Origin of the sequence: Kitasatospora sp. NPDC096140 (genome assembly GCF_040303045.1) — a bacterium.
In the GTDB taxonomy this organism is placed as follows: domain Bacteria; phylum Actinomycetota; class Actinomycetes; order Streptomycetales; family Streptomycetaceae; genus Kitasatospora.
The window spans coordinates 34,885-79,188 of record NZ_JBEOUW010000005.1; the positions used below are offsets into that span (position 1 = coordinate 34,885).

36 protein-coding genes are annotated in these 44,304 nt (G+C 73.6%); 22 read left to right on the top strand and 14 right to left on the bottom strand.

The window, feature by feature from the left end; translation table 11 throughout:
* Window positions 1–138: 138 nt before the first annotated feature.
* On the bottom strand, window positions 139–483 hold the full coding sequence (locus ABT048_RS06330) for a hypothetical protein (RefSeq protein WP_350520132.1): 345 nt from the start codon (window positions 481–483) through the stop codon (window positions 139–141).
* A 117-nt stretch (window positions 484–600) separates the two neighbouring features.
* Entirely contained in the window at window positions 601–1,185 is a 585-nt protein-coding gene (locus tag ABT048_RS06335) for an SRPBCC family protein (protein ID WP_350520133.1), read from the bottom strand.
* 219 nt (window positions 1,186–1,404) lie between these two features.
* Between ABT048_RS06335 and ABT048_RS06340 the strand changes: the two genes are divergently transcribed.
* The gene (locus ABT048_RS06340; protein WP_350520134.1) at window positions 1,405–2,328 is read left to right on the top strand and encodes a LysR family transcriptional regulator; all 924 of its coding nucleotides are present in this window, start codon (window positions 1,405–1,407) and stop codon (window positions 2,326–2,328) included.
* A 222-nt stretch (window positions 2,329–2,550) separates the two neighbouring features.
* Here the strand turns inward: ABT048_RS06340 and ABT048_RS06345 are convergent, their stop codons facing one another.
* Complete coding sequence (locus tag ABT048_RS06345) at window positions 2,551–3,327, bottom strand: crotonase/enoyl-CoA hydratase family protein (RefSeq protein WP_350520135.1); 777 nt, start codon at window positions 3,325–3,327, stop codon at window positions 2,551–2,553.
* A 165-nt stretch (window positions 3,328–3,492) separates the two neighbouring features.
* Here ABT048_RS06345 and ABT048_RS06350 point away from each other — a divergent pair, with 165 nt between their 5' ends.
* On the top strand, window positions 3,493–4,827 hold the full coding sequence (locus ABT048_RS06350) for an aminotransferase-like domain-containing protein (protein ID WP_350520136.1): 1,335 nt from the start codon (window positions 3,493–3,495) through the stop codon (window positions 4,825–4,827).
* Between the two features lie 622 nt (window positions 4,828–5,449).
* Here the strand turns inward: ABT048_RS06350 and ABT048_RS06355 are convergent.
* A complete protein-coding gene (locus ABT048_RS06355) occupies window positions 5,450–6,526 on the bottom strand; it encodes a helix-turn-helix transcriptional regulator (RefSeq protein WP_350520137.1) in 1,077 nt (358 codons plus the stop codon).
* A 100-nt stretch (window positions 6,527–6,626) separates the two neighbouring features.
* Between ABT048_RS06355 and ABT048_RS06360 the strand changes: the two genes are divergently transcribed.
* Window positions 6,627–7,238, top strand: a complete 612-nt coding sequence (locus ABT048_RS06360; protein ID WP_350520138.1) for a DinB family protein — start codon at window positions 6,627–6,629, stop codon at window positions 7,236–7,238.
* A 77-nt stretch (window positions 7,239–7,315) separates the two neighbouring features.
* Here the strand turns inward: ABT048_RS06360 and ABT048_RS06365 are convergent, their stop codons facing one another.
* The gene (locus ABT048_RS06365) at window positions 7,316–7,531 is read right to left on the bottom strand and encodes a heavy-metal-associated domain-containing protein (protein WP_350520139.1); all 216 of its coding nucleotides are present in this window, start codon (window positions 7,529–7,531) and stop codon (window positions 7,316–7,318) included.
* Between the two features lie 448 nt (window positions 7,532–7,979).
* Here ABT048_RS06365 and ABT048_RS06370 point away from each other — a divergent pair, with 448 nt between their 5' ends.
* From ABT048_RS06370 to ABT048_RS06385, 4 genes are all read left to right on the top strand, one after another.
* Window positions 7,980–8,774 carry a DUF3152 domain-containing protein gene (locus tag ABT048_RS06370; RefSeq protein WP_350520140.1) on the top strand — a complete coding sequence of 265 codons (795 nt, stop codon included), beginning with the start codon at window positions 7,980–7,982 and terminating at the stop codon, window positions 8,772–8,774.
* A 288-nt stretch (window positions 8,775–9,062) separates the two neighbouring features.
* Entirely contained in the window at window positions 9,063–9,974 is a 912-nt protein-coding gene (locus ABT048_RS06375) for a glutaminase (protein WP_402809217.1), read from the top strand.
* 141 nt (window positions 9,975–10,115) lie between these two features.
* Window positions 10,116–14,339: an AAA family ATPase gene (locus ABT048_RS06380; protein WP_350520141.1), complete on the top strand. Its 4,224-nt coding sequence runs from the start codon at window positions 10,116–10,118 to the stop codon at window positions 14,337–14,339.
* Window positions 14,336–15,187, top strand: coding sequence for a hypothetical protein (locus ABT048_RS06385; protein WP_350520142.1), 852 nt, complete (start codon window positions 14,336–14,338; stop codon window positions 15,185–15,187). The genes ABT048_RS06380 and ABT048_RS06385 overlap by 4 nt, the downstream gene beginning before the upstream one ends.
* Before the next feature lie 130 nt (window positions 15,188–15,317).
* Here the strand turns inward: ABT048_RS06385 and glmS are convergent, their stop codons facing one another.
* Complete coding sequence (gene glmS, locus ABT048_RS06390) at window positions 15,318–17,144, bottom strand: glutamine--fructose-6-phosphate transaminase (isomerizing) (protein WP_350520143.1); 1,827 nt, start codon at window positions 17,142–17,144, stop codon at window positions 15,318–15,320.
* Between the two features lie 86 nt (window positions 17,145–17,230).
* A complete protein-coding gene (locus tag ABT048_RS06395) occupies window positions 17,231–17,506 on the bottom strand; it encodes a hypothetical protein (protein WP_350520144.1) in 276 nt (91 codons plus the stop codon).
* 294 nt (window positions 17,507–17,800) lie between these two features.
* Here ABT048_RS06395 and asnB point away from each other — a divergent pair, with 294 nt between their 5' ends.
* From asnB to ABT048_RS06415, 4 genes are all read left to right on the top strand, one after another.
* A complete protein-coding gene (gene asnB / locus ABT048_RS06400) occupies window positions 17,801–19,657 on the top strand; it encodes an asparagine synthase (glutamine-hydrolyzing) (RefSeq protein ID WP_350520145.1) in 1,857 nt (618 codons plus the stop codon).
* Window positions 19,658–19,863: 206 nt separating this feature from the next.
* A complete protein-coding gene (locus ABT048_RS06405) occupies window positions 19,864–20,982 on the top strand; it encodes a hypothetical protein (RefSeq protein ID WP_350520146.1) in 1,119 nt (372 codons plus the stop codon).
* 130 nt (window positions 20,983–21,112) lie between these two features.
* Window positions 21,113–22,567 carry a pyridoxal phosphate-dependent decarboxylase family protein gene (locus tag ABT048_RS06410; RefSeq protein ID WP_350520147.1) on the top strand — a complete coding sequence of 485 codons (1,455 nt, stop codon included), beginning with the start codon at window positions 21,113–21,115 and terminating at the stop codon, window positions 22,565–22,567.
* Window positions 22,568–22,643: 76 nt separating this feature from the next.
* A complete protein-coding gene (locus ABT048_RS06415) occupies window positions 22,644–23,087 on the top strand; it encodes a hypothetical protein (RefSeq protein ID WP_350520148.1) in 444 nt (147 codons plus the stop codon).
* A 64-nt stretch (window positions 23,088–23,151) separates the two neighbouring features.
* Here the strand turns inward: ABT048_RS06415 and ABT048_RS06420 are convergent, their stop codons facing one another.
* A complete protein-coding gene (locus ABT048_RS06420; RefSeq protein ID WP_350520149.1) occupies window positions 23,152–23,442 on the bottom strand; it encodes a muconolactone Delta-isomerase family protein in 291 nt (96 codons plus the stop codon).
* A gap of 232 nt (window positions 23,443–23,674) precedes the next feature.
* On the opposite strand from ABT048_RS06420, the gene ABT048_RS06425 reads away from it, so the two are divergent.
* Window positions 23,675–24,058 (top strand): nuclear transport factor 2 family protein, encoded by a 384-nt coding sequence (locus ABT048_RS06425; RefSeq protein WP_350520150.1) that lies wholly within the window; start codon window positions 23,675–23,677, stop codon window positions 24,056–24,058.
* Window positions 24,059–24,231: 173 nt separating this feature from the next.
* On the opposite strand, the gene ABT048_RS06430 is transcribed toward ABT048_RS06425, so the two are convergent.
* Both ABT048_RS06430 and ABT048_RS06435 read right to left on the bottom strand, forming a co-directional pair.
* Window positions 24,232–24,456, bottom strand: a complete 225-nt coding sequence (locus ABT048_RS06430; protein ID WP_350520151.1) for a hypothetical protein — start codon at window positions 24,454–24,456, stop codon at window positions 24,232–24,234.
* 106 nt (window positions 24,457–24,562) lie between these two features.
* On the bottom strand, window positions 24,563–28,531 hold the full coding sequence (locus tag ABT048_RS06435) for a non-ribosomal peptide synthetase family protein (protein WP_350520152.1): 3,969 nt from the start codon (window positions 28,529–28,531) through the stop codon (window positions 24,563–24,565).
* Between the two features lie 358 nt (window positions 28,532–28,889).
* On the opposite strand from ABT048_RS06435, the gene ABT048_RS06440 reads away from it, so the two are divergent.
* From ABT048_RS06440 to ABT048_RS06460, 5 genes are all read left to right on the top strand, one after another.
* Window positions 28,890–29,537 (top strand): GNAT family N-acetyltransferase, encoded by a 648-nt coding sequence (locus tag ABT048_RS06440; protein WP_350520153.1) that lies wholly within the window; start codon window positions 28,890–28,892, stop codon window positions 29,535–29,537.
* A gap of 273 nt (window positions 29,538–29,810) precedes the next feature.
* Window positions 29,811–31,073, top strand: coding sequence for a MurT ligase domain-containing protein (locus ABT048_RS06445; protein ID WP_350520154.1), 1,263 nt, complete (start codon window positions 29,811–29,813; stop codon window positions 31,071–31,073).
* A 46-nt stretch (window positions 31,074–31,119) separates the two neighbouring features.
* Window positions 31,120–31,848, top strand: coding sequence for a type 1 glutamine amidotransferase (locus ABT048_RS06450; protein ID WP_350520155.1), 729 nt, complete (start codon window positions 31,120–31,122; stop codon window positions 31,846–31,848).
* 351 nt (window positions 31,849–32,199) lie between these two features.
* Complete coding sequence (locus tag ABT048_RS06455; protein WP_350520156.1) at window positions 32,200–33,225, top strand: 6-phosphofructokinase; 1,026 nt, start codon at window positions 32,200–32,202, stop codon at window positions 33,223–33,225.
* 155 nt (window positions 33,226–33,380) lie between these two features.
* A complete protein-coding gene (locus tag ABT048_RS06460; protein WP_350520157.1) occupies window positions 33,381–34,388 on the top strand; it encodes a 2-hydroxyacid dehydrogenase in 1,008 nt (335 codons plus the stop codon).
* Between the two features lie 61 nt (window positions 34,389–34,449).
* Here ABT048_RS06460 and ABT048_RS06465 read toward each other — a convergent pair whose 3' ends face one another.
* Window positions 34,450–35,163, bottom strand: a complete 714-nt coding sequence (locus tag ABT048_RS06465) for a hypothetical protein (RefSeq protein ID WP_350520158.1) — start codon at window positions 35,161–35,163, stop codon at window positions 34,450–34,452.
* A 281-nt stretch (window positions 35,164–35,444) separates the two neighbouring features.
* Complete coding sequence (locus ABT048_RS06470; RefSeq protein ID WP_350520159.1) at window positions 35,445–36,461, bottom strand: NAD-dependent epimerase/dehydratase family protein; 1,017 nt, start codon at window positions 36,459–36,461, stop codon at window positions 35,445–35,447.
* Window positions 36,462–36,667: 206 nt separating this feature from the next.
* On the opposite strand from ABT048_RS06470, the gene ABT048_RS06475 reads away from it, so the two are divergent.
* Together ABT048_RS06475 and ABT048_RS06480 are read left to right on the top strand one after the other, a co-directional pair.
* Window positions 36,668–37,708, top strand: a complete 1,041-nt coding sequence (locus ABT048_RS06475) for a cytochrome c oxidase assembly protein (protein WP_350520342.1) — start codon at window positions 36,668–36,670, stop codon at window positions 37,706–37,708.
* Window positions 37,709–37,882: 174 nt separating this feature from the next.
* Complete coding sequence (locus ABT048_RS06480) at window positions 37,883–38,473, top strand: YdcF family protein (protein WP_350520160.1); 591 nt, start codon at window positions 37,883–37,885, stop codon at window positions 38,471–38,473.
* A gap of 173 nt (window positions 38,474–38,646) precedes the next feature.
* Here the strand turns inward: ABT048_RS06480 and ABT048_RS06485 are convergent, their stop codons facing one another.
* Window positions 38,647–40,866 (bottom strand): NADP-dependent isocitrate dehydrogenase, encoded by a 2,220-nt coding sequence (locus ABT048_RS06485; protein WP_350520161.1) that lies wholly within the window; start codon window positions 40,864–40,866, stop codon window positions 38,647–38,649.
* Between the two features lie 344 nt (window positions 40,867–41,210).
* Here ABT048_RS06485 and ABT048_RS06490 point away from each other — a divergent pair, with 344 nt between their 5' ends.
* Window positions 41,211–41,516 carry an SAV_915 family protein gene (locus tag ABT048_RS06490; protein ID WP_350520162.1) on the top strand — a complete coding sequence of 102 codons (306 nt, stop codon included), beginning with the start codon at window positions 41,211–41,213 and terminating at the stop codon, window positions 41,514–41,516.
* Window positions 41,513–41,857 (top strand): hypothetical protein, encoded by a 345-nt coding sequence (locus ABT048_RS06495; protein WP_350520163.1) that lies wholly within the window; start codon window positions 41,513–41,515, stop codon window positions 41,855–41,857. The genes ABT048_RS06490 and ABT048_RS06495 overlap by 4 nt, the downstream gene beginning before the upstream one ends.
* A gap of 15 nt (window positions 41,858–41,872) precedes the next feature.
* Here the strand turns inward: ABT048_RS06495 and ABT048_RS06500 are convergent, their stop codons facing one another.
* On the bottom strand, window positions 41,873–42,139 hold the full coding sequence (locus tag ABT048_RS06500) for a hypothetical protein (protein WP_350520164.1): 267 nt from the start codon (window positions 42,137–42,139) through the stop codon (window positions 41,873–41,875).
* 427 nt (window positions 42,140–42,566) lie between these two features.
* Here ABT048_RS06500 and ABT048_RS06505 point away from each other — a divergent pair, with 427 nt between their 5' ends.
* Entirely contained in the window at window positions 42,567–44,228 is a 1,662-nt protein-coding gene (locus tag ABT048_RS06505) for an APC family permease (RefSeq protein WP_350520165.1), read from the top strand.
* Window positions 44,229–44,304: the final 76 nt, after the last annotated feature.

A 44,304-nucleotide genomic window follows, 5' to 3' on the forward strand; every position in this document is an offset into this window, starting at 1 on the left:
CGCCCCCCCGCACCCGCCCCCGGTTTACCCCCCCCCCCCACCCCCCCCCCCCCCCCCCCCCCGGCCCGGGGGGGCCCCGCTGCTCCCGGTCGACCCCCTCGCCCCGGGGCGTCGCCGCTGCTGCCGACCGGACCGGTCTCACACCCAGTCGTCGGTGCCGCCCAGCAGGGCGACGACGTCCAGTCCCGGATCGTCGGCCTCGGCCGACCACAGGTCGTAGGTGGCCGCCCAGAACGGGGCCGACCGGATCGGCCACGGCAGCCGGTAGCGGAACTCGACCGGGGGCCGACCGGGTTGCTGCACCACCAGGCGGTGGTGCAGCAACCCGGTGCGGTGGTGGACGGCGGTCCGCTCGTCGACCACGGTGGACCAGTCGTCGACCTGCAGGATCCGCTGACCGTCCACCTCCCGCACCACGACGAGTCGTCGGCCGAGCTGCCCGATCCAGCGGACCTCGGAGCCCGCCCACGCCACCCGTGCCACCTCACCGCTCCTTCGGCGAACCCGCACCCGTCTCACCCGACCGGGGCGGCCCGGGCACCCGGATAGCCTCGACAGCCCGGACAGCCCGGACAGCCCGGATCGATCGTCGGACGGGGACTACTCCCCCTGCTCGGCCAGCGACTTGATGCCTTCGAGGGTGGCCGTCATGGCCGTGCGCAGCTCGCCCAGCCGGAAGTCGACGACCTTCTCCTCGATCTCGGGCCTGGCGTCGATGATGCGGCTCATGCCGCTGCGGCCCGGGCCGATCACCACCGACTGGCGCAGCCGGGTGCCGCCGTCCTCGGGGGTCAGGTCGAAGCGCCAGCGCGCCAGCGCACCGGCCGGCTCGGACACCGGCTCGCCGTAGCAGCCGTCGGCGTCCATCACGGCCCAGGCGAAGACGCGGGGGCGGGTGGGGTCGACGGAACCGACCGGCTCGGTCGGCTCGGTTACCCCTGCCGGCTCGGTCAGCTCGGTCACCTCGGAGACCGTCCGCCAGTCGGGCAGGCCCTCACGGCGGTTGTGGCCCTCGAAGCGGGCGCCCGGCGCCGGTCCGTCCGCGCCGTCCAGCCAGGCGACGCGCTGGAGCTCCGGGCTGAGCCGGGTGGGCAGGTCGATGTCCGTCACCAGCTCCCACACCCGTTCCACCGGTGCCTGGACGAAGATCTCGCAGACCGTCCCCGGACCGTCGGCGTAGCGCATTCCGTTCCCCCTTCTGGTCATCCACGTGGTGCACGTCGTGCAGGTAGCGATTCGATGCGGGTCGACACCCGCCCGCTGCCCCCGCCTGTGCGTCCGGAACGCCGCGGGGGCAGCGGGCGGGTTGCCGCCCTGGGCCCGGAATCGATGATCGAGCCCGCCGAACCCCCAAGTCAATCCGCCGGTTTGCTGGGGCATCTCCAAGCGATACCTTGGGTCCCCGTGACCATCGACGATCTCCGCGTCTTCGCGGCGGTCTGCCGGGCCGGCTCGCTCAGCGCCGTCGCCCGCGACCTCCACTGCACCCAGTCCGCGGTCAGCCAGCACGTGAAGCGGCTCGAACGCGAGCTCGGTCTCGCCCTGATCGAGCGCCACTCGCGCGGGGTGGTGCCCACCAAGGCGGGCCGCCTGCTCCAGGCGGCCGTCTCCACCGGCCTCGGCAGCATCGACCACGCACTGCACCGGGTGGCCGAACTCGCGCGCGGCGAGGGCGGATCCGTCCGGATCACCACCGGCGCCACCAGTATCCGGCACTTCATGTCGGCGGCCGTGGTGGACTTCCGGCGGCGCTTCCCCCAGGTCAGCCTGGAGTTCCAGACGGAGGTGTCCAGCCGCAGCTGCCTGGAGGCGCTCACCGCCGGACGGGTCGACCTGGCCTGGATCACCCTCGGCACCCCGGTCCGCGGCATCGACCAGCGGCCGGTCGTCGACCTGCCGTGGGTCCTGGCCGTCGCCGCGGGCGATCCGCTCGCCACCAGGGCCCGCATCGAACCCGCCGACCTCCAGGACGCCCGGCTCATCGGGCTGCCGCAGAACTCCGTCGCCCGTTCCCAACTCGACGCCTGGCTCGGGAAGTCGGGTATCCGACCGGTCTTCGACACCAGCGTCGCGGACTGGGACACCGCGATCCTGCTCGCCGAACTCGGCCTCGGCCACGCCGTCGTCCCCGCCCTCCCCCAGTGGCAGGGACCCGGCCACCCCGGCCTGCGGCTGCTCCCGCTCCCCGACCTGCCCGCCCTCACCGCCGGCTGGGCCATCCGCGACTGGGCCAATCTGTGCCCTCTGGCCCGCGCCTTCGCCGACACGGTCGCCGCCCACTGCGGCGCCGGGCCCACCCTCCCGGCGCGGCACCCAGGAACCGTCTGACCGCCACTGCCCCACCGCCCGCGCGCCGTGCTCCGCGACCACCGGCACGCCGCCGGCGGCCCCCGACCGTACGTTCTCCCGCGAGGTCCCCGTCCGGCGCCCGAGCAGATCCCGAAAGTGCCCGACGTCGCCCGATTCCTCTCCATTGCCCGCCCGTTGGCGCCTTCCACTCCTCCTGGCGACCCGGGCGGCCCCGGGAGCGCGGCGCCTGCCGAACCGCCGTCAGCGGGAGCCGGACGAACGGTCCAGGAAACGCCGCAGCCCGTCCCGGACGCCCTCGGTCGGCACGGTCGCCGCGAAGGCCGCCGCCTCGACCGCGAGCCCCTCGTCGATCGGGAGGTTGATCCCGCGGGTCACCGCCCGGAGGCAGGCAGCCACCGCCGTCGGCGCGTGCCGGGTGATGCGGTCGGCCAGGTCCCGGGCCGCGTCGAGCAGTTCACCTGCCGGGACGACCGAGTTGACCAGGCCCAGCTCGGCGGCCCGGGCGGCCGGGATCGGGTCCCCGGTCAGGATCATCTCCAGGCCGCGCTTGCGCCCGACGTGACGCGGCAACCGCTGCGAACCACCGAAGGGCGGCGGGAAGCCGAGCGAGATCTCCGGCTTGGCGAAGGTCGCGTGCTCGGCGGCGACGGCCAGCGGGGCCGCCTCGGTGATCTCGCAACCACCACCGTATGCAAGGCCGTTGACGGCCACGATGATCGGTTTGGGGAACTCCTCGATCCGGCGGGTGAGGGTGTGGCCGCGCCGGACAAACTCGCGCAGCGCCCGCTCGGGCCCGCCCGCGATGTCGGCCGCCAGGGACGGAATGTCAGCCCCCGCACTGAACGCCCGCCGCCCGGCGCCGGTGAGGATCACCGCGCGGACGGTGTCGTCCGCGTCGATCCGGTCGAACTCGGCGAGCAGCGCGTCGATCGTCGGGTGATCGAGGGCGTTGAGCTTCTTCTCCCGGTCGATGGTGAGGGTGACGACGTGCTGGTCCCGCTCGCTGCGGACGGTCATGGGCGCGCTCCGTTCCCGGCTCGGGTTCCCCGGCTCGGCTTCCTCGCTCGGTTTCCCGGCTCCACCGCCGGACGGATCGAGGCTAGGAACTCCGCCCCATGACAATCCAGTTATTGTCCTGGATACATGTCCACGCGCATGACGCCCAGGAACGGCAGGTGACCGGTGCGACCGCCCTCCTACAAGGCCATCGTCGACGAGTACGCGACGGCCATCCGCTCCGGCGCGCTCCCCGCCGGCACGCGACTTCCGACCCACCGCGCCCTCGCCCGCGAACGGCGGGTCGCCCTCGCCACCGCCACCCGGGTCTACGCCGAACTCGCCTCCGCCGGGCTGGTGGTGGGCGAACAGGGCCGGGGCACCTTCGTCCGGCTGCGCGCCGGTTACGACGGCCTCGAACCCTCCCGCGCGCTCCCGGTGCCGCGGCTGGCGGACCTCTCCTTCAACCAGCCGCTCGCCCCCGACCAGGGCGACCTGCTGCGGCACGCCCTGCGAGCCCTCGCCTCCTCGGGCGACGCCGAAGCCCTGCTGCGCCAGCACCCCCCGGGCGGCCACCGGCACGACCGGGCGGCCGTTGCGAGGTACCTGCTGGACCGCGGCGTCGACACGGCACCGGAGAACGTGCTGCTCACCAGCGGGGCGCAGCAGGCGCTGGACTGCGTCCTGCGCACCCTCACCCGCCCCGGGGACGTCCTGGCCGTGGACGCGCTCAGCTACCCGGGCATCAAGCTGCTCGCCTCCGCGCACAGCCTCGACGTGGCGCCTGTCCCCGTCACCCCCGCCGGCCCGGACCTCGACGCGCTCGACCGGCTCTGCCACGCCCGACCGGTACGCGCGGTGTACGCCATGCCGACCGTCCACAACCCGCTCGGCTGGGTGCTCGACCGGCAGCGGCGTGAACGCCTGGCCGACCTCGCCGCCGAACACGGCTGCACGCTGATCGAGGACGGCACGTACGCCTTCCTGGAGGCCGCGCCGCCACCACCCCTGCACGCCCTCGCGCCCGAACGCACCTGCTACGTGGCCGGGCTGTCCAAGAACGTGGCGCCGGGCCTGCGGTTCGGCTTCGCCGTCCTGCCCGAGCACCTGCTGCGACCGGCGACCACCCAGCTGCGCACGGCGGCCTGGGGCGCACCCGGCCTGATCACCGCCCTCGCCACCGGCTGGCTCGCGGACGGCACGGTGGCCCGGCTGGAACGGGAGCGCCGGACGGACGCCGCGGCGCGCCAGGCCATCGCCCGCGCCGCCCTCGACGGCCTCACCACGACCGCCCACCCCAGCTCCTACATCCTCTGGCTCACCCTCGAACCCCACCAGCGCCCCGACCACGCGGCCGCCGCCCTCGCCGCCGAGGGCATCCTGATCTCCACCGCCGATGCGTTCGCCACCACCGCCCACCACCCCAACGCCCTCCGCCTCGCCCTCGCCACACCCCCACTCGCCGACCTCCCCACCGCCCTCACCCGCCTCCGCGCCACCCTCGACACCATCGCCCCCTGACCCACCAAAAGTCGGCCCACCCGACTTCCCACGCGCGCTCCACCCCGGCCCCATCCCTGAAAAATATGTAGACCGATCTGCATATTCCTACGCCTAGCCGACTCCACCACCCCCACAGAAAGTCGACCAGCCCGACTTTCTATGCGCCGCTCCCACCCACCCCCAACAAATCAGCAGACCGGTCTGCATATTTCTCCCCGAGGCAACACCACGGGCGGCGCGCCCGCCCCCAGAGGCGCGCCAGAAGTCGGCCCACCCGACTTCCCACGCACACCCCCCCGCCCCGCCCCGCCCGGCCCGCACCAGGAATACGTAGACCGATCGACATATTCGTGCTCACCCAACTCCGGCACCCGCGCAGGAAGTCGGCCCACCCGACTTTCTGTGCACCGCCCCCACCCACCCCCCAACAAGTCAGTAGACCGGTCTGCATAATCTTCCCTACCCAGACCCACTCGACGCAGGAAGTCGACCACGCCGACTTCTTGCGCACGTCACCCCAATCCCAGCGCGCCTCCGGGGAGAGAATCAGTAGACCGGTCTGCATATTTCTCCCCGAGGCAACACCACGGGCGGCGCGCCCGCCCCCAGAGGCGCGCCAGAAGTCGGCCCGCCCGACTTCCTACTCCGATCGCCCCGCATCCTCCCCGGCCTCCCCGGCATCCCCGGCCTCCCCGGCATCCCCCGCCTCCCCCGGGGCGCCCGGGGCGCCCGGGGCGGCCGGGGCGGCCGGGGCGGCCATGGCGGCCGCGCGGCTGAAGCGGGTGCTCCAGTCCTCCAGCAGCGTTCGCAGGCCGGGTGGGCCGATCACCTCGAAGTCGGCGCCGAGTGATCCCAGGGCCATGGCGGGCCAGTCCAGGGAGTCGGCGGTCATCAGCAGCCGGCAGCGGCCGGTGGCGACGGGCTCGACGGTGCCCCAGCGGCCGACGCGCGCCCGGACGTAGTCGGCGGGCGCGTCGACCAGCGCCTCCACCCGGTGCGGCCGGGGCACGCCGTTGAGGCCCGCACGGACGAACTCCGCCGCGTCGGCGGCCGGGAGGGCGCGCGGGGCGAAGCGGGCGCCGCTGCCCTGCGGGGCGCTCAGCCGGTCGAGGCGGAAGCTGCGCCAGTCGGCGCGGTCGAGGTCGTACGCGACCAGGTACCAGCGGCGGTTGAGGCAGACCAGCCGGTGCGGTTCGACGTGCCGCTCCGAACCGCGCCCGTCGGCGGCGGTGTACGCGAACCGCAGCCGTTCGTCGTCCCGGCAGGAGAGCGCCACCACCGTGAGGACGTCCGGGTCGACGCCCACGCCCCCGTGGGCGCCCCAGTCGACCGGGACGGTCATCGCGCGCAGCGCCTCCACCCGGCGGCGCAGCCGGGCCGGCATCACCTGGACGACCTTCGCCAGCACGCGTACTGAGGCTTCGGCGACGCCCTCGACCGGGCTCTCCGCCGCCGCCTGCAGGCCCACCGCCAGGGCCACCGCTTCCTCGTCGTCGATGACCAGCGGCGGCAGTGCCGCGCCGGCCGCCAGTTGGTAGCCGCCGTCGACGCCGCGCTGTGCCTCGACGGGGTAGCCGAGTTCGCGCAGGCGGTCGATGTCCCGGCGCAGGGTGCGGACGGAGACGCCGAGCCGGTCGGCCAGTTCATCGCCGGGCCAGTACCGGTGGGTCTGGAGCAGGGAGAGCAGCCGAAGCGTCCGGGTGCTGGTGTTCGCCATGGGTCCCATTCTTCCCGGGATTCAGGACAGGAAGTGGCCGCAATGGTCCGTAACGTTGTTCTTGTCCGAGGGAGCAGGAACCGAACGGAAGGCCAGAACCATGACCGCGACCACCAACGCGACCAGCGAGACCACGACCGCGACCACCACCAACGCCGCGAGCAGCGTCACCACCGCCACCGCCGGCGCCGTGCCGGCGAACGTCACCGGCGAGCGCGCCGACTTCCTGGAGGCGCTGGCGAAGCACCGCTACTTCCTGCGCTTCACCACCCGTGACCTCACCGACGAGCAGGCGGGCCTGCGGACCACCGCGAGCGAGCTGTGCGTGGGCGGCCTGGTCAAGCACGTGACCTCGATGGAGCGGCTGTGGGCGGCCTTCATCGTGGAGGGCCCGTCCGCGATGCCCGACTTCACCACCTGGACCGAGGAGGACATCGCCCGCCGGGCCGACGAGTACCGCATGCTGCCCGGGGAGACCCTGGCCGACGTCCTGGCCGCCTACGAGGAGGTGGCGCGCCGGACTGACGAGCTGGTGGTCACCCTCCCCGACCTGGATGTCGCCCACCCGCTGCCGAAGGCCCCCTGGTTCCAGGCGGACGCCTCGTGGTCGGCCCGCCGGGTGCTGCTGCACATCATCGCCGAGACCTCCCAGCACGCGGGGCACGCCGACATCATCCGCGAAGCCCTGGACGGCGCGAAGACGATGGGCTGAGCCGGACGTCGGCGGGGTCCGTCGGTCGCGACCGACGGACCCCGCGCCGTGCGAACCCGCGCCGTGCGAACCCGCCGTCAGGCCGGCCCGACCAGGGTGAACCCGGCCCCGTCGACCGCGCCGCGGACCACGTCCTCGTCCAACGGCTGCGCGGAGGCCACGGTGACCCGCCCGTTGGGCGCGTCGGCGACGACGTCGGTGACGCCCGGCAGCGCGGAGAGCCCGGCGCTGACCGTCCTCTCGCAGTGGCCGCAGCTCATCCCTTCGACGGCGAAAACAGCGGTGGTGGACATGACGGCGCCTCCCAAGACGTACCCGTGACGGACAGGTGGAACGGATCGACCCGCCCACCACACCCGAATCCGGGGCCCGGTCCCAGGGACACGCCGCACGGGTGACACCATCGAGCGGTTCCGGGAACCGACCGGGACGTACATCCGACAGGGGCCTGAACCACCGCCCCTCCCCTGCCCGTTCCTCCCAATACGACCCGAATACGCACGACCCGAACACCCGAACACGAACCACCCGAACACGAACGACCCGAACACGCACAACGCGAACGCACTCACAACCCGAACACGCACGACCCGAACACGTGCCCCCCGTACCGACCAGGCCGTGCCGGTCCCCGCACTGGAGCCGTTCCACCATGTCCACACTGGCCCCGATACCCGACCGACCGGAAGCCACCGCCGTACGCCTGCCGTCCCACACGGCCCCGCACGCCGGGAGCAGCCGTTGAGCACCCCGGCCGAGCCGAACTCCCGCCGCCCCGGCTCCCGCCGCCCCGGCTTCCGCCGCCCGGGCCCCCGACCCCCGAGGCCCCGCCGCCCGCGCCTGCGCCGGCTGCGTCCCCGCAAGCCCTGGCACGGCGCGCTCGCCCTCGCCCTGGTGGCCGCGGTGACGGCCGGTCTGCTGTGGTGGCAGCCGTGGAGCGACCGGAAGCGCGGGCCGGCCCCGCTCGCGTTCACCACCGCGCCCGGTGGCTCCGCCCGCTTCGGTACCGGCGAGCACCTGTACCGGTACAAGGTGCGGGTGGAGAACGGGATCGCGGAGAGCCCTGAGCAGTTCGCCGCCGAGGTGGACGCGGTCCTCGGTGACGTCCGGCACGGCTGGGCCGCCGGCGGCACGGCCTCCTTCCAGCGGATGCCCGCCGACCCGGTGGACTTCACGGTCTACCTGGCCACCCCGAAGTCCACCGACCGGATCTGCGGCCAGTACGGGCTGGACACCGGCGGCTGGGTGAACTGCGGCGTGACCCACCAGGTGGTCATCAACCTCAAGCGCTGGACCGAGCTGTCCGAGTTCTACCAGGGCAAGCCCGAGCTCTACCACGCGCTCGCGATCAACCACGAGGTCGGCCACATCCTCGGCAACGGCCACGTCGACTGCCCGGGGCCGGGCGAGCCGGCACCGGTGATGATGCAGCAGATCAAGGGGCTGCACGGCTGCGTCCCCAACGGCTGGCCCTACTCCGACGCCGGCGCCCTGCTCACCGGCCCGCCCGTCCTGGCCCCCACCAACGCCCCGTAGCCCGTCCCGGCGGCGCCACCCCCACCCCCTGCCGAAACCGTCCTCCCGGAACACGGATAATCCTGGTCGGACCGGACGCCGCCCCCACCGCGCGCGCCCGGTCCGAGCCGCGGTCTGCCGCGAGCCGCCACCCGCAGTGAGCAGGACACCGTCCCGAGCGCAGCCCAGCCCGGAGACCGCGTCCGTACCGACGCGGCGGCTCCGACGGCTGGTGAACGTGGCAGAGCATCGCAGAACGCGGCAGAACGTGGAGGACGAACGGTGAACGGTGTGCCCGGCGGGGAGAACCTGGACTGGCCGGTGCTGCTGGCGGCCGCGGAGACGGCCGCCCGGGCGACCCGCGGCCAGGGCAGGGTCGCCGACTACATCCCGGCCCTCGCCACCGCCGACCCGGAGTCCTTCGGCATGGCCGTCGCCACCGTCGACGGGGAGCTGCACGGCGTCGGGGACTGGGAGCAGCCGTTCTCCGTCCAGAGCGTGTCCAAGCTGTTCACCCTGGCGCTCGCGGTCGCCTACGGCGGTGACACGCTCTGGCGGGGCGTCGGCCGCGAGCCGTCCGGCAACCCCTTCAACTCCCTGGTGCAGCTGGAGACCGAGCACGGCATCCCGCGCAACCCGTTCATCAACGCGGGCGCCCTCGTGGTGACCGACCGCCTGCAGACCATGACCGGCGACGCCTCCGGCGCGGTACGGGAGTTCCTGCGCCGCGAGTCCGGCAACCCGGGGCTCGACACCGACCCGGTGGTCGCCGCCTCCGAGGCCGAGCACGGCCACCGCAACGCCGCGCTGGCCCACTTCATCGCCAGCCACGGCAACCTGGAGAACCCGGTCGAGACCGTCCTGGAGCACTACTACGCCCACTGCGCCCTCACGACGAGCTGCCGGGACCTGGTCCTGGCCGGCTCCTTCCTCGCCCGTTACGGGGTGCGCGCCGACGGCACCCACCTGATGTCCCGCAGCGAGGCCAAGCGGATCAACGCGGTCCTGCTGACCTGCGGCACCTACGACGCCGCCGGCGAGTTCGCCTTCCGCGTCGGCCTCCCTGGCAAGAGCGGCGTCGGCGGCGGCATCCTCGCCATACTCCCCGGTCGCGCCGCCGTCTGCGCCTGGGGCCCACGCCTCGACCAGGCCGGCAACTCGGTCGCCGCGGTCACCGCCCTGGACACCCTGACCACCCTGTCCGGCTGCTCGGTCTTCTGACCGGCCCACCGCACCCCACCGACCCTCCCGCTCGGTCTTCTCACCGGCCCACCGCACCCCGCCGATCTCCCCGCTCGGTAATCTGACTCCGGATCACGCCCGCAGGACCGGGCACACAGGCGGCGAGTTGGGGGACGGCCGGTGCAGCACCGTGCACTCGTGGTGGGGGTCGAGGGCGAGGCGGGCGATCCGGCCGACGAGGTGCCGCCCGCGTGGCCGCGGCTCGCCTACGCGCCGGACCGCGCCGAGCGGCTGCGCGGCATCCTGACCGAGCGGTACCGCTACACGCCGGTGGAGACCACGGCCGATCCGGCCGCCACCGCGGCGGCCCTGTCGAAGGCGGTGCGGGCCGCGCTGCACAGCGGGCCGGGCTTCGTGATCGTCCACCTCCTCGCGCACGGGAAGCCGTCCGACCGGATCACCAACGGTCTCCACGTGGTCGGCGGCGACGGGCTGCTCACGGACGAGCTGTCCACTTGGATCACCGGCGTGGAGGCCCGGGCGGGCGAGGGCGGCCCGACCGTCCTGCTCCTCCTCGACCTCTGCTACTCCGGCCGGGTCGTGTGGGGCCATTTCGAGCGGCTGGTGCGGCCGGAGCTGCGCCGGGTCTGGGTGGTCGCCGCGAGCCGCCCCGAGGACCCGGCGTACGACGGCCGGCTGAGCTCCGCCGTGGCCGAGGTACTCGGCGGCTTCGCGGACGGGACGCTGCCGCTGGACGAGTCCCTGGAATACATCCCGATCGACCGCTTCTGCCGCGAACTCGCCCGCCGGGTCGAGGAGCTCGGCCGGGGCGGGCCGGAGCAGCGGATCGAGCGCCCGCTGGCGGCGCTCGGCGCCGACCTCGGCCACCTGCGGTTCTTCCGCAATCCCCGCCACCGCCCCGGCGGCGGCGGGACGCACCCCGAGCTGGCCGCCCTGCTCGACGAGACCGCCGACGCCGGACACTTCGTCAGCCGCGCGCTCGGCCACCAACAGGCCTACGGCACACAGGGATTGACCTCCTTCACCGGCCGCACCGAGGAGCTGAACCGGCTCTGCGGCTGGCTCGACGGGCAGGGCCCGGCGCTGCAGGTCGTCACCGGCAAGCCCGGTGTGGGGAAGTCCGCGCTGCTGGGCATGCTCGCCTGTGCGGCGCACCCCGCGCTGCGCACGCCCACCCAGCACGTCTGGGGCACCCTGCGGAGGTCGGCGCCGCGGAAGGTCCCCGGCCTGGCCGTGGTCCACGCCCGCCGACGCCGCCTGGCCGCCGTCGTGGCGTCGCTCGCCGCCCAGTGGGAGCTGCCCCTGCCGCCGGGCAGCAGCGGCAGCAGCGGCAGCCCCTGGACGGCCGATCGACTGATCGACGCCCTGCACGCCCGGCCGACCGCGCCGGTGCTGCTGCTCGACGCGCTCGACGAGGCCGAGCATCCCGTCGACCTGCTCACCGCACTGCTGTCGCCACTCATCTCCCGCCGCCGGCCGGACGGTTCACCGCTGTGCCGGGTGCTGGTCGCGACCCGCCCGGAGCCCGGGCTGAAGCTGCTCCTCGACACTGCCCGCGGCCAGGACGGCCTGCTCGACCTCGGCGAGGTGCCCGGGGACCGCCTGCGGGAGGAGCTGGCCGACTTCGTCGCCGACCTGCTGGGCCGCGCGGAGCCGTACGACGCCCACGAACGCGGCCTGGTCGACCGGCTGGCCCGCACCGTCGCCGACACCCTGGTGTCGGCGGAGCCGGAGTGGGGCGAGTTCCTGGTCGCCGGTCTCTACACCCGGTACCTGCTGGAGCAGCGACCGCCCCTGCGGACCCCGGCCGACGCGGAGGCGCTGGGCCGGGCCGTCCCCCGCACCCTCGACGCGATCCTCGACCTGGACCTCGGCCACCAGCCGGACCAGCGCCTGCGGTCGGTGCTGACCGCCATCGCCCGGGCCGAGGGCACCGGCATGCCCGAACGCCTGGTGGGCGTGGTGGCCGGCACCGACGCGACCGACGCGCTCCTGGACACCGCCCGCTTCTACCTGCGCCGCTCCCCCGACGGGGACGGCACCCCGCTGTACCGGATCTTCCACCAGGGCCTCGCCGACCGGCTGCGCGCCCGCCCCGACCTGGACGCCCGGACGCTCTGGGAGCGCCTGCTCGCCGATGTCCGGCCCGTCCCCGACCGCCCCGCGCAGTGGGCCACCGCCGAGCACTACCTGCTCCGGCACGCCGCCCGCCACGCCGCCGAGGCGGGCGCGCTCGCCGAGTTGCTGGACGACCCGGAGTTCCTCGTCCACGCCGACCCGGCGGCCCTGTCGGCCGAGCTGTACCACAGCGGTGAACAGCACCCCCACGGCGTCGTCTACCGCGCCTCCCTCGGCGCCCACAGCGCCGCCGCCCCGGACGAACGCCGCCAGATCCTCGCCCTCGACGCCGCCCGCTACCAGCTGGGTGAACTGTCCGCCGCGCTGTCCGCCGACGGTCCGTGGACCGTCACCTGGACGGCCGGACGCCCGTTGGCCACCCGGCTGCTCACCACCCTGATCGGGCACCGGGGCAAGATCTGGGACCTGACCACCCTGGAGATCAACGGCCGGGCCCACGCGCTCACCGCGGGTCAGGACGGTACGGCCCGCCTCTGGGACCTGCGAACGGCCACCACCGTGCTCCAACTTCCCGACCACGGCGCCGCGGTGGGCTGCGTGGCCGCGGCCGAGCTGCCCGGCGGGCCGATCGCCGTCACCGGCGACGACAACGGCAGGCTGCACGGCTGGGACCTGACCAGTGGTCGCCCGCTGTGGACCGCCGAGGCGCACAACGGTCCGGTCTGGGCGGTCGTCACGCTGTCGGTCGACGGCGTACCACGGGTCGTCAGCGCCGGGGAGGACGAACGGCTCCGCCACTGGGACGCGGAGACCGGGCACGCGCTCGCCACCGTCGCGCTGCCCAGGTACGGCGGCACCGTTCGGCGGCTCGCGCGGTACCGGGGCACCGGTGTTCTCGTCCACCAGGAGAACGGAGGCGTCACGGCCTGGGACGCGGACGGCACGCGGATCGCGGTCCGTCACGTCGACGGCCGGGAGGATCCGGTCACCGCGGCCGCCGCCCTGGACGAGGACGGACCGGACGTCGCCACGGCCCACGAGTCCGGAGCCGTGAGCCTGTTCGGACGCACCGTCCGGCCGAGGAGCAGGGAGTCCGGGCACGCGGGTGAGATCACCGTGCTCTCCGCGACGCGCCGACACGGCGGCGCTCCGAACCGCCATCTCCTCACCGGGAGCAACGACGGCACCGTCCGGATGGCGCACGTCGACCACGTCTTCGTGTACGGCGCGACCAAGGAGCGCTGGCGGATGGTCGCGACCCACACCACGGCGATCACCGCAGTCACCGACGCCACCGTGGACGGCCGTTGGTGCCTCCTCACGGCCGGCGAGGGCGGTACCGTCCGGATCTGGAACCCGGACGGCGAGTTCGCGCTGCGCCAGCGCCGGGGCCACCGGCACGCGGTCACCGCGCTGGCGGTGCTGCCGGACGGCCGTCTGGTGTCGGCCAGCCGCGAGGGCGAGATCGGCGTGATCGATGCGCAGCGCGCCGACGACCGCGACCGGTTCTTCGTCCTCACCGGAGCCTGGCCGAACAGCATCGCGGTGAGTCCCGGCTCCGACGGAACACTCGTCCTGGTGGCCGGTCAGGCCCATGGAGTCCTCGGCGTCGATCCGGACGGCAGGAACCTCTGGGTGTCGCCGGCCCAGCCCAGGTCGAACACCGTGATCGCCGCGCTCTCCCTCGGTGGGGGATCCCGGCACGCGGTCACCGGCGACGAGGACGGCCACGTGTGGCTCCACCGCCACGACCGGCCCGGCATCACCCGCCTCATGCGGGCCTCGGCCGAGGTCACGAGCCTCACGACCGTGGGCGGCACCGTGCTCGTCGGGGACCGGCGCGGGGTCGTCTGGAAGGTGACCCCGGGCCGCCGGACCCGGCCGGAGCGCGTGTTCCAGAACGCCGCTTGGGACGTCCACGCGCTCGCGGTGTGCACCGTCGACAACCGTCCCCACGTCCTCAGCGGCCACGAGGACGGCAGCGTCCACCTCACCGACCTCGACGGCACCCACCGCCGTGAACTCCTCGGCCACACCGAGGCCGTCTTCGCCGTCGCCCCCGCCGTCCTCGACGGCCGCCCCTGCGCCCTCACCGGCGGCTTCGACCGCACGCTGCGCCTCTGGGACCTGACCACCGGCACCCAGCTCCACCGGCTCTGGTTCCCGGACAGCATCTTCGCCGTCGCCGTCGGCCCGGACGGCGGTGTCTTCGTCGGCATGGGCCCGGACGTCATCCGCCTCGACCTCGACCCGAACGGCCCCGTCCTGCGCCCGACCCCGCCCACCCCAGGAGGTACCCCGTGACCCCGATCGTCGCCGTCCACGGCGTGGGCCACCACGCCCCCGACCACGCCCCGCAGGACGTCGTCACCGCCCGCTCCCGCCGCTGGGCGGAGGACCTCGCCCGGGGACTCGCCCTCTCCCCCGAGCACATCGACCTCACCTACGCCTATTACGCTCACCACCTGCACGCGGACCGGCCGACCGCCCAGGGCGGCGGGGACGAGGACGCCGCCCTCGACCGCCTGGAGCGGGAGGACCCCGCCGCCGCGGCCCTGGCCGCCGACTGGGCCGAGGCCCTCGGCCTCCCGCAGGCGACGGCGCAGGGACGGCTGACCGTACCGCTGCGCCACCTCGCCGGCATGGTCGCCGAGCACCTGAGCCTGGACGGCAGGCTGACCCGGGCCTTCGTCGCGGCGCTGTTCCGCGACGTCGCCCGCTACCTCGGCGGCGCCGGGGCCCGCGAAGCCGCCCGGGAGGGCGTGGCCGACGCCATCGCCGACCGCAAGGCGCGGATCGTGATCGCGCACTCCCTCGGCAGCGTCGTCACCTACGAGGCGCTGCACGCCCACCCCGAGATCGAGGTCGACCTGCTGCTGACGCTCGGGTCCCCGCTGGCCCTGCCCCACGGTGTCTTCCACCGGCTGTCGCCCGCCCCCGAGGACGGCATCGGGCGGCGCCCTCCGGGTGTGCGCCGCTGGGTCAACATCAGCGACCACGGCGACCCGGTGGCCGTCCCCCGTCCGCTGACCCGTCGCTTCCCGGAGGTCGACCGGGACCTCACCGAGAGCATCGCGCTGTTCGACTTCCACACCGCCGCCCGCTACCTGCGCTCCGCAGCGGTGGCGGCAGCCGTGCGCGAGCACCTCTGAACCGCGAACACCCCCGGAACCGGCCGGGCCCCGGTCGTCCGCACAGCGACCGGGGCCCGACGACTTCACGCGCCGACTGCGCCGGCTGCCACGACGGCGCCGACTGCAATGACGGCGCCGACCGTGACGGCTACTCCACCGTCACGCTCTTCGCCAGGTTGCGCGGCCTGTCCACGTCGCGGCCGAGGGCGACGGCGGCGTGGTAGGCGAGCAGCTGCAGCGGGATGTTGAGCAGCAGCGGGTCCAGCTCGGGCTCGCTCTTGGGCACCAGGATGCAGTGGTCCGCGAGCTTCTCCTCCGGGCGGCGGTGCGCGACGGCGATGACGCGTCCCGACCGGGCCTTGATCTCGCCCAGCGTGGTGAGGTTCTTCTCCAGCAGCTCGTCGTCCGGGACGAGGGCCACGGTGGGCAGTTCGGGGCTGATCAGCGCCAGCGGGCCGTGCTTCAGCTCGCTCGCCGGGTAGGCCTCGGCGTGCACGTAGGAGATCTCCTTGAGCTTCTGCGCGCCCTCCCGGGCCACCGGGTAGCCGCGCACCCGGCCGATGAACATCATGCCCGCGGACTCGGCGTACTCGGCGGCGAGTTCGGCGATCGACTCGCTCTGCTCCAGCACCTCGCGGATCTGGTCCGGCAGTGCCTGCAGGGCCGAGACGATCCGGCGGCCGTCGGCGGGCGAGAGGTCGTGGATGCGGCCGAAGTGCAGGGCCAGCAGCGCGAAGGCGACCACGGTGGAGGTGAACGCCTTGGTGGAGGCGACCGAGACCTCCGGCCCGGCGTGCAGGTAGATGCCGCCGTCACACTCGCGGGCGATCGCGCTGCCCACGGTGTTGACGACGCCGAGCACCCGGCCGCCCTTGCGCTTGATCTCCTGGACGGCGGCCAGCGTGTCGTAGGTCTCGCCGGACTGGCTGACCGCGACGTACAGGGTGTCCGCCTCGATCACCGGGTTGCGGTAGCGGAACTCCGAGGCCGGCTCGCTGTGCGCGGGGATCCGGGACAGCTCCTCGATCAGCTGCGCGCCCATCTCGCCCGCGTAGTAGGCGGATCCGCAGCCGAGGATCTTGACCCGGCGGATCTCGCGCAGCTCCCGGGCGTCCAGGTTGAGGCCGCCGAGGTGGGCGGTGGCGAAGCGCTCGTCGAGCCGGCCGCTCAGCGTGCGCTCGACCGAGCCGGGCTGCTCGTGGATCTCCTTGAGCAGGTAGTGCTCGTAGCCGGCGGTGTCGAAGGAGTCGATCTCCCAGTCCACGGTGGACGGCTGACGGTGGGTGGTGCGGGCGTCCGCGGTGAAGGTGCGGAAGCCGTCGGCCCGGACGGTGGCCAGCTCGCCGTCCTCCAGGTGGACGACCTGGCGGGTGTAGCGGACCAGCGCGGAGACGTCGGAGGCGGCGAACATCTCCTTCTCGCCGATGCCCAGCACGATCGGGCTGCCGTTGCGGGCGACCACGATCCGGTCGGGCTGGTCGGCGTCGAGCACCGCGATGCCGTACGTGCCGACCACCCGGCCGAGCGCGGCGCGCACCGCGTCCTCCAGTTCGACGCCCTCGGTGAGGTGGGCGGCGATCAGGTGGGACAGCACCTCGGTGTCGGTCTCGGAGCGGAACACGGCGCCGTCGGCGGTCAGCTTGGCGCGCAGTTCGTCGGCGTTCTCGATGATGCCGTTGTGGACGACGGCGATGCGCTCGGCGTTGTCCAGGTGCGGGTGCGCGTTGGCGTCGCTGGGCACGCCGTGGGTGGCCCAGCGGGTGTGGCCGATGCCGGTGGTGCCCTTGAACCGGGCCGGTACGGCGGCGGCGAGGTCGGCAACCCGGCCCTTCACCTTGCGCAGCTTGATGCCGCCGGTGCGCCCGGTGACGGCGACGCCCGCCGAGTCGTAGCCGCGGTACTCCAGCCGGGCCAGTCCCTCCAGCAGGAAGGGGGTCGCGTCCTTGGGGCCGATGTAGGCCACGATTCCGCACATGCGTGGACTCCTCGTTGGTAGTGACGGGGGCGTGGGCGGCGTCGCCCGGCCATGGGCGGCGTCGCCCGGCCGTGGGCGGTCCGCGCTCAGCCGTAGACGATCCGCCGCAGCTGGCGGGCCGAGAGCTCCGGCGCCGCGACGCGGCGCTGCGGGAGCTCCTCGGCGAGGCGGGCGAAGATCCGCTCGTTGGTCAGACCGCGTGCCTGCAGCTCGGTGTGGCGTCGGCGCACGTACTCCTCGGTGCTCTCGGAGAAGTACGCCAGCACCTCCGCCACGACCCGCGCCGCCTCCCCGGGCCCGAGCGGGCTGGTCCGGGTCAGGTGGGCGAGAAGGTCTTCATGAGGGTGGGATGAGCTCGGCACGAGTGAGCAGCCTAGGTCGCACCACCCGTCGAAGCCAAAGATCCTGCCCGAAATCGGGCAGGGATGACGGCTATCGGCCCAGTCCCGCCCCCGCAGCACCCCCGCAGCACCCCCGACACCCACCCCGCACCCGCACCCACGCGCACCCTCGACGCCCCCCGGCGACACCCCGGCGACACCCCCGGCGATCACCCGCTCCCCGTTCGTTCGTCTTCCGCCGAACCCTTGAAGCGCCACCGGATCCACACGTAGCGTGATCCCCTGAACACGAAGCGGAAGACCGGAGGCTTGCTGATGTGCGGGATCACCGGATGGGTCGCCTTCGACCGCGACCTCACCGCCGAACCGAGGGCCCGGCACGTCCTCGACGCGATGACGGCCACCCAGCTCTGCCGCGGCCCGGACGCGGGTGGCGTCCTCCTCGAACCGCACGCCGCGATCGGCCACCGCCGCCTCGCGGTGATCGACATCGAGGGCGGCACCCAGCCGATGACGGTCGAGCAGGACGGCCGGCTGCTGGCCGCGCTCACCTACAGCGGCGAGGTCTACAACCACCGCGAGCTGCGCGCGGAGCTGGAGGCGGCCGGCCACCGCTTCCACACCCGCAGCGACACCGAGGTCGTGCTGCACGCCTACCTGGAGTGGGGCGCGGGGCTCGCCGAGCGGCTCAACGGCATGTTCGCCTTCGCCGTCTGGGACGCCCGGCGCGAGGAGCTGCTGCTGGTCCGCGACCGGATGGGCGTCAAACCGCTGCACTACCACCCCACCCCCGACGGCGTGGTCTTCGGCGCCGAGCCCAAGGCGCTGCTCGCCCACCCCGCCGTCCGCCCGGTGGTCGACCTGGACGGACTGCGCGAACTGCTCGCCCACACCCGCACCCCCGGTCTGACGCCGTACCGCGACATCCGCGAGGTCCGGCCCGGCCACGTCGTCCGGGTGCGCCGGGAGGGCGTCTCGGTCCACCGCTACTGGGCGCTGGAGGCGCGCGAGCACCGCGACGGCCTGGAGAACACCGTCGCCACCGTCCGGGCCCTGCTGGACGACATCGTGCACCGCCAGCTCGACGCCGACGTCCCGCTCTGCTCACTGCTCTCCGGCGGCCTCGACTCCAGCGCCATCACCGCCCTCGCCGCCCGGACGCTGCGCGCCGCCGGCGCCGGCCCGGTGCGCTCCTTCTCCGTGGGCTTCACCGGCCAGGGCGAGTTCCACGCCAGCGAGGTCCGGCAGACCCCGGACGGCCCGTTCGCCCGGCTGCTCGCCGACCACGTCGGAGCCGACCACAGCGAGATCGAGCTGGACGCCGCCGAGCTGACCGACCTCACCCGGCGTTCCGCCGCGCTGCGCGCCCGCGACCTGCCGGGCGGCGTCGGCGACATGGACGTCTCGCTGCTGCTGCTCTTCCGCGGCGTGCGCCGGCACTCCACCGTCGCACTGTCCGGCGAGTCCGCGGACGAGCTCTTCGGCGGGTACCGCTGGTTCCACGACCCGCGGACCGTCGCCGCCGAGGACTTCCCCTGGGCCGCCGGCCTCACCCACATCGCCGGCCTGGGCTCCGGCCCGCGCGAACAGCTGCTCGACGCCGAGCTGCTGCGCAAGCTCGACCTGGACGGGTATCGCCGGGCCCGCTACCGCGAGGCGATCGCCGAGGTCCCGCACCTGCCCGCGGCCGACCCGCTGGAACGGCGGATGCGCGAGATCTCCTACCTCAACCTGACCCGCTTCGTCCGGATCCTGCTCGACCGCAAGGACCGGATGAGCATGGCCAACGGCCTGGAGGTACGGGTGCCGTTCTGCGACCACCGACTGGTCCAGTACGTCTTCAACACGCCGTGGGCGATGAAGTGCTTCGACGGACGGGAGAAGAGCCTGCTGCGCGCCGCCGTCCGGGACCTCCTGCCCGCGGCGATCGCCGACCGGGCGAAGAGCCCGTACCCGGTGACCAGCGACCCGCACTACCCGGCCCAGCTGCGCGCCGAGCTCACCCGACTGGCCGTCGAGCGGAAGTCCCCGGCGCTCGACCTGCTCGACCCGCGGCGCCTCGCCGACGCGCTCGCCCCGGAGACCGACCCGCAGTCCGTCCGGCTGGGCGTCGACCTCGCGCTGGACCTGGACGCCTGGCTGACGGAGTACCAGGTCACCCTGGAGCTCTGACGCACCGGCACCGGCGCGCCGAGCCGGCTGCCCGACCGCTGCGCCGTCCGGGTGATCTCCGGGAACCATCCCGGCGAGCCCGGGCGTCGCACGGTGCGGTAGCGTCGCCGACATCTCCCGAATGGCGGGCGAAATCACGGATTCCCGCCCCCGTGCCGTCAGGATGGGAGCGAACCGTTCACCTCGATCCGCCGGGGGATCCCGTCATGCAGCCGCGAGTCTTCGCGATTCTCACCGCCCTGCTCCTGGGCGTCCTGGGCCTCGGGTCGGTGGCCGTCACCGACTGGTCGCCCGCGGCGGCCACCGCGACCCCGGCCGGCCCGGCCCCCGGGGCACCCGCCGGCGGCGCCCAGCCGGCCTCGGCGGGCGCGGCGAGCGCCACCCCGACCGGCGACCCGGCGGTGTGGACCCGCTCGACGCTGCGCAACAAGCTGATGGCCGAGATGGACGCCACCGACCCCGGTGTCGCCCTCGCCGACCTCGACAGGATCACCAAGGAGAAGCCGTACACCGTGCGCTTCTGCCACCCGATCGCGCACGAGCTCGGCCACGCGGCGGTCAAGCGGTTCAACGCCGACTTCCAGAAGGTCATCTCCTACCCGCACGAGACCTGCGCGGCCGGGTACCTGCACGGCGCCGTCGAGGAGATGCTCAACGCCTCCACCCAGCCCGAGGTGGACCTGCTCAAGCTCTGCGCGCCCAAGAACAGCGGCCCCTGCATCCACGGCGTCGGCCACGGCACGATGTTCGTCGCCAAGCAGGACGTCGCCAAGGCCCGCGACCTGTGCAACAAGTTCACCAGCGACCAGAACCGGATCCGCTGCTCCGAGGGCCTGTTCATGCAGCTCTTCGGCCCGGACGAGGAGGACGAGCAGGCCAAGGCCAACCTGCCCGCCGACAAGCTCGCCCAGGACCCGCTCTACCCGTGCAAGGACCAGCCGGCCCTGTTCCAGTCCGCGTGCTACTTCTACGCGCCGACGTTCTACCTCTCCTCGCACGACTACCCGAACCACCCCGAGGTCTACGCCGACGCCCTCAAGTGGTGCCTCAACGGCAAGGCCAGCGGCGGGGCGGTGGACTGCAGCCGCGGGGTCGGCTCGCGGACCATGAAGTACAACCTGGACCGCGAGGACTGGGCGGCCCAGCAGTGCGCCACCGCCGCCGACGGCTGGCAGCGCAAGGCCTGCGCGGAGGGACTGGTCAGCTACTACACGGTCAACTACACCGACGGCGGTGCGGCCGGCCGGCTCTGCGCCAAGATCACCGACAAGGAGATGCAGGGGTACTGCCGCTCCGCGGGCGGCCTGTCCGGCTCGCTGGACTGACCCCCGATCTCAGCATGAGGGCCCGCGCCGCACGGCGCGGGCCCTTTCCGTAAGATCACCGACCATCGCCTGATCAGGGTGCGCCGAGGACGCCGCGCCTGCCCTCCCCGGCCTCCCTGGAGTGTCCCGCATGGCCACCGACGACTTCCGCGCCGCCACCCGCCCGAACGACGACTTCCGTGCCGCCGCCCACGCCACCGCCGACCTGGTCTCCGACTACCTCGCCGAACTGCCCGACCGCCCGGTCTGGCAGCCCATGGACGAGACCGCGCGCCGGGCCCTGCTCGACGCCCCGCTGCCCGCCGACGGCCGCCCGCTCGCCGAGCTGCTCGACGCCATCGGGCGCGAGGTGATGCCGTACCCCATGGGCAACGGCAACCCGCGCTTCTTCGGCTGGGTCAACTCCGCACCCGCCCCCGCCGGAGTGCTCGCCACCCTCGCCGCCTCCGCGATGAACCCCAGCTCGGCCGGCGGCGACCACGCCGACGTCCACCTGGAGCGCGCCGTCGTCCGCTGGATCGCCGAGCTCGTCGGCTTCCCGCACCCGGCCGGCGGCGGCCTGCTCACCTCCGGCACCTCGATGGCGACCATCGTCTGCCTCACCGCTGCCCGCAACCGCGCCGCCCGCCTGGCCGGCCGGGACGTCCGCGAGGACGGCCTGGCGGGCCTGCCCCCGCTGGTCGGCTACGTCACCGGCGAGACCCACTCCTGCGTCCGCAAGGCCGCCGAACTCCTCGGCCTCGGCAGCAGGCACCTGCGCACCGTCGCCACCGGCCCCGACGGCCGCCTGGACACCGCGGCGCTGCGGGCGGCTGTCGAGGCCGACCGGGCCGCCGGGCTGCTGCCGTTCCTCGTCGTCGCCTCGGCCGGCACCGTCGGCACCGGCGCGGTCGACGCCTTCGGCCCGATCGCCGACCTGTGCGAGGAGCAGCGGCTCTGGCTGCACGTGGACGGCGCGTACGGCGCCTTCGGCCGGCTCGACCCCGCCATCGCGCACCGCTACGACGGCCTGGAGCGCGCCGACTCGCTCGCCCTCGACCCGCACAAGTGGCTGGGCGTCCCGGTGGACTGCGGCTGCGCCCTGGTCCGCGACACCGAGGAGCTGCGCGGCGCCTTCAGCCTCGTCCCGTCCTACCTGCGCGACGAGGCGGCCGGCGCGCTCGGCTGGTTCTCCGAGTACGGCACCGAGCAGACCCGTCCGTTCCGCGCCCTCAAGGTCTGGGCCACCATCGCCCACCGGGGCCGCGCCGGTCTCACCCGGGACATCGCCCGGTGCACCGAGCTGGCCCGACGCCTCGGCGAACTCGTCCGGGAGGACGAGGAGTTGGAGCTCCTCGCCGAGGTCCAGACCTCCATCGTGGCGTTCCGCCACCGCGCGCCCGGCCTGGACCCCGCCGCCCGCGACGCCCTCAACCGCGAGCTGCCCGTCGCCGTCCAGCAGCGCGGCCGGGTCTTCGTCACCGGCGCCCGCCTCGGCGGCGACGAGATGCTCCGCGCCTGCCTCCTCAACGCCACGACGACGGAGGAGGACCTGCGCCTCCTGCTCGCCGAGGTCAAGGCCGCCGCCCACGACCTGCTCCCGTAACAGCCCCGCGCGGACCGTAACCGCCTGGTCACGACGGACGCCCGGCCGGGAAACACCGGTCGGGCACCGTGGTGGCATGGAGCACTCGAAGCCCTCTCCCCGCCGTGCCGCCGGCGCTCCCCGCACCCACCGCTGGCGCCGGGACACCGTCGAACTCGCCGCCGTCTTCCTCTCCGTCACGGCGGCCGACCTCATCGCGAAGATCGTCGTCCACGGCCCGGACGGCCCGGTCGTGGTCGCCGCCTCCGCGCTGGCCCTGCTCACCACCGCCCTGCTCCACAGCTGGTGGTCACCGCACGCCCCGCCACCGGCCACGCTCTGGCGGGTGCGCACCACGGCCCTCGCCCACACCCCCACCACGCTGGCCGACCACCGGATCACCCTGCTCTCCGTCCACCCCCACCCCACCACCGACGAGCTCTACCTCCGCACCGAGCCCTCGGTCACCCCGGCCGTGCTGACGGCGCTGCTGACCACCACCGGCCACACCCTCCAGGACGTACCGACCCGCATCGCCTGAGCCGGCCCCGCCGCCCCGGGCCCGGGCCTCAGGCCGGGCCTCAGGCCGGGCCTCAGGCCGGGCCTCAGGCCGGGCCGGGGTCGTTGGGGTGCGGTTCGAGCGGCGTCACCACGGCGGTCATCCACGGCCACAGCGGGAGGCTGCCCAGCACCTCCGCCCGCAGCTCCGTCTCGTCGGCCGCCCGCCAGACACCGATGCTGCGCCGCTCGCCGACCGGGCGCCACAGCCGCGCCAGCCGGCCGTCGGCGGCCAGCTCGCGGGCCCGGACGGCCTCGGCGGCCCGCCGCCGGTCGACCTCCTCCTCGGCGGTGCCCTCGGGGATGGCGGTGGTGATCTCGACCAGGAACTCCTGCACGGCCCTGCTCCCTTCTCGCCCCGGCCCCCGCCCCTCATCGTCGGCCCGGCCCCCGCCCGCCGCCACGACGGGTCGGCCCCCGGTGGGCCGGTCGGACGAATCCGGGACCGACTTCGGGCGGCCCTGCGCCCGCTGGGAGGCGGGTCACTCCCCCGCGGCGGCATCCTCCCCGTAGGCAGCCGGACGACCACCGGGCGCCGTTCCCCCGCCGCACACCCCGGGAGCACCCGCCATGCAGCACACCACCGAGGCCGACGAAACGATCCTGCGCAGCGTCCTCGACGGCTGGAAGGCCGACGTCGACCGGCACCGGCCCGAGCGGGTCGCGGACCTCTTCACCGAGGACGCGATCTTCCAGGGCCTGCACCCGTACAGCGTCGGACGCCCCGGCATCGCCGCCTACTACGACGCGCAGCCCCTCGGCATGACCGCCGGCTACCGCGTCCTGGAGACCAGGCGCCCGGCCGACGACCTCGTCCTCGGCTACCTGGGCGTCGACTTCTCCTTCACCGACCGGCCCACCGTCGCCGTCAAGCTCGGCGTCCTGCTGCGCCGCACCGAGAGGGGCTGGGCCATCGCCCACTACCAGGTCTCCCGGCTGGACGGCACGCCCTGACAACCCGGGGCGGGCCCGGCGCCGGGGCTCGGTCCCCGGCCTTCGCCTCGACCGCGGCGCGGATTGCCGGCGTGCGTGCGGCGAGTCCGTCAAGCGTCATGGCGCCGGATGCCACGTCAGCGCACGGACGCTCCTTCCGGGGAGGGTCCGTGCGCTGACGGATCGTGCGCCGCTCAGCCCTTGTCGGCCGGCTGCACGACGCACAGGGCGTTGCCGAGCATGGAGCCGAAGCCGCCGAGCAGGGTGCCGGTGACGGCCTTGCAGGCGGCGGCCTCCTGCGGGGTCTTGGGGCCGTTGTGGCTGTTGTCGGCCGCCGCGGCCGACTGGGCGAAGGCGAGCGGTACGGCCAGCAGCAGGGCGGCACAGGCCGTGGCCGGTGCGAAGGTCTTGGAGAACACGGGGAGCCCCTTCGGGTCGAGGTGGGATCGGCGGAAAGCCGAGCCATCCCTATCCGAAGGGGCTCCCCCGCTCGCGGATCCTGGGCCATCCGTGAGCGTGTCCGCCTCAGCGGGTGTCGCCCGTCCGCTCCAGCGCCCGGATCGCGGCGACGAGTTCACCGACGCCGTGCTCCTTCAGCACCCCGTAGTGGTCCCCGGCCAGGTCGACCACGGCGGGCGGGGCCGCGGAGTAGCCGCTGCTGCCCTCGATGAAGGAGTAGTCGTCGCCGGCGGCCTTGAAGACGGTCACCGGGGCGTCCAGCCGCCGCTCGGCCAGCTCGCGGAAGCTGTACTCGAACTCGTAGGTCTCGCCGACGATTCCGGTGATCCGGCGGATCAGCTCCTCGTCCAGCTCCGGCAGCACCCGGTGCACGGAGGCGACGAAGCCGTCCTCGTCCGCCGTCTCGGCCAGGCAGCGGGCCAGCTCGGGGCCGCTGATCCGGCCGGTGAACACCCCGAACAGGATGGTCACGTACGCGGGGTTGGCGTACGAGGCCTCGCGCCCCCACCGGTGGCCGTCGTCCTGGCGCACCTCCGGGTTGCCGGGGCAGATCAGCAGCAGGTTCTCCACCCGCTGACCGGCCTGTTCCAGCTGCCAGGCGGCCTCGAAGGCGACCCGGGCGCCGAAGGAGAAGCCCCACAGGGTGTACGGGCCCTCGGGCTGCACCCGGCGCAGTTCGGCGACGTCGGCGGCGGCCATCTCCCGGATGGTCGGGTACGGCGTCTCGCCCTCGTTGATGCCGTGCGCCTGGATGCCGTAGAAGGCGCGGCCCTCGCTCGCCTCCCGGCCGAGCAGGCGCAGGTTCATCGGGTAGCCGCCCAGTCCGGGCCAGCAGAACACCGGCCGGCCGGACTCGCCCGGGTGCAGCGGGATCAGCCGGGAGCTCGCGCCCCCGGCGGACGCCCCATCGTCCGCCGCGCCGTCCGACCCGCGGGCCCGCTCGATCCGCGCGGCCAGGTCGCCCAGCCGGGGGCACTCGAACAGCACCTGCAGCGGCAGGGCGACGCCGAACTCGCGGTTGATCCGGTTGACCAGGGCCACGGCGATCAGCGAGTTGCCGCCGACGGCGAAGAACTCGTCCGCCACCGAGACGTCCTCGTACTTCAGCGCCTGCCCCCAGGCCTCGGCCAGCCACCGCTCGTGCTCGGTGCCCGGGGCGACGTACTCGCCGCGGACGTCCGCCGTGCGGACGGCGTCGGAGGCGGCGAGCGCCTTGAGGTCGACCTTGCCGTTCGCGGTGAGCGGCAGGGCGTCCACGATCAGCACCCGGTTGGGCAGCATGTAGTCGGGCAGCAGGTTGGCCAGTTCGTCCTTGATGATCTCGGCCGGTCCCTTCATGTGGACGGCGTCCTCCTGCATGCCCTCGCTGCGGATCTGCTCCTCGCTCACCTTGCCGCCGAGGAAGAAGTACGACGCGCCGCCGGCGATGCCGCGGCCGGCCAGGATCTCGTCGATGCGGCGGGCGGCGGGCAGCGGGTGGCCGGACCTGGAGCTGTAGCCGGAGGACATGAAGCCCAGGCCCACGCCGTTGCGCTGCAGGTGGTGCAGCCTGGTGCCGAGCGCGATGTACTCCAGCCACTCCTCCTCGGCGCGGCTCACGGCGGTGATGCCGAACGCGGCGCGGGCGTAGACGGACTGGTTGATCGCTATCACGTGCCGGGACTCCACCACCGCGTCCGAGATCCGCGCCAACTCGCCGTCGGCGTACCGGTAGAGGCCGCCCGGCAGGCCGTCCACCCGGCCCTCGTGGGCCTGGAGGTACAGCTCGGTGCGGTCGGCGCGGGCCGTGCCGTCGTTGCGGACGACCGCGAAGCCGCCCAGGTAGTGGTCCTCCTCGGCGACGTCCAGCCGCTCCTTGGCCTGCGGGTCGAGGCCGAGCGGGCGCACGTCCAGCCCGTACTCGGGCAGCACCTCCTCGAAGACGCCGAGCATGTGGCCGGTCTCGAACTCCAGCACCTCGCGGATGTTGTTCTTGTACACCGGCTCGATGGCGCCGTGCTTCCCGGAGAAGTGCAGCGTCAGGTACGCCTCCTCGCGGGCCTCGGCGGGACCGATCCGCACCAGGCCGTGCTCGACCGGGTGGTAGTAGTACAGCCCGGCCGCGAGCCCGTCCAGGCCGCCGGTCTCCAGGTACAGCTGGGTGGCGTAGAGCGCGCCCGGCGAGGCGTACGCGTACTTGGGCAGCAGCCGCTCCTCGCTGTGGAACTGGCCGAACCACCGCAGGACGCGGCCGAGTTCGGGGAAGCTCAGCAGTTCCAGGTCCCGGCCGAAGGCGCCGGCCGGGCGCGCGGCGAGCAGCGCGGTGAGGTCCTCGCGGGTGACCGGGCCGCCGTCGTAGAAGCGGTAGGTCTTGCGGGCGAAGGTCTCCCGGCGCTGGGCCTCGCTCTCCCGCCGCCCGGGCAGCTCGACCCGTTCGCGGCCGGCGAGCCGGGCCGGCTCGCGCACGCCCGGGTCGGAGAGCTGCGCCTTGACCTGCAGCTTGCTGGCCTTGGACTGGTGGTGGCCGCCGTGGTTGCCCTGGTCCATCAGGGCGGCCTCGCGCGGGTTGAGTTCGACGCAGGCGACCAGGTTCCGGTGGCCGGTCCGGTCGTCGCCGGTGACGATCGCGGCCGAGCGGCGCACCCAGGTGTGCTCCTCGATCGCGCGGGCGATCTCGTCCAGCTCGACCCGGTAGCCGCGCAGCTTGACCTGGTTGTCGACCCGGCCGGCGAACTGGATGGTGCCGTCCGGATTCCACTGGGCGAGGTCGCCGGTGCGGTACAGCCGCTCGCCCCGGGCGAACGGGGAGGGGACGAACCGCTCCTCGGTCAGCTCCGGCCGGTGCAGGTAGCCGCGGGCCAGCTGCACGCCGCCGATGTACAGCTCGCCGACGCCGTCGGCGTCGACCGGCACCAGCTGCTCGTCCAGGATGTAGCACTGGGTGTCGGCGACCGGCCGGCCGATCGGCACCGAACCGGCGCCGTCGCCCAGCTCGGCCGGGTCGACCACGTGCGCGGTGGCGTTGATGGTGCACTCGGTCGGACCGTACAGGTTGACCAGCGACACCCCGGGCAGCGCCCGGCCCAGGTCGCGGGCGAGCCGCCGGGACAGCGCCTCGCCGCCGGAGAACAGCCGGGCCAGGCCGGTGCAGTCGGTGAAGCCCTCGGTGTCCAGCAGCGCCTGGAGCAGGGTGGGCACGCACTGCAGCGCGGTGACGCCGTGCCGCCGCACGGTGGCGACCAGCGCCTCCGGGTCGCGGTAGAGGCCGGGCGTGCCGGCCACCACGCGGGCGCCGACGGCCGGGGCGAGGATCTCCCACTGGGCGGCGTCGAAGCTCATCGGGGTCTTCTGCAGCACGGTGACCGCGGGGTCGAGGTGCCCGGCGTCGCGCATCCAGCGCAGCTGGGAGACCACCGCCCGGTGCTCGATCATCACGCCCTTGGGGCGGCCGGTGGAGCCGGAGGTGTAGATGACGTAGGCCAGCGACTCCGGCCGGGCGGCGTCCTCGGCTGTGGCGTCCTCGGCCACGTCGGCGACCTCGGCCCCGGCCTCGACGGCTACGGCTTCCGCGGCCGCCGGACGGCCCTCCGGGGATCCCTCGACGGTGACGATCGCGGTCCCGGCCGGGGCGAGCGCGGCCAGCCGCCCGCGCAGGTGCTCCTGGGTGAGCACGATCCGGGTGCCGCTGTCCTCGATCATGTAGCGGAGCCGGTCCTCGGGGTACTCCGGCGACAGCGGCAGGTAGCCGGCCCCGGCGTACAGGACGCCCCAGGCCCCGGCGACCAGCTCCACCGACGGCTCGACGTACAGGCCGACGCAGGTGTCGGGGCCGGCGCCCAGACGGCGCAGCTCGGCGGCCAGCCGGCGGGCCGTCCCGGACAGCTCCGGGAAGGTCAGGCCGCGGCCCTCGCCGATCACGGCCGGGGCGTCGGGCCGGATGCGCGCCTGGCGGTCGAGCAGGGCGGTGAGCGCGGTGCCGACCGGGGCGCGGCGGGCGTGCGGGACGGCGGTGGTGGCGGTGGCGGGCGTGACGGAGGCGGACGGGGTGTTGCGCATGGGAAGTGCCTTCGGTACTCGGGGGAAGGGATCCCGGCGGCCTGCTCTCCAGGAGCGCCGGGCACGGATCCACCGTCGGCCGCCCGCTGTCCCGCCCGCCTGAGGCACCGGTCTGGACCTGTGCCGGCTCCGTCCCGGCCCCGGACCGGGCGGTCCCGGGCGCGTCCCGGGAGCGGTCCGGGCGCGTCCCGGGGACGCTCCGGGGTCGTCCCGGGGGCGCTCCGGGCATTCGGGCGTTCACGATCACGTAACCGAACGGAAGCGAAGCGTAGGTAGCGTCGGCCCCATGACGGCATCGCGCACTCGACCCGAACGGCTCTGGCACCGACCCTTCCGCAGGTCGGACCGCAGGTGCGTGGTGCCCGAGGGTCAGGCCGGCCGCCCGCCCGTGCTCACCGAGGGCCCGTTCCGGGTCGCCCGGCAGCACCCGCACCAGCCGTCACGCCCGCAGCCGCAGCCGCACCCCCACCACGGTCCGACCGACCGGGCCCCGGAGGCCCCGTCCCGGCTGTCCCTGCCGGACGGGACCGAACTGCTGCTGCGCCCCGCCGACCCGGCCGACAAGGCCGCGGCCCTGGCGATGCACGGCCGCTGCTCCCCCGCCGCGCTGCGCCTGCGCTACCACGGCCCGGTCCGCGACGCCGACCGCTACCTCGACCACCTGCTGGACCCCCGGCACGGCCACAGCCTCGCGGTGACCGCCCCGGACGGCCGGATCGTCGGCCTCGGGCACCTGATGTGGGACGACGACGAGGCGGAGCTGGCCGTCCTGGTCGAGGACGCCTGGCAGCGCCGCGGTCTGGGCGTGGCGCTGCTGCGGCGGCTGTCGGACACGGCCCGGGCGGCCGGGATCGGGACGGCGTACGCGGTGACCCACGCCGCCAACACCGGCCTGATCGCCGCGATGCGCCGGCTGGAGGCGCCGCTGGACGTCCGGGCCGAGGACGGCACCCTGGTGATCACCGCCGTCCTGGGGGCCGGGGATCCGGCCGCTTGCACCCCCTGACCGGGCCTCCGATCATTTCTTCACCAGATCCTTACCGGAGCGTCCCGGGAACCCGACGGAGCCGGTGGGCGTCCTGAAGCGGAAGAGACTCCGTCCGTACACGGCTCTCCTTGACGGGCCGTCAGCAGCCCCGGTCGGCGCGTCGCAGCAGGCGGCGCGGGGTCCGGATCGTCCGGTCGGGCGACGGAGTCGGTAGGCTGACCCCCGTCCCCGCCGCCCGACGGCCCGTTGTCCGGTCCAGGGCGGTGCCGCAGCAAGGAGGAACCACTGAGCATGGCAGGCACCGAATCGGAGCCCACAGGCGCACGCGACGCCTCGCTGCCGGCCCGCGCCAAGATCGCGGTCACGGCCGGCCGGGTCGCCGCCGCCGTGTCGCGCAAGGCCGGACGCGGGAGCGGCTCGGTGATCGGCGGCAAGGTCGCCCTCAAGCTCGACCCCGACCTGCTGGCCACCCTCGCCGACCACCTCGACGTCGTCTTGGTCAGCGCGACCAACGGCAAGACCACGACCACCCGACTGATCGCCGAGGCGCTGCGCGCCGCCGGCCCGGTGGTCTCCAACGCCCTCGGCGCCAACATGCCGGCCGGCATCACGTCCGCCCTGGCGGGCGGCACGGAGGCCCGCTTCGGCGTGATCGAGGTCGACGAGAAGTACCTGGCGATGGTCGCCCGCGACACCCGCCCCAAGGCGATCGCGCTGCTCAACCTCTCCCGCGACCAGCTCGACCGCGCCGCCGAGACCCGGATGATGGCCGAGAAGTGGCGCGAGGGCCTGCAGGACACCGAGGCCGTGGTCATCGCCAACGCCGACGACCCGCTGGTCACCTGGGCCGCGTCCTCCTGCAAGAAGGTGGTCTGGGTGGCCGCCGGGCAGGCCTGGAAGGAAGACGCCTGGTCCTGCCCCGCGTGCGGCGGTGTGATGCAGCGCCCCGGCGAGGACTGGTTCTGCCAGGAGTGCGGCTTCCGTCGCCCCAACCCGCACTGGGCGCTCCAGGGCACCCACGTGATCGACCCTCAGCGCGGCGCCTGGCCGATCCAGCTGCAGCTGCCCGGCCGGGCCAACCTGGCCAACGCCACCAGCTCGGCCGCCGTCGCCGCCGTGTTCGGCGTCTCCCCGCAGGTCGCCCTGGAGCGGATGCGCTCGGTGACCGCCGTGGCCGGCCGCTACGACGTGGTCCAGTACCAGGGCCGGGACATCCGGCTGCTGCTGGCGAAGAACCCGGCCGGCTGGCTGGAGACCTTCTCGCTGATCGACGGCCCGCCGGCCCCGGTGATCCTCTCCGTCAACGCCCTCGACGCCGACGGCACCGACACCTCCTGGCTGTGGGACGTCGACTACGAGCGCCTCGCCGGGCACCCCGTCTTCGTGATGGGCCAGCGCAAGCTGGACCTGGCCGTCCGCCTGGAGGTCGCCGGGCTGCAGTTCCACGTGGTGGACACCCTGGAGCAGGCCGTCCGGATGGCGCCGCCCGGCCGGATCGAGGCCATCGCCAACTACACCGCCTTCCAGCAGCTGCGGAAGGTCGTGGCCGGCTGATGCCGCGCCCGCACACCAGTCTTTACGTGACGGAAGGCCTTCGAGGATGAGTGAGAGCAGCCTGCGCGTGGTCTGGGTCTACCCGGACCTGCTCAGCACCTACGGCGACCGCGGCAACGCCCTGGTCGTGGAGCGCCGGGCCCGCCAGCGCCACCTCAACGTGACCCGGATCGACGTCCGCTCCGACCAGGCGATCCCCACCAGCGGGGACATCTACCTGATCGGCGGCGGCGAGGACCGCCCGCAGCGCCTGGCCGCCGAGCGGCTGCGTGCCGACAGCGGCCTGGTGCGGGCCGCCGAGAACGGCGCGATCATCTTCGGCGTCTGCGCCGGTTTCCAGATCATGGGCCACGAGTTCATCAACGACCTCGGCGAGCGGGAGCCGGGTCTGGGCCTGCTCGACGTCTGGACCCAGCGCGGCGAGGGCGCCCGCTGCGTCGGCGACGTGCTCGCCGACGTCGACCCCCGCCTCGGCCTGCCGCAGCTGACCGGCTTCGAGAACCACCAGGGCGTCACCCACCTCGGCCAGGGCGTCCAGCCCTTCGCCACCGTCTCCGTCGGCCGGGGCAACGGCACCGGTGACGGCTCCGAGGGCGCCTGGCGGGACACCGTCTTCGGCACCTACCTGCACGGCCCGGTGCTGGCCCGCAACCCCGCCGTGGCCGACATGCTGATCAAGCTGGCGCTGGACGTCAACGCCCTGCCGCCGGCCGACACCACCTGGTACGACGCGTTGCGCGCCGAGCGCATCGCCGCGGCCACGCGCCCCGCGTAGTACGCCGGTACGCCCCGGCCGGGTGCCCGCGATGCGGTCACCCGGCCCGCGGGCGGCCCCGGACGTACGACAATGGGGCTGCCTACTGCACACCCTCCTCGGCAGCAGGCTGCACTTCCGCGCGGGGGCGCCGACGGCGCCGCTCCCGCGTCGGCTCCTGCCCGGCCGGACCAGGGGCCGTATGCTCGACATCACGGTCGGTTCAGGACGTTCTGTCCGGATCGCCCGGTCCTTCACCCCACGGCCACCTCCCCGCCAGCGCGGTGCGGGAGCGCCCCGTCGCGGTGACGGCTCGTCGTCCCAGCCTGTAGTCCGGCCGTACCTCGGTTCTGCTCGGGAGTTGCAAAGCTAATGCGTATCGGAGTGCTGACCAGCGGCGGTGACTGCCCCGGCCTGAACGCGGTGATCCGTTCCGTGGTGCACCGTGGGGTGGTCGACCACGGCGACGAGATCATCGGGTTCGAGGACGGCTGGCGCGGATTCCTGGAGGGCCACCACCGCCCCCTCACGCTGGACTCGGTGAGCGGCATCCTGGCCCAGGGCGGCACCATCCTCGGTTCCTCCCGGGTCCAGCCCAGCCACCTGCGGGACGGCGTCGAGCGCGCCAAGAAGTACTGCTCGGACCTCGGCCTGGACGCGGTCATCCCGATCGGCGGCGAGGGCACCCTCAAGGCCGCCAAGCTGATGAGCGACGCGGGCCTGCCGATCGTCGGCGTGCCGAAGACGATCGACAACGACATCGCCGCCACCGACGTGACCTTCGGCTTCGACACCGCCGTCTCGGTCGCCACCGAGGCGCTGGACCGGCTGAAGACCACCGCCGAGTCCCACCAGCGGGTCATGGTCGTCGAGGTCATGGGCCGGCACACCGGGTGGATCGCCCTCAACGCGGGCATGGCGGCCGGTGCGCACGCCATCGTCGTCCCGGAGCGCGCGTTCCACATCGAGAAGCTCACCGCCGTCGTCCGCGAGCGCTTCGACCGCCAGAAGAAGTTCGCCATCGTGGTCTGCGCCGAGGGCGCCAAGCCCGAGCCCGGCACCATGCACTGGGAAGAGGGCAGCAAGGACATCTACGGCCACGAGCGCTTCACCGGCATCGCCACCCAGCTCTCCCGCGAGCTGGAGCACCGCCTCGGCAAGGAGGCCCGTCCGGTCATCCTCGGCCACACCCAGCGCGGCGGCACCCCGACCGCCTACGACCGGGTGCTCGCCACCCGCTTCGGCTGGCACGCCGTCGAGGCCGTCCACAAGGGCGCGTTCGGGCACATCACCGCGCTGCAGGGCACCAACATCAACCTGGTGCCGCTCGCCGAGGCCGTCGCCGAGCTGAAGACCGTCCCGCAGGAGCGCTACCTGGAGGCCGAGACGGTCATCTGACCCGACCGGCCCCGCGAAGGCCCCCGGATCCGCCGTGGCGGGTTCCGGGGGCCTTCGCGCACCCGGCGGGCGTCCGTGCGTCCCGCCCGCTAGCGTGGCCGCAGACCCGGCCCGGCCGCAGACCCCGGGGCGGGAGCCGACTGGAGGGACCGCGCATGGACATCCTCGCGTACGGGGTGCAGGCCGACGAACGGCCGCTGCTGGAGGCCGCCTTCGCGGGCCGGCACGGGCTGCGCTGCCTGGACGTGTTCCTGAACCGGGACACCGCGCCGCTGGCCGCCGGCTACCCGGTCGTCAGCAGCAGCGTCAACGCCGTCCTGGACGCCGAAACGCTCGCGGCGCTGGCCGACGGCGGCACCAAGCTGATCGCCCAGCGCTCCACCGGCTTCAACAACATCGACCTGGACGCCGCCGCCGAACTCGGCCTCACCGTCGCCCGGGTGTCCCACTACAGCCCGAACTCCGTCGCCGAGCACGCCTGGGCGCTCGCCCTGGCCGTCAACCGCCGCCTCACCCGCGCCGCCAACCGAACCCGCGAGTTCGACTTCCGCCTCGACGGCCTGCTCGGCCGGGACGTCCACGGGATGACCGTCGGCGTCATCGGCACCGGCAAGATCGGCGAGTGCTTCGCCCGGATCGCCGCCGGCTTCGGCACCGAACTGCTCGGCTGGGACATCGCCGAGAACCCGGCCTGCCGCGAACTCGGCATGCGGTACACCGAACTTCCCGAACTCCTCACCCGCGCCGACCTGGTGAGCCTGCACGTGCCCCTGCTGCCGGCCACCCACCACCTGATCGACGCGGCCGCGCTGGCCCGGATGAAGGACGACGCGATCCTCGTCAACTCCAGCCGCGGCGGCCTGATCGACAGCGCCGCCCTGGTCGAGACGCTGCGCGCCGGACGCCTGTCGGGCGTCGGCCTGGACGTGTACGAGGAGGAGACCGGCGTCTTCTTCACCGACCGCTCCATCCACGGCATCACCGACGACGTCCTCGCCCGGCTGGTCACCTTCCCGCAGGTGCTGGTCACCAGCCACCAGGCCTACTTCACCCGCACCGCCGTCGGCCAGATCATCGACGCCACCGCCCGCAACGTGGACGACTTCGCCGCCGGGCGGCACAGCGAGAACACGCTGGTCCCGGCCGGGCGGCGGACCGCCTGACGGGCGGTCGGACGCCGGTGCGCGGGCACCGGCGTCCGAGCGGGGCGGGCCGGGAGGCGGCTCAGAAGGCCGCGTTGACGCAGGCCAGACGGTTGCCGGCCTTGCCCGCCGAGCCCGCGGCCGTCTCGGTCTTCATCGCGTGCAGGACGACCGACTTGGGCGCGCGGCCGTCGGAGAAGTCCCAGGGCTGCTTCGACCAGACCACGGCGTGGCCCTGCTCGTCGGTCCGGAAGTCCAGCCAGATCTCGTTGGTGGGGTTGGCGAACTGCGGGTCCGTCGAGGCGCCCTTGGGGTCGGGGGTGTGCTCGAAGTGGCCGCCGGCCGCGTCGCCGTCGGCACCACAGGCGTTGACGTGCGCGTGCGAGCCGTAGACCGTGTTCGGCAGCAGGCCGGCGAGCTCCATCTTCACCAGTGTGCTGCCGCCCGCCGCGAGGACCTGCACGGTGGCCTTGGCGCCCGCCGGGACCTTGGTGGCCTCGTAGGTGACCGCGGCCGGGTTCGCCGCGAAGTCGCCGAAGACGCCGTCGGTCTTGTGCGCCGCGCCGAGGTCGGTCCTGGTGTCGCCGTCGGTCATCGCACCGTGCATCGCCGTCCCGGGGCTCAGGTGGCCGTCGGCGGACATGTCCATCGCCATGGTCGACGGGGCCGAGGCGGTGGTCGGCGCGGGCGGGGCGGAGGTGCCGGACGCCGCCGGGGAGGTCGAGGAGGAGCTGCAGGCGGCGAGCAGCGGAGCGGCCACGAGGGCGGCGGCGAGGGTGATGAGGGAGCGCTTCATGATCAGATGACCTCGTATGTCGGTGCAGGAGTCGGCGGCCAGGCGCGGCGTGACCGCCTCGACGGGCAGCCGTCCGGTCCGTCCGGCGGCTGCCCGACAGGCTGCACGGAGCGCCCGTGCGCACGGGTTCATCCTGGGAAACGCCGCCGGGGCGACGGCGTCACCGCATCACCGCATCACCACTGGGGCGCTTGGGCGCTTGGGCGCTTCAACGCATCGGCGCAGCACGCTTCGCCGCAGCGCCGCGTCGCCGCAGCGCCCACGTCATCCGCGTCGAGGCGTCACGGCGCGAGCGCCGAGCGGTACCACGCGGCGGCCTCGGGGAGGCGGGCGAGCGGGCCGGGGCCGGGCGGGCAGGCGGCCAGCTGCCAGATCTCCTCGCTGCGGTACCAGTGGTCGCGGGCGACCAGGGAGAACTGGCGCTCGGAGACCCGGCCGGGCGCGGCGGCCAGCAGCCGGCAGCACTCGTCCCACGGGACGTCCGGCACGTCCGGGCCGTCCAGGGCGGGCAGCAGGCCGAGCGCGGCCAGGCCGGCGAGCAGGTCGCCGGCGCGGACCGGGTCGGGGTGGGAGGCGTGGTGGACGCCGGGCGGGGCGGCGTGGTCGTCCAGGGCGAGCACGGTGATCAGCCGGGCCAGGTCGGTGCGGTCCACGACCGAGAGCCGGGCCTCGCCGCCGTCCCAGCGGACCGGCACCCGGCGGACCAGCTCGGCCAGGGCGGGCACCACCCAGCGGTCGCCCGTCCCGGTGACCAGCCCCGGGCGCAGCACGTGCGCACCGGCGTCCAGGGCGTGGCGCTCGCCGAGCAGCCGGGTGCGGCTGGCCTCGGACAGCGGGGCGGGCGTCACCTCGTCCATCGCGATGCCCGCGTGCGGGCCCTCGCCGTACACCGCCGCCGTCGAGAGGTGGACGATCCGGCGGACCCCGGCGCCGGTGCCGGCCGCCATCACGGCGGCCGTGCCGCGGACGTTCGCCGCCTCGCACTCCTCGGTGCTGCCGGAGACCCGGGAGGCCAGGTGCACCAGCACGTCGGCGCCCTCGCAGAGCTTCGCGAGCGCCGCCCCGTCGGCGAGGTCGCCCGGTACCCAGGTGGCGCCCTGGTCGGCGGCCTCCGGCACCCGGCGGGCCAGTGCGCGGACCCGTACGCCGCGCGCCGTGAGGGCCGCCAGGACCCCGGAGCCGATGAAGCCGGTCGCCCCGGTCAGCGCGACCGTGGTCGCCTCGGCGGCGCCCCGTTCCGTCGCCCTAAACGGTTCCGTCGCCGTACGCGGTTCCGTCGTTCGTGATTGTGTCGCCATGTCCGGGCCCCTCCCTGCCGACCGGCCGATCAGTCTAGCCAGCCGGCCGCCGGGCGGGGGTCACCACCCGTACGGAGGGGGCGGCGGACGGCCCGAGGTAAGGCCCACCTAGGCTGTGTGTGCCAGCAAAACGGGCGAACCGGACCCGCACCAGGGACCACGAGGACGGAAAGCAGGACCCGCCGATGGGCGACGGAATGTCAGGAATGCACCACCACGGCGGGATGACCCAGCTAGGACCGTTCACCTTCTCGAATGTGTGGACCTGGTCCCCGGACTGGGTGTTCCTGATCGCCGGCCTGGTCGTCCTGGGGCTCTACGCGGCGGGCGTGGTCCGGCTGTACCGGCGCGGCGACCGCTGGCCCATCGGCCGGATGGTCGGCTGGGCGGCCGGCGTCGGCACCCTGCTGCTGGTGACCTGCAGCGGGCTGAACGACTACGGGATGGTGCTGTTCAGCGCGCACATGATCCAGCACATGGTGCTCTCCATGCTGACGCCGATCCTGCTGCTGCTGGGCGCCCCGATCACACTGGCGCTGCGCGCCCTGCGCCCGGCCGGCAAGGGCCGCCCGCGCGGGCCGCGCGAGCTGCTGGTGGCGCTGCTGCACAGCCGGTACGTCCGGATCGTCTCGCACCCGGCGTTCACCATCCCGATGTTCATCGCGAGCCTGTACGGGGTCTACTTCACCCCGGCGTTCGACTTCCTGATGCAGTACCGCCTCGGGCACATCTTCATGATGGTGCACTTCCTGTTCACCGGTCTGGCCTTCTTCTGGCCGATCATGGGCGTGGACCCGGGCCCGCACCGGCCCGGCCACGTGATGCGGATCATCGAGCTGTTCATGGGGATGCCGTTCCACGCTTTCTTCGGCGTGGCGGTGATGATGGCCGCCCACCCGCTGGTCACCACGTTCACCGTGGAGGGCTCCCCGCCCGGGACGAACCTGCTGGAGGACCAGAAGCTGGCGGGCGGCATCACCTGGGCCTTCGGCGAGATCCCGACCGCGATCGTGCTGATCGCCCTGGTGTACCAGTGGATGGGCTCCGAACAGCGGCAGGCCCGCCGCCGCGACCGCGCCGAGGACCGCTCGGGCGACGCCGAGCTGGAGGCGTACAACGCCTACCTGGCCTCACTGCACCGGAACGACCGGCGCCCCGGGGCGGGCGCCGCCCGGCCCGCCCCGGCCGCACCCGCCGCTCCCGCAGCACCTGCCGCACCCGCCGTTCCTGCCGCCGAGGCGGGCTGAGCCCGGCGCCGCCCCCGCTCCGGATCCCCCTGGTTCCGAGAACCCCCGTTCCGCCTCCGGAGCGGGGGTTCCGCCGTTCCGGAGCGGCACCCGGGACGGGTGCCGGGGCCGGTGCCGGGCCAGGACCGGGGGCGGCGCCGGAACGGTGGTTCCGCCGAACGCGTTCGAACGGGTATGCACGTCCTGCTGATCGTCGCCGCCCTGCTCTGCGGGTACGCCCTGCTCTGGCTGCTCGGCTTCCTCGGCTTCGCGCTGCTGTACCGGCGCCGCCGGCCCGCGCCGGTCGGCTCCGACTACCTGGTCGTCCTGGGCGCCGCGCTGGACGGCTGCGAGCCCGGCCGCACGCTGGCGGGCCGGCTGGACGCCGCGCTGGCCCGGCTCGCCGCCGAGGAGGCCGCGGGGTACGCCCCGCTGGTCGTGGTGACCGGGGGCAAGGGTCCGCACGAGCAGTGCACCGAGGCCGCCGCAATGGCCCGCTACCTGATCGACCGGGGCGTCCCGGCCGAGCGGATCCGGCGCGAGGAGCGGGCCGCGAACACCACCGAGAACCTCCGCTTCAGCGCCGCCCTGATGGCCTCGGAGCGGCCCGGCTACCGGTGCACCGTGGTCACCAGCGGCTTCCACACCGTCCGCTCCGCGCTCGCCGCCCGCCGGGCCGGCGCCCCCGCGGAGGTGCTCGGGGCGGACGGCCCGCTGGCGCACGGCCCGTACCTGCTCCTCCGGGAGGCCGTCGGTACCGCACTGGCCGTGTTCGGCCGGATCTGAGCCCCACCCCCCCACGGGCCTCCGGACCGGGCCGAGAGCCGACCGGGGAGCCCGCCCGCGGCCCGGAGAAGCGGGGAGGCCCCCGGGTCCGCTGTCACGGACCCGGGGGCCTCCCGGTGGTTCGGCTCGGCTGGGCCCGGTCCGGGCTCGCGCCCGGTTCGGCCCGGCCTGGTTCAGCCGAGGTTGGCGAGCGCCTCGTTGAAGGTCTTCGAGGGGCGCATCACGGCCGCGGCCTTGGCCGGGTCCGGCTGGTAGTAGCCGCCGAGGTCGACCGCCGAACCCTGCACGGCGATCAGCTCCTCCACGATGGCCTGCTCCTGCTCGGTGAGCGTCTTGGCCAGGCCCGCGAAGGCCTCGGCCAGCTCGGCGTCGGCGGTCTGCTTGGCCAGCTCCTGGGCCCAGTAGGTGGCCAGGTAGAAGTGGCTGCCGCGGTTGTCGATGCCACCGAGGCGGCGGCTCGGCGACTTGTCCTCGTTGAGGAAGGTGCCGGTGGCGCGGTCCAGGGTGTCGGCCAGCACCTGGGCGCGGGCGTTGCCGGTGCTGCTGGCCAGGTGCTCGAAGCTGGCGGCCAGCGCGAAGAACTCGCCCAGGCTGTCCCAGCGCAGGTAGTTCTCCTTGACCAGCTGCTGGACGTGCTTCGGGGCGGAGCCGCCGGCGCCGGTCTCGAACAGGCCGCCGCCCGCCATCAGCGGGACGACCGACAGCATCTTGGCGCTGGTGCCCAGCTCCAGGATCGGGAACAGGTCGGTCAGGTAGTCACGCAGCACGTTGCCGGTCACCGAGATGGTGTTCTCGCCGCGGCGGATGCGCTCCAGCGAGAACTTGGTGGCCTCGACCGGGGACTTGATCTCGATCTGCAGGCCGGCGGTGTCGTGCTCCGGCAGGTAGGTCTTGATCTTCTCGATCAGCACCGCGTCGTGGGCGCGGGTCTCGTCCAGCCAGAACACGGCCGGGTCGCCGGTGGCGCGGGCGCGGGTGACGGCCAGCTTGACCCAGTCCTGGATCGGCAGGTCCTTGGTCTGGCAGGCGCGGAAGATGTCGCCCGGCTGGACGGCCTGCTCCAGCACCACGTTGCCCTCGGCGTCGACCAGGCGGACGGTGCCGGCGGCCTCGATCTCGAAGGTCTTGTCGTGGGAGCCGTACTCCTCGGCCTTCTGCGCCATCAGGCCGACGTTCGGCACCGAGCCGATGGTGGCCGGGTCGAGGGCGCCGTTGGCGCGGCAGTCGTCGATGACGGCCTGGTACACGCCGGAGTAGCTGCTGTCGGGCAGCACGGCGAGGGTGTCGGCCTCCTGGCCGTCCGGGCCCCACATGTGGCCGGAGGTGCGGATCATGGCCGGCATCGAGGCGTCGACGATGACGTCGCTCGGCACGTGCAGGTTGGTGATGCCCTTGTCGGAGTCGACCATGGCCAGGGCCGGGCCCTCGGCCAGCTCGGCCTCGAAGGAGGCCTTGATCTCGGCGCCGTTCGCCAGGGCGTCCAGGCCGGCGAGGATGCCGCCGAGGCCGTTGTTCGGGTTCAGACCGGCGGCGGCCAGCGTGGCGCCGTGGGCGGCGAAGGTCTTCGGGAAGAAGGCGCGCACGACGTGGCCGAAGACGATCGGGTCGGAGACCTTCATCATGGTGGCCTTGAGGTGCACCGAGAACAGCACGCCCTCGGCCTTGGCGCGGGCGACCTGGGCGGCCAGGAAGGTGTTCAGGGCGGCGGCGCGCATCACGGAGGCGTCGACGACCTCGCCGGCCAGCACCGGCACCTTCTCGCGCAGCACGGTGGTGGTGCCGTCCTCGGCGACCAGCTCGATGCGCAGGGCACCGTCGGCCGCGACCACGGCGGACTTCTCGGTGGAGCGGAAGTCGTTCTCGCCCATGGTGGCGACGTTGGTCTTGGACTCGGCGGTCCAGGCACCCATGCGGTGCGGGTGGGTCTTGGCGTAGTTCTTGACCGACTGCGGGGCGCGGCGGTCCGAGTTGCCCTCGCGCAGGACCGGGTTGACGGCGCTGCCCTTGACCTTGTCGTAACGGGCGCGGACGTCCTTGTCCTCGTCGGTCTGCGGGTCGTCCGGGTAGTCCGGCAGGGCATAGCCCTGGGCCTGCAGCTCGGCGACGGCGGCCTTCAGCTGCGGCACGGAGGCCGAGATGTTCGGCAGCTTGATGATGTTGGCACCGGGGGTCTTGGCCAGCTCGCCCAGCTCGGCGAGGGCGTCGCCGATCCGCTGGGCCTCGGTCAGACGCTCCGGGAAGCTCGCGATGATCCGCCCGGCCAGGGAGATGTCGCGGGTCTCCACCCGCACACCCGCGGTCGAGGCGTACGCCTGGACCACCGGCAGGAACGAGTAGGTCGCCAGGGCCGGAGCCTCGTCGGTGTGCGTATAGATGATGGTCGAGTCAGTCATCGGTACTCCGCTTCACGTCTCCAACGTCTTGACGTCAAGATATCTCGTCACGGGCCCCTCGCTCCACCTCCCCCCGCCCCGGAGTGCGCGCCGGTCTCCCCAGGGGCGTCCGACGGCTGTGACGAGCGACACGATCCACGGTGGTCCGAGCCGGGACGCGAGGCAAACGGAGCGGCCCCGACCACCGGTGTGGTCCACCCGGGTGAGTCGAACGTCAGGAGTGCGTCAACGCACCACCCCATTCGGTCAACGCTGCGTCAGGACCGGGGCCGCCCGGGGCCGGCCGCCCTAGCGTCGAGGAAGCAGTTCCGGCAGGCACCACCACCCCCTTCGGGAGCGTTCGCATGGCCCGCGTCGTCTGGCACGTACCGGTCACCACCTCCGGCCCCGGCAGCACCACCGCACTCCGCCTCTTCCGCCTGCGCGACGGCCGCCGCTGCGCGGTCGGATTCTCCAGCCCCGAGGCCCTCGCCGCACTCCTCGGGCCGGACCAGGCCCACACCGAGCTCGGCGAGCCCGCCCTGCGCGCCCTCACGGCCCCGCTCGGCGTGGACGTCCTGGTGCTGGACCCGAGGCTGGTCGCCCCGCCCGTCACCGCCCCCGCCACGCCGGCCGCCCCGGCCCCGACCGCACTGCTCCAGCACCGGTGACGGCCCCGCTCCGGCTCGTCCCGGCCGGGCCGGACGGGCCGGACGGGCCGGACGACGAGGCCCACCTGCGGCCGAGCCGGCCGCTGCACGCGATCGCCCGGATCAGTCACGGCCCGGTCGCGCTCGACTTCGACCGGATCGCGGCCGAGTTCCCGGCCGTCCGGAGCGGCCTCGCCCTGGCCGGCGAGGCCGACCTGGAGCTCCGGCTCGTCTGCACCGGTCCGGAGGAGTTACGGACGATCTCCGCGGCCCTGTACCGCGCGGGCGCCGCCAGGGTCCACATCGACCTGGTCCTGCGCACCCTCACCCCGGCCCCGGTCACCCTGCGGCCGGTCCCGTGAGGGACGTGAGGTGGCTCACTCCTCGCCGGGGCGGGGGTCCGGGTTGATCGCCTGGCCGTCGACGGGCTGGCCCCAGGCGTCGTCACCGAACGCGTCGACGCAGTAACCACTGCCCTCGACGTGCCCGCCCGAGCCCCGGCACTGCTCGGAGGTGACGTCCCGGAGCCCGGTCGCCACCGCCCGGGAAGTGGCGGCGGCGGCCGCGGCACCGGCGCCGGTGGCGGTGAGCAGGAGGACGGAGGCGGTCGCGGCGGCCACCCGGGCCAGGCGTGAGCTGTTCATGCGGACCACCCCAGCACGGCCGCGCACCCCGGGCGACCACTGGACGCCCGCCCGGGTGGCCGACGGCGGGAGCAAGGGAGAGCCCGTCGAACCGACGGCTCGTCAACACCCTTGCGGGGCACCGGATTTGGCGAAGATCAACAACTTCCGGCGCATCACTATGCGGAGATCTTCAATTCCATGAATCGCCCGAGGCGTCAATGTTGCAGGATCGCGGCTCAAACCTCAATCGCGGCTCAAATCCCGGACTTACCCACAGGTAACGTAACAGACAACTGAACAGAATGCCTCCTACCAGCACGGATATCCGGCAAAGAAAGTAAACATTCAGTAATGAAATCTGTGCAGAGGTCTATGAATAGCCCTACTGTGTGGCAACTCTCCGCGCTCCGCCCATGCGGAGCCCCCACACACAGAGAGATCGCCCATGGCTTCCCTCAACCAGATCTCGCCGCCCGGACAGAGCACCGGCGCCGAATCCGGCACCACCACCCGGTCGCTCAAGCGCCACGTGGGCCTCATCGGCCTCATGTGGGCCTCGGTCGGCTCGATCATCGGCTCCGGCTGGCTGTTCGGCGCCAAGAACGCCGTCGTCGCCGCCGGGCCTGCGGCCCTCCTCTCCTGGGGCATCGGCGCAGTCGCGATCGTGCTGCTCGCCTTCGTGCACGCCGAGCTCGGCGGAATGTTCCCGGTCGCCGGTGGCACCGCGCGCTACCCGCACTACGCCTTCGGTGGCCTGGCCGGCATGTCCTTCGGCTGGTTCTCCTGGCTCCAGGCCGCGACCGTCGCCCCGATCGAGGTCGAGGCGATGATCGGCTACGCGGGCCACTGGCAGTTCGCCAAGAGCTTCCTCAACGCCAACGGCACCCTCACCACCAGCGGCTTCATCGTCGCGGTGCTGCTGATGGGCGTCTTCGTCGCGGTCAACTTCCTCGGTGTGCGAGTCCTGGCGGCCACCAACTCGATCGCGACCTGGCTCAAGATCGGCGTCCCGCTGCTCACGATCCTGGCGCTGTCGATCACCAACTTCCACTCCTCGAACTTCACCTCGCACGGCTTCGCGCCGTTCGGTGCCAAGGGCGTGCTCGCCGCGATCAGCTCCAGCGGCATCATCTTCGCGCTGCTCGGCTTCGAGCAGGCCATCCAGATCTCCGGTGAGAGCCGCAACCCCAAGCGCGACATCCCCCGCGCCGTCCTGGGCTCGGTCGCCATCGGCACCCTGATCTACGTCCTGCTGCAGGTCGCCTTCATCGGCTCGCTGCCGGTCAGCTCCTTCGTCAACGGCTGGGACAAGCTCGACTTCCCGGGCATCGAGGGTCCGTTCGCCGGCCTCGCCACCCTGGTCGGCCTCGGCTGGCTCTCCTGGGTGCTGTACTTCGACGCCATCGTCTCCCCCGGCGGCACCGGCCTGATCTACACCACCTCCACCTCCCGCATCTCCTACGGCCTGAGCAAGAACGGCTACGCGCCGCAGAAGTTCGAGAAGCTGGACAAGAACGGCGTGCCGTGGTTCGGCCTGGTCATGTCGTTCATCACCGGTGTGATCTGCTTCCTGCCCTTCCCGAGCTGGCAGGAGCTGGTCGGCTTCATCACCTCCGCCAGCGTGCTGATGTACGCCGGCGCCCCGCTCGCCTTCGGTGCCCTGCGTCGCCGGCTGCCGAACCACGAGCGCTCCTACCGGCTGCCCTTCGGCGCGGTCATCTCCCCGGCCGCGTTCGTGGTCTCCAGCCTGATCATCTACTGGTCCGGCTGGCACACCCTGTCCCGCCTGGGCATGGCCATCGTGCTCGGCTACCTCCTGCTCGGCGGCTACGCGGCCTACGCGATCAAGAAGGGCCTGCCGAACGCGCCGCGCCTGAGCTGGAAGTCCGCCCAGTGGCTGCCGGTCTACCTGCTGGGCCTCGGCCTGATCTCCTGGCAGGGCGGCTTCGGCGACGGCACCGGCCGGATCCCGATGTGGTACGACATGGGCATGGTCGCGGTCTTCGCCCTGGGCATCTACTTCTGGGCGATCCGGGTGGCCCTGCCGGCCGAGGCGATCGAGCGTGAGGTCGCCGACGTCGAGGTGGTGGACGCGGGCGGTCACTGACGGGGCCCCCCCCCCCCCCCCCACCCCCCCCCACCACCCCCCCCCCCCCCACAACACAAAAAAAAAAAAAAAACCC

What these genes read in the sequence shown, in the direction of transcription:
- ABT048_RS06345 (WP_350520135.1), bottom strand. Translation starts at nt 3,327, where the DNA reads ATGACCGTCCGCAGCGAGCGGGACCAGCACGTCGTCACCCTCACCATC.
- ABT048_RS06335 (WP_350520133.1), bottom strand. Translation starts at nt 1,185, where the DNA reads ATGCGCTACGCCGACGGTCCGGGGACGGTCTGCGAGATCTTCGTCCAG.
- asnB (WP_350520145.1), top strand. Translation starts at nt 17,801, where the DNA reads ATGTGCGGGATCACCGGATGGGTCGCCTTCGACCGCGACCTCACCGCC.
- ABT048_RS06360 (WP_350520138.1), top strand. Translation starts at nt 6,627, where the DNA reads ATGACCGCGACCACCAACGCGACCAGCGAGACCACGACCGCGACCACC.
- ABT048_RS06415 (WP_350520148.1), top strand. Translation starts at nt 22,644, where the DNA reads ATGGAGCACTCGAAGCCCTCTCCCCGCCGTGCCGCCGGCGCTCCCCGC.
- ABT048_RS06425 (WP_350520150.1), top strand. Translation starts at nt 23,675, where the DNA reads ATGCAGCACACCACCGAGGCCGACGAAACGATCCTGCGCAGCGTCCTC.
- ABT048_RS06490 (WP_350520162.1), top strand. Translation starts at nt 41,211, where the DNA reads ATGGCCCGCGTCGTCTGGCACGTACCGGTCACCACCTCCGGCCCCGGC.
- ABT048_RS06410 (WP_350520147.1), top strand. Translation starts at nt 21,113, where the DNA reads ATGGCCACCGACGACTTCCGCGCCGCCACCCGCCCGAACGACGACTTC.
- ABT048_RS06470 (WP_350520159.1), bottom strand. Translation starts at nt 36,461, where the DNA reads ATGGCGACACAATCACGAACGACGGAACCGCGTACGGCGACGGAACCG.
- ABT048_RS06365 (WP_350520139.1), bottom strand. Translation starts at nt 7,531, where the DNA reads ATGTCCACCACCGCTGTTTTCGCCGTCGAAGGGATGAGCTGCGGCCAC.
- ABT048_RS06505 (WP_350520165.1), top strand. Translation starts at nt 42,567, where the DNA reads ATGGCTTCCCTCAACCAGATCTCGCCGCCCGGACAGAGCACCGGCGCC.
- ABT048_RS06485 (WP_350520161.1), bottom strand. Translation starts at nt 40,866, where the DNA reads ATGACTGACTCGACCATCATCTATACGCACACCGACGAGGCTCCGGCC.
- ABT048_RS06475 (WP_350520342.1), top strand. Translation starts at nt 36,668, where the DNA reads ATGCACCACCACGGCGGGATGACCCAGCTAGGACCGTTCACCTTCTCG.
- ABT048_RS06435 (WP_350520152.1), bottom strand. Translation starts at nt 28,531, where the DNA reads ATGCGCAACACCCCGTCCGCCTCCGTCACGCCCGCCACCGCCACCACC.
- ABT048_RS06480 (WP_350520160.1), top strand. Translation starts at nt 37,883, where the DNA reads ATGCACGTCCTGCTGATCGTCGCCGCCCTGCTCTGCGGGTACGCCCTG.
- ABT048_RS06500 (WP_350520164.1), bottom strand. Translation starts at nt 42,139, where the DNA reads ATGAACAGCTCACGCCTGGCCCGGGTGGCCGCCGCGACCGCCTCCGTC.
- ABT048_RS06355 (WP_350520137.1), bottom strand. Translation starts at nt 6,526, where the DNA reads ATGGCGAACACCAGCACCCGGACGCTTCGGCTGCTCTCCCTGCTCCAG.
- ABT048_RS06405 (WP_350520146.1), top strand. Translation starts at nt 19,864, where the DNA reads ATGCAGCCGCGAGTCTTCGCGATTCTCACCGCCCTGCTCCTGGGCGTC.
- ABT048_RS06460 (WP_350520157.1), top strand. Translation starts at nt 33,381, where the DNA reads ATGGACATCCTCGCGTACGGGGTGCAGGCCGACGAACGGCCGCTGCTG.
- ABT048_RS06445 (WP_350520154.1), top strand. Translation starts at nt 29,811, where the DNA reads ATGGCAGGCACCGAATCGGAGCCCACAGGCGCACGCGACGCCTCGCTG.
- ABT048_RS06465 (WP_350520158.1), bottom strand. Translation starts at nt 35,163, where the DNA reads ATGAAGCGCTCCCTCATCACCCTCGCCGCCGCCCTCGTGGCCGCTCCG.
- glmS (WP_350520143.1), bottom strand. Translation starts at nt 17,144, where the DNA reads ATGTGCGGAATCGTGGCCTACATCGGCCCCAAGGACGCGACCCCCTTC.
- ABT048_RS06455 (WP_350520156.1), top strand. Translation starts at nt 32,200, where the DNA reads ATGCGTATCGGAGTGCTGACCAGCGGCGGTGACTGCCCCGGCCTGAAC.
- ABT048_RS06450 (WP_350520155.1), top strand. Translation starts at nt 31,120, where the DNA reads ATGAGTGAGAGCAGCCTGCGCGTGGTCTGGGTCTACCCGGACCTGCTC.